The sequence below is a fragment of the Nonomuraea fuscirosea genome, assembly GCF_035917475.1.
Lineage (GTDB): Bacteria > Actinomycetota > Actinomycetes > Streptosporangiales > Streptosporangiaceae > Nonomuraea > Nonomuraea fuscirosea.
This window is the reverse complement of record NZ_CP109074.1, coordinates 5,336,682-5,394,352: the sequence shown is the minus strand read 5'-3', so window position 1 is coordinate 5,394,352 and position 57,671 is coordinate 5,336,682. Positions and strand designations below refer to the sequence as shown.

General features: G+C 72.9%; 42 protein-coding genes (2 of these 42 cut by a window edge). 25 read left to right on the top strand and 17 right to left on the bottom strand.

Translation table 11 applies throughout. The features are described 5' to 3' along the window. Positions 1-258: the 5' portion of a hypothetical protein gene (locus OIE67_RS24680; protein WP_326644207.1), read on the bottom strand. It extends 948 nt beyond the left edge of the window; 258 of the gene's 1,206 nt are visible here — the first part of the coding sequence; it begins with the start codon at positions 256-258; its stop codon lies off the left edge, out of view. A 45-nt stretch (positions 259-303) separates the two neighbouring features. Here OIE67_RS24680 and OIE67_RS24675 point away from each other — a divergent pair, with 45 nt between their 5' ends. The 5 genes from OIE67_RS24675 (at position 304) to OIE67_RS24655 (ending at position 5,640) form a co-directional block, all read left to right on the top strand. Further along, entirely contained in the window at positions 304-1,515 is a 1,212-nt protein-coding gene (locus OIE67_RS24675) for a DegT/DnrJ/EryC1/StrS family aminotransferase (protein ID WP_326644205.1), read from the top strand. A gap of 205 nt (positions 1,516-1,720) precedes the next feature. Further along, entirely contained in the window at positions 1,721-2,848 is a 1,128-nt protein-coding gene (locus OIE67_RS24670; RefSeq protein WP_326644202.1) for an ABC transporter substrate-binding protein, read from the top strand. A 62-nt stretch (positions 2,849-2,910) separates the two neighbouring features. Further along, positions 2,911-3,777 carry a carbohydrate ABC transporter permease gene (locus OIE67_RS24665; protein ID WP_106238174.1) on the top strand — a complete coding sequence of 289 codons (867 nt, stop codon included), beginning with the start codon at positions 2,911-2,913 and terminating at the stop codon, positions 3,775-3,777. Further along, positions 3,774-4,640 carry a carbohydrate ABC transporter permease gene (locus tag OIE67_RS24660; protein ID WP_245955732.1) on the top strand — a complete coding sequence of 289 codons (867 nt, stop codon included), beginning with the start codon at positions 3,774-3,776 and terminating at the stop codon, positions 4,638-4,640. The genes OIE67_RS24665 and OIE67_RS24660 overlap by 4 nt, the downstream gene beginning before the upstream one ends. Positions 4,641-4,749: 109 nt before the next feature. Continuing rightward, complete coding sequence (locus OIE67_RS24655) at positions 4,750-5,640, top strand: dihydrodipicolinate synthase family protein (protein WP_326644199.1); 891 nt, start codon at positions 4,750-4,752, stop codon at positions 5,638-5,640. Between the two features lie 118 nt (positions 5,641-5,758). Here OIE67_RS24655 and OIE67_RS24650 read toward each other — a convergent pair whose 3' ends face one another. Genes OIE67_RS24650 through OIE67_RS24640 form a run of 3 tightly spaced genes read right to left on the bottom strand, consistent with a single transcriptional unit; the run spans position 5,759 to position 9,251 of the window. Further along, positions 5,759-7,696: a ligand-binding sensor domain-containing protein gene (locus tag OIE67_RS24650; RefSeq protein WP_326644196.1), complete on the bottom strand. Its 1,938-nt coding sequence runs from the start codon at positions 7,694-7,696 to the stop codon at positions 5,759-5,761. Positions 7,697-7,740: 44 nt separating this feature from the next. After that, positions 7,741-8,469: an amidohydrolase family protein gene (locus tag OIE67_RS24645; protein ID WP_326644194.1), complete on the bottom strand. Its 729-nt coding sequence runs from the start codon at positions 8,467-8,469 to the stop codon at positions 7,741-7,743. Continuing rightward, the gene (locus tag OIE67_RS24640) at positions 8,466-9,251 is read right to left on the bottom strand and encodes an amidohydrolase family protein (RefSeq protein WP_326644192.1); all 786 of its coding nucleotides are present in this window, start codon (positions 9,249-9,251) and stop codon (positions 8,466-8,468) included. The genes OIE67_RS24645 and OIE67_RS24640 overlap by 4 nt, the downstream gene beginning before the upstream one ends. 255 nt (positions 9,252-9,506) lie before the next feature. Here OIE67_RS24640 and OIE67_RS24635 point away from each other — a divergent pair, with 255 nt between their 5' ends. From OIE67_RS24635 to OIE67_RS24620, 4 genes are all read left to right on the top strand, one after another. After that, on the top strand, positions 9,507-11,414 hold the full coding sequence (locus OIE67_RS24635) for an outer membrane protein assembly factor BamB family protein (protein WP_326644190.1): 1,908 nt from the start codon (positions 9,507-9,509) through the stop codon (positions 11,412-11,414). A 9-nt stretch (positions 11,415-11,423) separates the two neighbouring features. Continuing rightward, positions 11,424-12,110: an amidohydrolase family protein gene (locus tag OIE67_RS24630; protein WP_146178121.1), complete on the top strand. Its 687-nt coding sequence runs from the start codon at positions 11,424-11,426 to the stop codon at positions 12,108-12,110. Between the two features lie 55 nt (positions 12,111-12,165). After that, positions 12,166-12,912: an amidohydrolase family protein gene (locus OIE67_RS24625; protein ID WP_326644187.1), complete on the top strand. Its 747-nt coding sequence runs from the start codon at positions 12,166-12,168 to the stop codon at positions 12,910-12,912. 83 nt (positions 12,913-12,995) lie between these two features. Next, a complete protein-coding gene (locus OIE67_RS24620) occupies positions 12,996-14,216 on the top strand; it encodes a DegT/DnrJ/EryC1/StrS family aminotransferase (RefSeq protein ID WP_326644185.1) in 1,221 nt (406 codons plus the stop codon). A 12-nt stretch (positions 14,217-14,228) separates the two neighbouring features. Here OIE67_RS24620 and OIE67_RS24615 read toward each other — a convergent pair whose 3' ends face one another. Then, positions 14,229-14,870: a hypothetical protein gene (locus OIE67_RS24615; protein WP_326644183.1), complete on the bottom strand. Its 642-nt coding sequence runs from the start codon at positions 14,868-14,870 to the stop codon at positions 14,229-14,231. A 127-nt stretch (positions 14,871-14,997) separates the two neighbouring features. After that, complete coding sequence (gene pulA, locus OIE67_RS24610; RefSeq protein ID WP_326644180.1) at positions 14,998-17,745, bottom strand: pullulanase-type alpha-1,6-glucosidase; 2,748 nt, start codon at positions 17,743-17,745, stop codon at positions 14,998-15,000. A 225-nt stretch (positions 17,746-17,970) separates the two neighbouring features. Between pulA and OIE67_RS24605 the strand changes: the two genes are divergently transcribed. The 9 genes from OIE67_RS24605 to OIE67_RS24565 all read left to right on the top strand — a co-directional run bounded on the left by OIE67_RS24605 (position 17,971) and on the right by OIE67_RS24565 (position 35,066). Then, positions 17,971-19,260, top strand: a complete 1,290-nt coding sequence (locus OIE67_RS24605) for an extracellular solute-binding protein (protein ID WP_326644178.1) — start codon at positions 17,971-17,973, stop codon at positions 19,258-19,260. A gap of 3 nt (positions 19,261-19,263) precedes the next feature. Beyond that, entirely contained in the window at positions 19,264-20,253 is a 990-nt protein-coding gene (locus OIE67_RS24600; protein ID WP_326644176.1) for a carbohydrate ABC transporter permease, read from the top strand. Further along, a complete protein-coding gene (locus OIE67_RS24595) occupies positions 20,247-21,125 on the top strand; it encodes a sugar ABC transporter permease (protein WP_326644174.1) in 879 nt (292 codons plus the stop codon). Before OIE67_RS24600 ends, OIE67_RS24595 begins: the two co-directional genes overlap by 7 nt. A gap of 69 nt (positions 21,126-21,194) precedes the next feature. Beyond that, positions 21,195-23,597 carry a hypothetical protein gene (locus OIE67_RS24590; RefSeq protein ID WP_326644172.1) on the top strand — a complete coding sequence of 801 codons (2,403 nt, stop codon included), beginning with the start codon at positions 21,195-21,197 and terminating at the stop codon, positions 23,595-23,597. Positions 23,598-23,756: 159 nt separating this feature from the next. After that, positions 23,757-25,820 carry a hypothetical protein gene (locus OIE67_RS24585; RefSeq protein WP_326644170.1) on the top strand — a complete coding sequence of 688 codons (2,064 nt, stop codon included), beginning with the start codon at positions 23,757-23,759 and terminating at the stop codon, positions 25,818-25,820. A 111-nt stretch (positions 25,821-25,931) separates the two neighbouring features. After that, positions 25,932-29,348: a phosphodiester glycosidase family protein gene (locus tag OIE67_RS24580; protein WP_326644168.1), complete on the top strand. Its 3,417-nt coding sequence runs from the start codon at positions 25,932-25,934 to the stop codon at positions 29,346-29,348. A gap of 141 nt (positions 29,349-29,489) precedes the next feature. Then, a complete protein-coding gene (locus OIE67_RS24575; RefSeq protein WP_326644166.1) occupies positions 29,490-30,644 on the top strand; it encodes an amidohydrolase family protein in 1,155 nt (384 codons plus the stop codon). A 187-nt stretch (positions 30,645-30,831) separates the two neighbouring features. Then, positions 30,832-32,121 carry a M20 metallopeptidase family protein gene (locus tag OIE67_RS24570; protein ID WP_326644164.1) on the top strand — a complete coding sequence of 430 codons (1,290 nt, stop codon included), beginning with the start codon at positions 30,832-30,834 and terminating at the stop codon, positions 32,119-32,121. A 62-nt stretch (positions 32,122-32,183) separates the two neighbouring features. Continuing rightward, on the top strand, positions 32,184-35,066 hold the full coding sequence (locus OIE67_RS24565) for a glycoside hydrolase family 2 TIM barrel-domain containing protein (RefSeq protein WP_326644162.1): 2,883 nt from the start codon (positions 32,184-32,186) through the stop codon (positions 35,064-35,066). A 97-nt stretch (positions 35,067-35,163) separates the two neighbouring features. Here the strand turns inward: OIE67_RS24565 and tuf are convergent, their stop codons facing one another. Further along, a complete protein-coding gene (gene tuf, locus OIE67_RS24560; protein WP_106237253.1) occupies positions 35,164-36,372 on the bottom strand; it encodes an elongation factor Tu in 1,209 nt (402 codons plus the stop codon). 227 nt (positions 36,373-36,599) lie between these two features. Next, positions 36,600-37,895, bottom strand: a complete 1,296-nt coding sequence (locus OIE67_RS24555) for a UDP-glucose dehydrogenase family protein (protein ID WP_106237255.1) — start codon at positions 37,893-37,895, stop codon at positions 36,600-36,602. 245 nt (positions 37,896-38,140) lie between these two features. Here OIE67_RS24555 and OIE67_RS24550 point away from each other — a divergent pair, with 245 nt between their 5' ends. From OIE67_RS24550 to OIE67_RS24520, 7 genes are all read left to right on the top strand, one after another. Beyond that, complete coding sequence (locus OIE67_RS24550; RefSeq protein ID WP_326644159.1) at positions 38,141-40,036, top strand: S9 family peptidase; 1,896 nt, start codon at positions 38,141-38,143, stop codon at positions 40,034-40,036. After that, complete coding sequence (locus OIE67_RS24545; protein WP_326644157.1) at positions 40,000-41,310, top strand: serine hydrolase domain-containing protein; 1,311 nt, start codon at positions 40,000-40,002, stop codon at positions 41,308-41,310. The genes OIE67_RS24550 and OIE67_RS24545 overlap by 37 nt, the downstream gene beginning before the upstream one ends. Before the next feature lie 34 nt (positions 41,311-41,344). Beyond that, complete coding sequence (locus tag OIE67_RS24540; RefSeq protein ID WP_106237264.1) at positions 41,345-42,934, top strand: PucR family transcriptional regulator; 1,590 nt, start codon at positions 41,345-41,347, stop codon at positions 42,932-42,934. 91 nt (positions 42,935-43,025) lie between these two features. Continuing rightward, the gene (locus OIE67_RS24535) at positions 43,026-44,609 is read left to right on the top strand and encodes an ABC transporter substrate-binding protein (RefSeq protein ID WP_326644153.1); all 1,584 of its coding nucleotides are present in this window, start codon (positions 43,026-43,028) and stop codon (positions 44,607-44,609) included. A 4-nt stretch (positions 44,610-44,613) separates the two neighbouring features. After that, a complete protein-coding gene (locus OIE67_RS24530; protein WP_106237268.1) occupies positions 44,614-45,555 on the top strand; it encodes an ABC transporter permease in 942 nt (313 codons plus the stop codon). Beyond that, positions 45,555-47,369 carry a dipeptide/oligopeptide/nickel ABC transporter permease/ATP-binding protein gene (locus tag OIE67_RS24525; protein WP_326644151.1) on the top strand — a complete coding sequence of 605 codons (1,815 nt, stop codon included), beginning with the start codon at positions 45,555-45,557 and terminating at the stop codon, positions 47,367-47,369. Before OIE67_RS24530 ends, OIE67_RS24525 begins: the two co-directional genes overlap by 1 nt. Beyond that, positions 47,366-48,031, top strand: a complete 666-nt coding sequence (locus tag OIE67_RS24520; protein ID WP_106237272.1) for an ABC transporter ATP-binding protein — start codon at positions 47,366-47,368, stop codon at positions 48,029-48,031. The genes OIE67_RS24525 and OIE67_RS24520 overlap by 4 nt, the downstream gene beginning before the upstream one ends. On the opposite strand, the gene menC is transcribed toward OIE67_RS24520, so the two are convergent. The 9 genes from menC to OIE67_RS24475 all read right to left on the bottom strand — a co-directional run. After that, positions 48,021-49,121 carry an o-succinylbenzoate synthase gene (gene menC / locus OIE67_RS24515; protein WP_181307250.1) on the bottom strand — a complete coding sequence of 367 codons (1,101 nt, stop codon included), beginning with the start codon at positions 49,119-49,121 and terminating at the stop codon, positions 48,021-48,023. The genes OIE67_RS24520 and menC overlap by 11 nt on opposite strands. A 13-nt stretch (positions 49,122-49,134) precedes the next feature. Beyond that, positions 49,135-49,908, bottom strand: coding sequence for a GNAT family N-acetyltransferase (locus OIE67_RS24510; protein ID WP_326644147.1), 774 nt, complete (start codon positions 49,906-49,908; stop codon positions 49,135-49,137). 170 nt (positions 49,909-50,078) lie between these two features. After that, positions 50,079-51,668: a Na+/H+ antiporter gene (locus OIE67_RS24505; RefSeq protein ID WP_326644145.1), complete on the bottom strand. Its 1,590-nt coding sequence runs from the start codon at positions 51,666-51,668 to the stop codon at positions 50,079-50,081. A 124-nt stretch (positions 51,669-51,792) separates the two neighbouring features. Then, on the bottom strand, positions 51,793-52,875 hold the full coding sequence (locus OIE67_RS24500; protein WP_326644143.1) for a M24 family metallopeptidase: 1,083 nt from the start codon (positions 52,873-52,875) through the stop codon (positions 51,793-51,795). Then, positions 52,872-53,780: an ABC transporter ATP-binding protein gene (locus OIE67_RS24495; protein WP_326644141.1), complete on the bottom strand. Its 909-nt coding sequence runs from the start codon at positions 53,778-53,780 to the stop codon at positions 52,872-52,874. The genes OIE67_RS24500 and OIE67_RS24495 overlap by 4 nt, the downstream gene beginning before the upstream one ends. Beyond that, complete coding sequence (locus tag OIE67_RS24490; protein ID WP_326644139.1) at positions 53,777-54,550, bottom strand: ABC transporter ATP-binding protein; 774 nt, start codon at positions 54,548-54,550, stop codon at positions 53,777-53,779. Before OIE67_RS24490 ends, OIE67_RS24495 begins: the two co-directional genes overlap by 4 nt. Further along, positions 54,547-55,425, bottom strand: a complete 879-nt coding sequence (locus tag OIE67_RS24485; protein ID WP_326644137.1) for an ABC transporter permease — start codon at positions 55,423-55,425, stop codon at positions 54,547-54,549. Before OIE67_RS24485 ends, OIE67_RS24490 begins: the two co-directional genes overlap by 4 nt. Continuing rightward, the gene (locus OIE67_RS24480; RefSeq protein WP_326644134.1) at positions 55,422-56,444 is read right to left on the bottom strand and encodes an ABC transporter permease; all 1,023 of its coding nucleotides are present in this window, start codon (positions 56,442-56,444) and stop codon (positions 55,422-55,424) included. Before OIE67_RS24480 ends, OIE67_RS24485 begins: the two co-directional genes overlap by 4 nt. Positions 56,445-56,456: 12 nt before the next feature. Next, positions 56,457-57,671, bottom strand: partial view of an ABC transporter substrate-binding protein gene (locus OIE67_RS24475; RefSeq protein WP_326644132.1) — the 3' portion only. Its footprint extends 363 nt past the window's final position; only the last 1,215 of its 1,578 coding nucleotides appear in the window; its start codon lies beyond the right edge, outside the window — the gene reads right to left on this strand; it ends in the stop codon at positions 56,457-56,459.

Below are 57,671 nucleotides of genomic sequence, written 5' to 3'. Positions count from 1 at the left end.
GAGCAGCGTCGCGCCCGAGTAGTCGACGAACGCGGCCGGCCGCGACAGCACGTCGGCGGAGCGGGCCAGCATGTACGGGACGACGCCGGTGAACAGCCAGCCCTCGACCGTGCCCGCATGGGCCTCGACGATGGCCGGGGCCTGCGACTCGTGGTCGTAGTCGAGCCGCGTCGTGGTGACGCCCGGCTGCTCCTCGCAGGTGGCCGCGACGTCGTCGACCAGATCGTGCGGGCCGACGACTCCGATGACGATACCCACCCGCGCCTCCTTCTCCTATAACGGTCTAGACCGAAAGGTTATCCGGTGACCCTGCACTTTCCCAACATGGCCGAACCCGCGGGCCGTACCCTCGGCGACGAGGAGGTGGCGGCGCTGGAGCGGGTGATCCGCTCCGGCATGCTCAACTCCGTGTGGGGGACCGAGGCCAGGTCGCTCGAACGCGAGGTCGGCGAGCTGTACGGCTCGCGCCACGCGATCGCGTGCAGCTCCGGCACCGCGGCCCTCCATCTGTCGGTCGTGGCGGCGGCGCCGGACCCCGGGGACGAGATCATCACGACGCCGATCACGGACTTCGGCACCGTGGCCCCCATCTTGGCGCAGAACGCCGTTCCTGTCTTCGCCGACGTGGACCCGTCCGACGGCAACCTCGACCCGGACTCCGTGGCCGCGCTCATCGGGCCGCGCACCCGGGCGATCATGGCCGTGCACCTGTTCGGGGCGCCGGCCAGGATCGGCGCCCTGCGCGCGCTGGCGGACGCGCACGGGCTCACGCTCATCGAGGACTGCGCCCAGGCGTGGCTCACCGAGCTGCCTGGCGGAGCCCTCGCCGGCACGGGCGGGCACGTCGGCACGCTGAGCCTGCAGCAGTGGAAGCACATCACCTGCGGCGACGGCGGGCTGACCGTCACCGATGACGACGAGCTGGCCAGGCGGATGCGGCTGTTCGCGGACAAGGGCTGGGACCGGGCCGCGGGCCGTTCGCACGAGAGCCTGGGCCTGAACTACCGGATGACCGAGCTGCAGGCCGCGGTGGCCCGCGCCCAGCTCGCCAAGCTGCCCGGCGTCGTGGCGGCGCGGCGCCGCACCGCCGTCCAGCTCATCGAGGCGCTGCGCGACCTGGACGGCGTGCTCGACAACGGCGCGCACGAGGTCGCCGGCGCGGGGGAGGGAAGGCGCGTGATCCGGTTGCCCAGGCCGGACGGGCACGCGTGGTGGTTGTTCCCGCTCGTCCTGCCCGGCGGGGACGCCCCTGAGCTGGCCGGGCACCTGAGCGCGGCCGGGATTCCGGCGCGGTCCGGATATCTCCAGGATCCGCTCAACCGGGCGCCGCTGTGGCGGCAGCCGATCTACGGGACCTCCTCCTACCCCCTGGACGGCTACCGCCCCGCCGCCTGCCCGGCCGCTGAGCGCCTGGTCGACAGCACGCTGCTGGTCATCGACTGGAACGAGCACTACACGTCGGAGCACGTGGCGGCCATCGCCGGCGCCGTGCGGTGCTACCAGGCGAGACCCTAGTTACGTTCATGTATCAGCCATTGACCGGTTGTCCCCTCCTCACTAGGTTTCGGTCAGGACCGGTATTCAGGAAAGGAAGCCACCGATGAGGAAGGCAGCGGCAGCCGGAATCGTGACCGCGCTGAGTGTCGTGATGACCGGGTGCGGATCCGGTGGCTCGGGCTCGGAGAAGAGCACGGTCACGCTCTGGATGTACCCCGTCATCATGGACCAGGCAGCGAACAAGTCCTTCTGGGACAAGGTCGAGAAGGACTTCGAGGCCAAGAACCCCGCCGTCGACGTCACCATCGACCAGCAGCCGTGGGACGGCCGCCAGGAGAAGGTCACCACCGCGCTGGCCTCCAGGAAGGGCTTCGACCTGGTCGTGCTCGGCCCCGACCAGATCCCGCAGTACGCCCAGCAGGGCACGCTCGAACCCGTGGACGACGTGGTCGCCCCCGAGAAGGCCGCCTACCTGCCCAACTCGCTCACCGCGCTGAGCGTGGACGGCAAGCTCTACGGCGTGCCGATCTACCAGACGATCACGGCCCCCATCTACAACAAGAAGCTGTTCGCCGACGCGGGCGTCACCAAGGTGCCCGAGACCTGGGCGGAGCTCAAGGAGGCCGCGCCCAAGCTGGCCGCGGCGAAGGTCGCCGTGCTCGACTACCCGGGCAAGCCCGAGGTCTCGCTCAACCAGAGCTTTTACCCGATCCTGTGGGCCAACGGCGGTTCGGTCTTCGCCCCCGACGGCAAGAGCGTGGTCGTCAACAACCAGCAGGGCGTCGACAGCCTGCAGTACCTGCTCGACCTGAAGGCCGCCGGCGGCCTGCCGGAGAACACCGCCAGCAAGGGCAACGACATCGAGGGAGGCCCGCTCGCGGCCGGCAAGACCGCCCTCTACCACGCGGCCACCGCCATCCAGGCCGACCAGCTCGGCGCCGCCATCGGCGCCGAGAACGTGGGCATCGGCCTGCCGCTGGAGGGCACGAAGCGGGTCGCGTTCGGCATCCCCGGCGGCCTCGTGCTGGCCAAGCACTCCGAGAACAAGGACGCGGCCAGGAAGTTCGCCGCCTACGTCGCCTCCGCCGAGGTGGCCGGGCCGCTGGCCAAGGAGTCGGGCTTCTTCTCCGCGCGTACCGACGTGACCATCCCCGGCCAGTCGGAGGCGTCCAAGGAGTTCGCCAAGTCGCTGGAGTTCGCCTTCCCCGGTGACACCCACCCCAAGGCCCGGCAGGTGATGTCGATGATCGCGGCGCACGTACAGGCGGCGCTGATCGGCAAGGAGGACGCCAAGGCGGCGCTGGACGCGGCGGCCAAGGAGGCGAACGAGCTGCTCGCCGCCGGCAGCTGACCCGACCGGAGCCCGCGCGCCGCCCGCGCGGGCCCCGTCCTTTTCGGAAAGGTGTGAACCCGGTGCGTCATCGCCTGCGCGATCCGATCACAGGCTTGCTGTTCGTCCTGCCCATGCTCGTGCTCTTCCTGATCTTCAAGATCTTCCCCACGCTGGGCGCGGCGGGCATGAGCCTGACGAACTGGAACATCGGCGGCGAATGGGACTTCATTGGCGCCGACAACTACACCCGGCTCGTGAACGACCCGAACTTCTGGTCCAGCCTGCGCGCCACGCTCGTCTACACGGCCATCTACGTGCCGCTGGTCGTGCTGGTCTCGCTCGGCACCGCGCTGCTGCTCAACGCGATCGTCTTCATGCGCGGGCTGTTCCGCGGCATCCTCTTCCTGCCGTACGTGACCAGCTTCGTCTTCGCCGGCCTCATCTGGCGCTGGATCTACGAGTTCGACGGCCTGATCAACGGCCTGCTGGCCAAGCTGGACATAGCCCCCGTCGCCTTCATGGAACGCTCGGAGCTGGTGCTGCCCGCGCTGGCCCTCGTCTCCTGCTGGAAGGGTTTCGGCTACTCGATGCTGATCCTGCTGGCCGGGCTGAAGGCCATCCCGGGCTCGTACCTGGAGGCGGCCAGGGTGGACGGCGCGAGCGCCTGGCAGCGCTTCCGCTCCATCACGCTGCCGCTGCTCAAGCCCGCGCTCTTCTTCGTCCTGGTGATCGAGACGATCGCCTCGTTCCAGGTGTTCGACACGATCTACGTGATGACCGGCGGCGGGCCGGCCAAGGCCAGCTACACCCTCATCTACGGCATCTTCGAACGCGGCTTCAGGTTCTGGGAGTTCGGCTACGCGGCCACGTGGGGGATGGTGCTGTTCGCCGTCGTCCTGGTCGTCTCGCTGATCCAGCGCCGCTTCGTCGGCAGGGAGAACACGTGACGCTGACCGCCGCACGGCCCGCCGCCGCCAGGACCGGCCGCCCGGCCCCCGCGCCCCGCCGCCGGGGCCGCAGGTGGGCGCTCTACACCCTGCTCACGGTCATGTCGCTGCTGACGATGGGGCCGTTCGTCGCGATGCTCGTGGTGGCGCTCTCGCCGCGCGGCGAGCCGACCCTGCCCGCGCGCTGGCCCGCCTCGCTCACCTTCGACAACATCGCGCAGGTCCTGAACGCCTCCGGGTTCGCGGAGTGGACGATCAACTCGCTGGTCTACTCGGCCGTCTCCGTGGTGATCATCCTGCTGACGGCGTCGATGGCCGGGTACGCGTTCGCCAAGAAGCGTTTTCCCGGCCGCGACGCCATGTTGTGGACGTTTCTCGCCACCATGATGGTGCCGTTCCAGGCCACGCTCATCCCGCTCTACGTGCTGGTGTCCGACTTCGGCGGGGCCGACACCTTCTGGGGGCTGATCGTCCCGACACTGGCGAACTCGCAGGCCGTTTTCCTGATGCGCCAGTTCATCCTCGGGCTGCCCGACGAGCTGTTCGACGCCGCCAAGGTGGACGGCGCCTCTGAGTTGCGCGTCTACTGGACGATCGTGGTGCCGCTGACCAAGCCGATCCTGGCCACGCTGGGCGTGTTCGTCTTCCTGTGGCACTGGAACGACTTCCTGTGGCCCCTCGTCATCTCGCAGAGCGACGCCACGCGGACGCTGACCGTGGGGCTGACGGTGCTGAAGACGGAGGAGATGCAGTGGGCGACGCTCATGTCCTCGGCCGCGGTGTCGGCGGTGCCCTGTCTGCTGGTGTTCTTCCTGCTGCAGCGCTACCTGGTCAACAGCATCGCCATGACCGGCCTGAAGTGACCTGGCGCTCAGGTGACCCGGGCCTGAAGTGACCTGAGCCGAACGCCTACGCTTGGCCGACGGAGCCGTCCGGCGGGCCGAGGTGGCCGTGCCGGTGAGGGGAGCGACGATGAGCACGCCGATCGACCCGCGGGCCGCCCGGTTGCGCGACCGCCTGCGCGGCGCCCTGGTGGCGGCCGCGGCGACGCCGATGGCCGCGTCCGGTGAGGTGGACCTCGACGTGGCGGAGGCGTACTTCCGCCGGCTGGCCGAAACCGGCGCCGACGCCCTGGCGGTGCTGGCCCACACCGGTCGCGGGCCCTACCTCGCGCCGGACGTGCGCGCCGGGGTGATCGAGCGCGCCTGCCGGACCGGCGTCCCCGTGGTCGCCGGCGTCGGCGGCGGCGCCGCCCCGGCCGCCGAGGAGGCCAAGGCCGCGGCGGCGGCGGGGGCCGGGGGCGTGCTGGTGTTCCCGTCTCCGGGCGACCGGGCGGCCCTGCACGACGAGGTGTGGACGGCGGCCGGGCTGCCGATGATCGCGTTCGACCTCTACACCGCGCCGTGCCCGCCGAACATGCTGCGCGAGGTCGTCCGGCACCCCGGCGTGGCCGGGCTCAAGACGGCGCTGCTGTCGGACGCGATGGGCTGCCAGGAGGCGATCGCGCTGACCCGCGCGGCGGGCCGGCTGGCCATCACCGGCGAGGACCGCATGTTCGGCCCCTCACTGCTGTGGGGGGCCGAGGCGGCGCTGGTGGGCATCGCGGCGGCGTCGGTGCCGACGACGGCCGCCGTGCTGCGCGCGTTCCGCCGCGACGACCTGCGGGAGTTCGAACGGGCGTCCGCGCGGCTGGACCGGCTGGCCGGGGCCACGTTCACGGCCCCCATGGAGGGGTACGTGCAGCGCATGTTGTGGCTGGCCGAGGCGGAGGGCCTCATCCCCGCCACCCACGCCTTCGACCCGTACGGCCCCGGCCTCCCCGACGACGAACGCCCCGGCGTCCTGGCAGCCGCCTCCGCCTGACACGCCGTCCTGCGTCGAGACGGGCTGTGCGGCGACACCTCCCGTCCTCCCTGACAGGCGTGCCGCGTGGCGACTCTGCGGAGAGCGCCCGGCGTGGGCCGGACGCGTTCTCCGTGTGTCAGATGGCGATGCGGATGAGGTTGCGGCCCTTGAGGCCGTACAGGGCCTTGCGGGACGGGTCGATGGTGATGCGGGAGCCGCCGCCGAACCAGTCGCTCGCCAGCCCATCCACGATCTTGCGGGCGGTGAAGGCGACCAGGTCGACCGTGTAGACGGCGTCCTCGTCGCTCGTGTACGCCTTCGTCCCGGACAGCACCAGATCGCCGCCCCGGTCGCAGACCTTGAGGGTGCGGGTGACCTTGCGCCGGCGCGGGTCGAACTCGAACAGCACGCCGTCTCCGGTGATGCCGTACAGGGCGAGCGCCGTGTGCTTGAGGCTCGTGATGGAGGTCGCGCCGGCCACCGGCTCGACCTCCCAGGTCACCTCGCGGCGCCGCAGGTCGAACGCGGCCAGCCGGGCCGTGGACGTCACCGGCGGTGACCCGAGGCCCTCCTGCGTGCTGGTGCCCAGGTAGACGGTGCCCAGCCGGGCGGTCAGCGCGAACACCGTCTGGCGCTCGACGACCGGCCGGTAGGTGTCGAGCCGGCCGCTGCGCGGGTCGTAGACGTCGAGCGCGCCGTTCTGGTGACCGGGCTCCGGCTGGGTGGACATCACGATCAGGCCGGTCGCCCGGTCGTGGCACAGATCCTTGGGCCGGTCCTGATTGTGGCCGGTACGCAGGAGCAGCTCGGCCTCGGCGTCGCCCGCGCGGTGGGAGTAGAGGGCGGCCTGGGTGTAGACCCCGAGGTACGTGATCCCGTTCGCGGTCATGATGGTCTTCGGCTCGCCGGGGATCGGCAGCCGGGTGACCTCGCCGGAGGCCAGGTCGTGCACGTCGCAGCCGCCCTTGCCGCCCACGTAGACGCGCTCGCCGTCGCTGTGCACGGACATGGGCTCCTCGGGGGCGGCCTTGAAGCCCTTGGCTACGTGGCTGACGTACTCGATGCCGCCGGTCGCGGGGTCGTAGACGAAGACGCCCGGCTCCTGGACGCCGTAGATGCGGCCCCCGTGCTCCAGGATCCGTACGGTCTGCGCCTCGGGGAACGGCACCCCGAGCACCTCGTACGTGCCGTCCTCGATCCGGTAGCGGTAGAACGTGCCGGACGGCCGCCCGGCGAAGTACACCCAGCCGTCGTGGATCAGCACCGAGACGACGTACTTCTCGCCCGGCGCGGTGGCCTTGACCACCTGGTACGCGGCCGGGTTCGTCTTCTCCAGCACGATCAGCTCGCCCAGCGAGTTCATCCCGCCGGCGATGTGGGTGGCGCTGATCGACATGCTCGACACCCAGTCGCGGTCGGCCACCTCGGCGGGCAGCAGCTCGCGCTTGTCCCCGGTCCTCCTGTCGATCGCGACGAGGTGGGCGTTGCTGCCGACGCCGGCGTAGACGTGGGTGTCGTCGGCCTGGATGCTGCGCACGTATGACTCGCCGGGGGCGGGCTGGCCCAGGTCGCGGCTTGCTCCCGTGGCGGGGTCGTACTCGACCACGCGGCCGGGCTGCGAGGTGCCCAGGTAGACCTTGCCGTCGGGCGAGGAGGCCATGGTCCAGATGTAGGGGTCGGGGTACTCGGCGACCTTCGTGGTCGTACCGGTCAGGGTGTCGATCCGGTACAGGTCTGACCTGGAGTGGGTGCCCACGTAGACGTCGGTGCCGACCTTGCACATCGCCCAGATGCCCACGCCCGAGGTGATGTCGAAGTGGGCGGTGACCTTGTCCTGGCCCAGGTCCCAGGCGCCGACGACGTTGGGCGCCAGGCCGCGCGAGCCGAGGTAGAGCACGTCGCCGACGAACTCGGCGTTGCCCAGCGGGCTGGTGACGCTGGCCGGGCCGAGGTCGGTGATCGTGCCCTCACGCTCGCGGCCCGCGGCGAGGGCGGGGGTGGCGGTGAGCGCGGGCAGGGAGGTCACGGCCGCGGTGGCGGCCGCGGCCTGGAGGAAACGGCGGCGGGGGATCATGCGCTGGCACTCCTCAGGACGGGTTGGCCGCACGCTATTACGGCCTAGGCCGTAATGTCCAGCTCAAAAAGTCGTACGGCGTTCCGCCACGCGATCAGCTCGGCCGTCTCCGCGTCCAGCCCGGCGGCCGCCACGGCCCCGAACGCCGACGCCGGGTCGATGAGGGTCGAGTCGGTGCCGAACAGCAGGCGGGTGCGGTCCACCGCCGCCGCGACCCGGGAGACGCGGCCCGCCGGGGCGTGGGAGTAGCAGGGCTCCAGGTAGAGCCGGTCGCAGGCGTTCGCGGCCTCGATGGCGTACGGGTAACCGTCGGCGCCCATGTGCCCCGCGATGACCCGCAGGCCGGGCGTGCTTTCACAGACCTCGGCCAGATCCAGCACCGTGGCGCCCCAGGTGTGCACCAGCGCGGGCACCCCGGCCTCGGCGACCATGGCCAGCGCCTCCCGCGTCTGGGGCGAGGTGACGGGCGACCTCGTGTAGTCGGTGTGGATCTTGACTCCGGCGAACCTGCCCGTCGGGAGGTGTTCGCGCAGGTCACGCTCGGCGTCGGCCTGCCTGCGCGGGTTGATCGTGACGTAGCCCAGGTGGCGCTCACTCGTGGCCAGCCACTCCGCCAGGGCCCGGTTGCCCGCCGGCGCGTCGTAGATCACCGCCTCGGTGGCCGACACGATCGACAGGGCGATGCCGTACCGGTCCATGGTCGCCAGGTTGGCGCCGGCCACGTCCATGGTGAAGAACCACGGGCCCCAGTGGGCGTGCACATCGATGATCATCCGAACAGCCTCCTCGCGTTGCCGCCCGCCACCGCGGCGACCTCGTCCGGCGTCAGGCCGCTGGTCGCCAGGCGCAGCAGGGGAACGATCGGCTCGTAGTGGGGGGTGCGCGAGCCGAACACGAGACGGTCGGCCGGGACGGTCTCCAGCGCGTCGGGGGAGTTGAGCAGGCGGGTCGAGGTGTGGAACCCGGGCTCGTCGGCGGCGGCCACCAGGAAGTCGCCGAGGTGGTAGAAGTGCGTGTCCAGGAAGACGACCTTGGCCTCCAGGCCGGAGAACGGCTGCCAGAACCTGCGCACGTCACCGCCGGTCAGCACGACCAGGCCCGACACGGCGGCCCGTCTGGCGACGTGGCGGACCGAGGGGAAGCCCGCCTCGACGCCCTGCTCGTCGGGGAACAGCCTGATCGCCCGCACGCCCAGGGGTTCGAGGCGGTCGATCTCGCGTACGGCGCCGATCGGGTCACGCAGATCGACGGTCCCGACCGGAATCACGTCCACCGCGCCTGCCGCGTCTCTTCCGGTCCCGGCGCCGCCACTCTCGGAGTTTCCGATGGTGCCACGCAGGGACAGGACCTCGTCGTTGCCCGAGCGCACGTCGAACAGCGCGGCCCGCAGCGACGCCACCGCCCCCGCCCTGACGCGGTGCCCGGCCAGGGCCGCGAGCACGGATTCCGGGGTGCCCGGCGGGCCGTCGCGGTCGGGATACGCGCCGACCAGCACGTCCACGTCGAAGGTCACCTCAAGCTCGCCGACCAGTCCACCAGCGTCGAACGCCGTCACACCGCCTCCATTGACTATTCCCGATCCGCACATTACGGTCTGGGCCAAAATTGGGCAACAACTCGCGGAGGTGCGGCCATGCCGCGCGGTTCCCTCACGCTCTCAGCGGTCCTGGCCGCCGTGCTCCTCACCACGGCGGCCCCGGCCTCGGCAGCGGTCTTACCCACGCCCCCCACGTCATCCGGCCCATCAGCCGGCGCACCCTCGCCCGTCATCCAGCCCGCCGAAGGGTCCCGGTCCTGTGCGGGGACGCGGGTGGAGACGTTCGGACCGGCGTCGCTGACCGGCGCGATCGTCGGCGCCGCCGTTCACGACGGCAGGGCGTACGTCGTCACCCGCGGCCAGAAGCCGCCCGTGCTGGCCGAGATCGACCTGGCCACGCGCGCGGTCGTCAGGACCGCCCGCCTGCCGGACGCCCCCGCGGCAGGGGAGCCCGAGGGCGGCTGGGCCACGGCGGTCTCCGGCGGCAAGGTCTACGTCGGCACGTACCCGGTGCCCGACCTCTACCGCTTCGATCCGGCCAGCGGCGAGGTGACGCACCTGGCCTCGTTCGGCAAGAACGGCGGCTACATCTGGTCGCTGGCCGCCGCGCCCGACGGCACCCTCTACGCCGGCACGTACCCCGACGGCCGGGTCAGGGAGTACGACCCGGACACCGGCGCCGTGCGCGACTTCGGCGTGCTCGCCGCCGGCGAGCGCTACGTCAGGGCGGTCGTGGCCGACGACCGCACCGTCTACGCGGGCCTGCTCGACAAGGGCAAGCTGGTGGCGATCGACCGGGCCACGGGCGCGGTCAGGGAGCTGGCGCAGGGCACGACGGGCATCGGCGTGGTGGCCGAGCACGGCGACCGGGTCCTCGCGGTCAGCGGGCCGGCCCTGATCGACGTGCGCAAGGACGGCACCGACGTCAGGAACGTCCCCCTGGGCCCGCTCAGCCTCGACGCGCTCACGGTCGCCGCCGACGGCACCGTCTACGCCACCTCCCGCCCCGACGGCGCGATCCACCGCTACCGTACCGGCGACACCGCCCTCACCCCGGTGGCCGATCCGCCGTCGCGGGACGACGAGACCAGGCGGATCGTGCTCACGGACGACGACACCCTCGTCGGGTTCTCCGGCAGCGGCGGCATGTGGTCGCTGGACCTGCGCACCGGCGCGTCCGCGTTCACCGACCTGATCGAGGCGGGCCTGCCCGCCGGGGCCGAGCGCCCGCAGAGCATGCTGCTGGTGCCCGGCCGCGCCGTCTACGTCGGCGGGCACTTCTTCATGGACGTACGCGACCTGCGTACGGGCGAGCAGCGCAGGTTCCGCGTCCCCGGCGAGCCCAAGGACCTGGTCCGCCACGGGAACAAGATCTATGCCGCCCTCTATCCCAGCGGCCAGGTCGTCTCCGTCGACCTGCGCACCGACGAGGTCCGCCCGCTGGCCCGCCTGGGCCACGACCAGCAGCGCCCGTGGGACATCGAGTACGACCCGGGAACCGGCAAGCTGCTGGTCGCCTCCGCCCCGCTGGGCGCCAGGCTGGAGGGCGCCCTGTCGATCATCGATCCCGGCACCGGCGCGATCGACTCCTACCCGGGCGTCATCCCTGACCAGAGCTTGATGAGCCTGTCGCTCGACTCCCGCGCGGGCGTCGTCTACCTGGGCGGCGACGTGCTCGGCGGCGGCGGGACGCCGCCGGTCAGAGCGTCGGCCTCCGTCGCGGCCTTCGACCTGCGCACCCGTACGGTGCGCTGGCAGGTGGACCCGGTCCCGGGCATGCGGACGTTCCAGGACGTCAAGGTGCACGGCGGCCTGCTGTACGGGGTCTACAAGCGCGACTCCGGCACCTGGATCGCCCTCGACCCGGCCACCGGGACGGTCAGGCAGCGGGGCGCCCTGTCCGGGTACGGCGAGCTGACCGTGCATCGCGGCCGGGTGTTCGCCGCCACGTTCTTCGGCGGTGGCAACGCGTACGAGCTGGGCACGGCCGAGCCCGGCGGCGGCGCGCTCGGCCCCGCCAGGCACCTGGCCACCGGTCTCGGCGACGACTGGTACACCAACCCGCAACTGCACTTCGAGCCCGGCTCGTGGCGGGCGTGGACCATGAGCGGCCGTCATCTGGCCAGGGTGGACCTCAACCCGCGCTGCCCGCTCTTGACCGTCACTCCACCGCAAGGCTAATTTCGGTCTGTGCCGAAATCAGTGCTGGACGCCCACCGGCTCATCGGGCCCGTGCCCTTCGATGACCTGCCCCGCGACCCGGGGCGGGAGATGGACCGGCTGGGCATCCACCACGCCTGCGTCACCCACACGCTCAGCCTCTACTCCGACGTTCACGCCGGCAACGAGGCGCTGCTCGGCCTGCGCGACCCCCGGCTCGTCCCGGTGCCCGTCCTGCTCCCCGAAGCGTTCGCGCCCGCCCAGGACTGGGACGTGCCGATGGTCCGCCTCTGCCCGGCCCGGCACCGGTACGAGCTCACCGGCCCCACGGCGCTGCGCCGGCTGGCGGACCTCGGCGCCGTCGCGGCGATCGAACTCGACGAGACCTCGCCGGCCGAACTCGTCACCCTCACCCGCCGGCTGCCGGAACTGCGCGTCCTGCTGCTCAGTCCCGGATACCGGCGGCTGCGCGCGATCGGCGAGCTCATGGCCGAGATCCCCAACCTGTGGCTGGAGATCGGCACCGTCAACACGCAGCGCGGCGTCGAATGGCTGGCCGCGCACTACGGCGCCGAGCGGCTCGTGTTCGGCACCGGGGCTCCCGTCATGGACGACTGCGGGCCCCGCTTCCTGCTCGACCACCTCGAACTTCCGGAGGCCGACATCGACCTGATCGCCTCGGGCGGCAGCCTGCTCGGGCAGGGAGTCCTGCGATGATCCTCATCGACCGGCTCGCTTCGGGCGGCGACCTGCTCGGGCGAGGAGTCCTGCGGTGATCCTCGACGCGCACGGCCACCTCGGATCGTGGCCCGACTTCCTCATCCCCGACCCCACCGCCGCCGGCATGGTGTCCCTGATGGACCGGCTCGGCATCGACGCGATCGGCATCAGCCACCTGCTCGCCGTCGGCCCGGACGCCGAGGAGGGCAACCGGCTGGCGTTCGCCGCGGCCGGGCGGTATCCCGGCCGGATCGGCGTCTGGCAGGTCTACAACCCGCACCAGCGCAACCGGCTCGCGGGCAGCGGCGTCTGGGGCGTGAAGATCCATCCGGACGTGCACGAATGCCGGCTCGACGACCGCCGCTACGACCCCGTGTGGGAGCTGGGCCTGCCGGTGCTCGCCCATGGCCAGACCGGCTCCCCATGGAGCGACCCGGCGCAGTTCGTCACCGTGGCCGGGCGGCATCCGCACGTGCCGCTGCTGCTCGGCCACGCCGGGCTCTGGCCGAACGGCTTCGCCAGGGCGGCCGAGCTGGCGGGCCCGTACCCGAACCTCTTCCTGGAGATCTGCGGTTCCAAGATGACCGGCCGCTGGATCGCCCGCCTGGCGGAGCTGATCGGCGCCGACCGGGTGATCTACGGCTCCGACGCCTGCTTCCTCGACCTGCGCGCCGGCTTCGGCCGCGTCGCCCTGGCCCCCCTCACCGACGCCGACCGCACCCTCATCCAGGGCGCCAACCTCGCCCGCCTGCTGCCCCCGGACCAACCGGCCGGGCCCGCCCGATCGCCCGCGCCGTGATCGCCCGAGCCTTGGTCATCCCGTCCCCGATCGCCTGACCCCGTTCGTCGTAACTTCGTTCGTGCAGACAAGGATCGACTCCTATGACGCTCGCCCTTCACGGTGGAGCCCCCGTCCGTACCTCTCCCTGGCCCGTCTGGCCGCCGCCGCTCGACGGCGCCCAGCGTGAACGAGTCACCGCCGTGCTGGACAGCGGACTGTGGGGCGCCACGCAGGGTGGGTCCGTGTGCGCGGAGCTGGCCGGCGCGTTCGCTCGCCGGTCGGGGGTCGAGCACGCCGTGACCGTCGGCAACGCCACGCTCGGTCTGTTCGCCGCGTTGCGCGGGCTCGGGGTCGGGCCCGGCGACGAGGTGATCGTCCCGGCGTACACGTTCGTCGCCTCGGCCACCGCCGTCCTGCTCGCCGGCGCCACGCCGGTGATCGCCGACGTGGACGCGGACGACCTGCACCTGTCGGCGGACACGGTACGGGCGGCGCTCACCCCGCGCACCGCCGCGATCATGCCGGTGCACCTCGCGGGCAGCCCGGCCGACATGGACCCGCTGACCGAGCTCGCCACGCGGCACGGGCTGGCCGTGATCGAGGACGCCGCCCAGGCGCACGGCGCCACCTACCGGGACCGTCCGGTCGGCGGGCTCGGCGACGCGGGCGTCTACAGCTTCCAGGCGAGCAAGGCGATGACGGCGGGGGAGGGCGGCCTGATCGTCTGCCGGGACCAGGCGGTGCACGACGCCGTCTGGTCGGTCTGCAACCTCGGCCGCGACCCCGGCGGCGCCTGGTACGGCCATCCGTCGGTCGGCTGGAACCTGCGGCTGACCGAAATCCAGGCCGCGCTGCTGCTGCCCTGGCTGGACCGGCTCGACGCGGAGATCGACCGCAGGAACGCGTTCTGCGCCGCCCTTGAACGCGAACTGTCCGCGATACCCGTGCCCCCGGGCCACGAAGGTGCGGGGGAGCCGGGAGAGAGAGCCGAGCCGGGGGGATTCCGGCCCGTGACGGTGGTCCCGCGGCCGGCGGGGACCACGCGGGACTCCCGGCACCTGCTGATGCTCAGGCTGCACGTGCCCGTCGACCGGTCGTTCCTGCTGGAGGCCATGGCGGCGGAGGGGGTGCCGCTCGACGGCGGCTACCCGCCGCTCGGCACCATGACGGCGCTGGCCGGGGCCGGCGCCAGGCCGGAGCCCTGCCCGGCCGCCGAGGCCGCCGCCCGCGAGGTGGTCTGGGTCCGCCAGTCCATGCTCATGGACGACCCCGCCGGTGCCGCCTGCGTCGCCGAAGCCCTGGCCAAGGTCCTCACGGGCTGACCCGCGACCGGGTCAGACGGACGCCGGGGTGGCCGGGGCCGTGGTGGGCTGCTCGGTGCGGATCAAGGCGTCGCACTCGGCGATCGTCTCCTCCAGCAGCGTCCGCAGCAGCGCGTCCGGGTCGGGGATGCACGCCTGCACGATCCCCACCACGGCCAGCTGCACCGCGTTCGGGGCCGCGTACCGGCGGAAGCCCTTCTCCGTGATCCGCGCGGCCCTGCTGAAGCGCCGGGCCTGCTCGGCCGCGTGCGGGACCTCTTCCATGGCCCGCCTGCTGCGCTCGCTCAGCCGCCCGGGCGGCGCGCCGTCGAGGCGGGCGAGCATCTCCTCGGCCGCCAGCACCGACACGGCCAGCGCGAGCTGGCGCTCGGCCGCCGCGACCGGCAGGGCCGTGGTGGCGCAGCGCAGCGCGATGTGCGCGTCCACCCGCAGGTCGTCGCCGGCCAGGCCGATGATGGACGGGACGAGGTGGACGAGCTTGGCCCGGCTCTCGTCGCCGGTGTTGTCGTTGACCAGGCGGGCGAGCGCGGCCAGCAACGGATGGGTGCAGGCCGGATGGTCGCTCCACCGCTCGCCGGCCAGGTAGGAGGCCAGCTCCATGAAGCAGGCGCCGCGCTTCGGGTTGCGATGCCTGCCGCGGGAAAGAACCGGCATGTGATCAAGGTGATTGTCCACGGGTGCTCCACTGCTCCACGCGATCGCCGTTTATACAGTCTGCGCCGTCGTGCCGCGCAATGCCAGTGATGTCCTTGAACGTTCCCACTACCCCGCCGGGTCACACTCAGGCACTCACGAACACCGCGACCGTCCGCGCGGGCACCGTCACCGTGCCGGTGGCGGGATCGAACGACGACTCCCGCACCACGGGGTCCTCGGAGGCCGCCTGTACGGGATGCAGAGCCACCTCCCGCCCCGCCACCTCCGGCAGCGCCTGCGCCTGGGCCGACGGGGTGGCGTTGAAGACGACCGTCACCGACGCCCAGCGCGGGTCGAGCCCTTCCGTGTCCACGTGCGTCGTGATCACCCCCTCCGCCGAGCCGGGGAACGTCAGCCGCCGCCCCACCTCCTCAGCCGACCCCAGCGCGAACGCCGGCGACGACGTCCTGATCCGCAGCAGCTCGCCGAACCCGGCCCGGGCAGCGCCGATGTCGGCGCAGCCGGGCCGCAGCGCGGGATCGGCGAGCAGCGGCCTGGCGTAGGGCCACGCGGCCTCGTTGGCGGCCCGGGGCGGCAGGCCCGCGCCGAAGCCGTTGCCCCGCTCGCAGTCCCACAGCAGCCGGTTGAACCAGTCGCCCGAGTCGTAGGAGTCGCGGTCGAACGACTTCGAGCGCAGCCGCTCCGAGCCCGCGTGCACGAACGCCGTCCCCTGCGCCAGCAGCACCGTGGCCAGTGCCAGCACCTGCATGCGCACCCGGTCGGCCATCGGCGTCTCCTGCGGCAGCTTGTACGCCAGCGCGTCGAACAACGTCTCGTTGTCGTGCGCGTCCACGTACGTCACCGCCTCCCCCGGCGCGGCGGTGTACCCGGCGGGCGAGCCGTGGTAGCCGACCTCCGAGCCCTTCCGGCCCGACGGCAGCACGTAGCCGGCCAGGTTCCCGGTCAGCCCCACCCTGATCAGGTCCGCGCAGTACGCCAGCCGCGCTCGCCGCTCGCTTGGCGTGCCGTTGGCCGGGGCGCCGTTGGGGTCGCCGGCCAGCCCGGAGCCGAAGCCCTGCACGCGCGGGTCGGAGTCGAAGGGGCCGCCGCCGCGCACCGCGTCCCGCAGCCGGTCGGTGAACGTGCCGATCCCGGTCCCGGCCAGGTTGCCCTGCGTGGCCTGCTCGAACCTGGCGCCGCCGGCCACCTCGCCGAAGTCCCAGCCCTCGCCGTACAGGAGGATCGACCGGCCGTCCACGCCGTCCCGCTCGGGTGTCAGCGCGTCGAGCGCGCGGCGGACGGCGAGCAGGTTCGCCTTCGGATGGTGACCCATGAGGTCGAAGCGGAAGCCGTCGATCTTGTACTGCGTGGCCCACGTGACGATCGAGTCGACCACGAGGCGGCCCATCATGGCGTGCTCGGGCGCGGTGTTCGCGCAGCAGGTGGAGGTGGCCAGAGAGCCGTCGTCCAGCAGGCGGTGGTAGTAGCCGGGCACGATCGGGTCGAGCACGCCGGTGGTGTGGGTGTGGTTGTAGACCACGTCCATGACCACGCGCAGGCCGGCCCGGTTCAGCCCGGCGACCATGGCGCGCAGCTCCCTGGTCCGCTCGTCCGGGCCGGTCGCGTACGAGCCCTCGGGCACCGTGTAGTGCAGCGGGTCGTACCCCCAGTTGAAGGAGTCCCGCGCGGCCGTGCGCGCGACGCATTCCTGCTGCGCCTCGGAGTCGGGCGGCAGCGCGGCCAGGTCGCAGTCGGGCTCCGTCCTGTCCTGCCTGCGCTCGGGGACGGTGGCGAAGTCGAACACGGGCAGCAGCTGCACGTGCGTCAGCCCGTCCCTGGCCAGCGCCCGCAACTCCCGCATCCCGGCCGTGTCGCCCGCCGTGTCGTCGGCGGGGTCGCCGCCGGGGTCGCCGCCGGGGGTGTCAGCGAAGGCCGCGTACGTGCCGCGCAGGGCCGGTGGCACGGTGGTGTCGGAGGCGGAGAAGTCGCGTACGTGCAGCTCGTAGATCGAGGCCCGGTGCGGCGGGACAGGGGGCGGTTTGACCAGCCGGTCCCAGCCGGGCGGCTTGAGCGCGGCGGCGTCCAGGCTCACCAGCCGGCTGCGCCCGCCGTCCGGGGTGACCGCCAGTCCGTACGGGTCGGTGACCTCGTTCGTCACGACCCCGCCCGCGCCGGGGGAGTACACGGTGACCAGGTAGGTGTACTCGCGGCCGAGCCACGACGGCGGCCCCTGCACCGACCACACGCCGCTCTCGTCGTCGCGCCGCATCGGCTGCACGCTGCTCCGCCCGGGGCCGTACAGCGCCAGCTCGACCTTCCGCGCGGTCGGCGCCCACACAGCCAGCCTCAGCGCGGTGTCGCTGGACGGGCCGAGTGACTCGGTGAGGGCGCGGGTGGCGTACAGGTCGTCGAGCACGCCCGGGATCTGCACGCCGGTCGCCGCCACGAGCGCGCCCGAGTCGTCCCGCGCCGCGGCCACGACCTGGCCGCGCAGTGCCTCGCGGACCATCCCGGCGTCCTCAGGGTGGACCGTGAACGCGGGATGGGCGGCCAGGTGCGGCCAGGCGGGCCGCTGCTCCTCGCTCAGCGTGCCGGGCAGCAGCCGGATCAGCTCCTGGACGCCGCGCAGGTCCCCGTCCCGCCAGGTGATCCCGCCGTCGGCGCTGAGGGCCAGGAAGTGGCGCGCCGCCGGCCCGGCCCGCCAGAGCACGGTGCCGCGGTCGATCCAGTGGGCCCTGGCCTCGCCGCCGGGCGGCTCGCCGCTGCTGTGCGTCAGGATCTTCGCCCCGCTTTCGTGATTCCCGTCCGCCTTCGTGATGCCCCACCCGGGCAGCGGTGATGCAGCACGACCCCGCCCCGGGCCAGACCCGCCCCGGCGGCGGCGACGCGGCACGACGGCGGTTCGTGCCAGAACCGCTGCCCGAGATGCCCTCGGGGTGTTGCCGGGACGTTACGGTCCGTCTACGATCTTTGCAACGCTTTCTGGAAATTTCAGAAAGCAATTGGCTCACTCTGGTAACTACTTGCAGAAACCTTGCGCCGCCATCTACCGGCGCGCGTTCCGTCGGCGTAGCCTCCGGCTTACTCCGACCTCCGACAGAGTTGTGAGGAGAAGGACATGCGACGACTTTTACCGTCAGCGGCGGCCGTCGCCGCGGTGACCCTGACGCTGGCCGCCTGTGGCGGCGGCGGAGGCGAGAGCGCCGCTCCCGCCGCGTCGGTCTCCGACCCGTCGAAGGTCAGCGGCGAGGTGACGTGGTGGGACACGACGCGCCCGGACAGTGAGGGACCGACCTTCCAGGCGCTGATCAAGGAGTTCCAGGCCAAGTACCCGCAGGTCAAGGTCAACTATGTGAACGTGCCGTCGGACCAGGCGCAGAACCAGTTCCAGACGGCCGCGCAGGCCGGCACCGGCGCCCCCGACGTGATCCGCTCCGAGGTGGCCTGGACCTCGCAGTTCGCCTCGCTGGGCTATCTGCAGCCGCTGGACGGCAGCCGGGCCGTGGACAAGCCCGAGGACTTCCTGCCCGGCCCGCTCAGCAGCACCAAGTTCGGTGGCAAGACGTACGCGGTGCCGCAGGTGACCGACACGCTGGCGCTCATCTACAACAAGCGGCTGCTCAAGGAGGCCGGCCACGAGGAGGCCCCCAAGACGATCGCCGAGCTCAAGCAGACCGCGCTCGACGTCAAGGCCAAGACCGGCGCGCAGGGCCTCGCGCTGAACGTCGACTCCTACTTCCTGCTGCCCTTCATGTACGGCGAGGGCGGCGACCTGCTCGACGTCGCCAACAAGAAGATCGTGGTCAACTCCCCGGCGAACGTGAAGGCCATGGAGACCGTCTCCGACCTGATCAGCTCGGGCGCGGCCGCCAAGCCCGCCACCACCGAGAGCTACGCCAACGCGATGACGGCCCTGAAAGAGGGCAAGGCGGCGATGATCTACAACGGGCCGTGGGCCCTGTCGGAGATCTACCAGGGCAAGGAGTTCAAGGACAAGGCGAACCTGGGCATCGCGCCGGTCCCGGCCGGTTCGATGAAGGCCGCGGCCCCCACGGGCGGCTGGAACCTGGCCATCTACGCCGGCTCGAAGAACATCCCGGCGGCGTACGAGTTCGTCCGCTTCATGACCACGGCGGAGGCCCAGGCGAAGATCGCCAAGGAGATCAGCCTGCTGCCGACCAGGACCTCCGCCTACGACAACCCCGACGTCCAGGCCAACGCGGACGTGTCGGTGTTCAAGCCGATCATGGACACCGCCGTGCCGCGCCCGTGGATCCCCGAGGGCGGCCAGCTCTTCCAGCCGCTGCTGGAGGGCTATCAGGCGCTCGTCGGCGGCAAGTCCGCGCCCGCGGACATGCTCAAGCAGGTCGACGAGCAGTACCGCGGGATCATGAAGGACTGGAGCTGACCCGTGGCGGTGTCGACCGGACAGGTGAAGGCCGCGGGCGGCGCCGCCCGCGGCAGTCGCCGTGACAGCCCAGGACGGCTGCGGCGCTCGATCGCCACCCACTGGTACGCGTGGGCGATGATCGCTCCGGTGCTGATCGTGATGGCGGTGCTGATCGGCTGGCCGCTGGTGCGGGGCCTCTACCTGTCGCTCACCGACGCGACCGAGGCGAACATCGGCCGCACCATCGGCGTCAACGTCATCCCGGCCACGTACGAGTTCGTCGGCCTGGACAACTACCTGCAGATCCTGACCAGCAGCGTCTTCTGGGACAAACTGCTGTGGACCGTCGTCTGGACGGCGGCCTGCGTCGTCCTGCACTACGGCATCGGCCTGGGCCTGGCCGTCATGCTCAACCGCAAGCTGCGCTTCCGCTCCCTCTACCGGGTGCTGCTGATCCTGCCGTGGGCGGTGCCCGCGTTCGTGGCCGCCTTCATCTGGCGCTACCTCTACAACAGCGACTACGGCGTCATCAACGGCTTCCTCAAGATGGCCGGGCTGACCGGCGTCGGCTGGCTGGACGACCCGGCCACGGCGAAGATCGCGGTGATCGCGGTCAACGTGTGGATCGGCGTGCCGTTCATGATGGTCGCGCTGCTCGGCGGCCTCCAGTCGATCCCCGCCGAGCTGTACGAGGCCGCCGAGGTGGACGGCGCGGGCCCCTGGCAGCGGTTCCGCGCGATCACGCTGCCCGGCCTGCGTCAGGTGTCCACCACGGTGGTGCTGCTGGGCACCATCTGGACGTTCAACATGTTCCCCATCATCTTCCTCGTCACCCGGGGCGGGCCCGGCAGCGAGACCGAGATCCTGGTCACCTACGCCTTCCGTGAGGCGTTCACCGGCATCCGCAACTACTCCGGTTCGGCGGCCTGGGGTGTGATCATCCTGGCCATGCTGGTCGTCATGGCCGTCGGCTACCGCCGTACCCTGCGCAGTCAAGGAGACCCATGGTGAGCACCACGACCCGGCCCCGCGTGAGCACCACGACCAGGCCGCGCGGTGAGCGCGGCCCGCTGGCCTCCGCCGCGCTGCACGCCGGCCTGCTGCTCGCGGTGGCGATCTCCCTGTTCCCGGTCGTCTGGCTCGTGCTGACCTCGCTCAAGCCGCGCGACAGCTGGCTGTCGGCCGAGCTGCAGCTGTTCAACAACTCCTCGCTGGACAACTACGTCCGCGTGCTGACCGGCACCGAGTTCCCTCAATGGCTGCTCAACAGCGTGCTGACGGCCGGGCTGACCATGGTGCTCGGCGTGTTCCTGGCGGCGACCACCGGGTACGCGGTCAGCCGGTTCCGCTTCCCCGGCCACCGCTCGGTGATGTGGCTGCTGCTGATCACCCAGATGTTCCCCGTGGCCATCCTCATCGTCCCGCTGTACAACCTGATGGCCGGGCTGGGCCTGCTCAACCAGATCCCCGGCCTGGTGATCGCCTACATGACGATCGCGGTGCCGTTCTGCGCCTGGATGATGAAGAGCTACTTCGACACCGTCCCGGTGGAGATCGACCAGGCCGGCATGGTCGACGGGCTGACCCCGTTCGGCGTCTTCTGGCGGGTGGTGCTGCCGCTGGCCAGGCCCGGCATCGCGGTCACCGCGTTCTACTGCTTCATGACCGCCTGGGGCGAGGTCGGCTACGCCACCGTGTTCATGTCGCAGGAGGACAAGCGCACGCTCGGCGTCGGGTTGCAGCAGTTCATCGGCCAGCACTGGTCCGACTGGGGGCTGATGACGGCCTCCGCCGTGCTCATCGCGATCCCGGCCGGGGTGGTCTTCCTGCTGGTCCAGCGCCATCTGATCACCGGGCTCACCGCGGGGGCGACGAAGGCGTAGCCGGCTGTCGCCTGCGGGCAATCAAGCAATCACTGTACGTGACCGTGGTCGGGGCGGGACCATGGTCACGTGGACGGATTCATCGACAGGACCTGTGCGGGCGTGACCGAACTCCGCGTGCACGGCGTCTCCGGCACGCCGCCGGCCGGCGTACTGAACCATCCTCACCCCCGCCTCGTCGCGGGCGACGGCACCACCGGGTTCTACCGGCGCTGGTGGACGGGCGGGCGGCCGACCGGCGAGCACCCCGACGTGCCGGGCGTCCGCCGCAGGGAGGCCTACGCCTGGGGCAACCTCACCTCGGGCGGCAGGACGATCGCGCTCTGGCTGCTCCTGCTGCCGTTCTCGCTGGCGAACCTGTCCTACTTCATGCTCCCGAGGCCGGCCGGCGGGACCCGGCTGCGGCACGCCACCGAGGCGGCGCAGCGGCTGTTCGCCCTGCTGCTCACCGGCACGCTCGTCGGGGCCGTCACCCGGGCCGCCGTGGACCTCGTCGGCTGGCAGTGCACCGCCGCCGGGCGCGCCTGCACCCTCGCCACGGCGCCCGGCTGGGTGCGCTGGCTCGGCACACTGTGGGGCGCGGAGCCGTCGAAGCGGCTCGCGGTCACCGCGCTCGTGCCGCTCCTGCTCGTCGTCCTGCTGTGGTGGCTCGCCCGCCGCACCTGGCGCCGCGACGAGAACACCCCCGCACCGCCGGACGTCGCGCCCGACCGGCCCGAGTACCGGCCCGCTGCCGATCCGGCGTCCCGGTCCGGTGGCGAGCCCGGGTCCCGGTCCCCGGCCGAGGCCGATCCTGGATCCCGGCCCGCGGAGGCGGCCGAGGTGCTGCTGGCCAGGCCGCGGTTGTGGCGGGGTGGCGCGCCGGTGTGGCGGCTGCGGGTGGTGCACGTGTCCTTCTCGCTCGCCTCCATCGGGGTGGCGGTGTCGGCGCCCTTCGCGCAGACGTTCCCCGGGCTCGCGCTGACGGTGGCCAACGCGGGCGTGCAGCTGGCCGCCGCCGTGCTGGCGGCGCTGCCGTGGACCGCCCGGCGGGTGGACCCGCGCTCGGGACGGCGGGCGCCGCGCCGGCTCATCCGCTCCGTGCACGGGCTGCGGGTGGCGGCGCCGCTCGTCTTCCTGGCCACGGTGGGGGCCGCGCTGGCGGGGCTGCCTGAGAGTTCCGCCGGTACGACGCTGTGGCGGCTGCCCGGTGTCGGCATTGGAACGTTCCAATATGCCCTGACGCTCGCGCTCGGCCTGTTCATCCTGGTCTCCACCTGCCTGCTCGCCCGCCTGGACCGCCGGACCCGCCGCACCGCCCCCGAGTCGGCCGAGCCGGAGGAGCGGGAGGGGCGGGAAGGGCGGGAGGTCGTGGCGGGAGAGCGGCCGGCGATGGGCGGGATGGCCGCCTGGGTCGTGCTGATGATCGCCGCCGGCGGCGCGAACGTGCTCGCGCTCGGCGTGCTGTTCTGCACGGCCGCCTTCTTCGGCGTCCCCGCGATGACGGGAGGCCCCCGCCCGCCCGGCCGGCGGCTCTTCCTCGACGACCCCGTCTGGTGGACGGCCGCCCTGGTGCCGCTGCTGGTCCTGGGACTGGCCGCGCTGGCCGTGGCTCTGTGGCTGATCAGGCGGGCCGAGGCCAGGCGGCTGGCTCCGGAGCTCAAGCCGTACTATCTCGAACGCGACGACGCCGAGGCCGTCGCGCGCACCTGGGCGCTGGCCTCGCTCACCGACCGCGCCGGGCTCGTGCTGGGCGTGCTCACCGGCATCGGGGTCGCAGGGTCCGCCGCCGTCGGCACGATCCACCAGCTACGGCTGTTCACCCCGGACGGCGGGCTCGCCGGGCGGGCCGCGTCGATCGGCGGCTGGGCCCTGGCGGCGGTCATCTCCGGGCTCGCGCTGCTCGGCCGCCGCACCTACCGCGACCCCCGCCTGCGCCGGACGATCGGCGTCCTGTGGGACGTCGCCACGTTCTGGCCGCGCGCCATCCACCCGCTCGCGCCGCCCTGCTACACCGAACGGGTGGTCCCCGAGCTGACGGCCAGGATCGGCACCCTCGCCGCCACGGAGCGGGACCAGGTCGTGCTGTCGGGGCACAGCCAGGGCAGCGTGATCGCCGCCGCCGTGGTCCTGCAACTCGATCCCGCCCTGCGCGGGCGCGTGCGGATGCTCACGCACGGCTCGCCGCTGCGCCGCCTGTACGCGCCCTTCTTCCCCGCCTACTTCGGCGAGCCGGGACCGCGGGCCGTACGCGAGGCCGTGACCTGGTGCAACCTGTACCGGCTGAGCGACCCGATCGGCGGAGCCGTCTTCCGCCGGGTCGATCCGCTCGCCGGCGGACGGAGGGACGCGGTGGACCGGTTCTGCTGGGATCCGCCGCGTCCAGGACCCGGTGAGCCGCTGCCCGAGACGCGGTGGCATACGGACTACTGGCTCGAACCCTCCTATGGCGAAGCCTTGAATCATCTGGTCACCGTCAAACCCGCCGCGTGAGCGCACCGGACCGGTAGGGTTGCCCGCGTTCCGAGTCGATCAGCCAGGTCCGGATGGGGGCTAACGGTGAGGTGGGTGCTGTTATTGGTGCTGTTTTCCCCGTTGTGGTGGTCGGCTCCGGCCGTCGCTTCCACGGAGGGGAACACGCCCGCGCGGGAGGTGTCCGCGAGCCGCTCCGAGGCCGGGGGACGGGTGGCCTTCATCGGGGTGCCTGGACTGCTGTGGGACGACATCGACGCGCGTGACACGCCGCGCCTGTGGGAGCTGGCCGGGCAGAGCGGGCTCGGCTCACTGTCGGTCAAGGCCGTCGGCACCGTGACGTGCCCGTACGACGGATGGCTGAGCGTGTCGGCGGGAGTGCGTTCGGCCGTCGGGCACCGCTGCGGGCTGCCGCCCGAGCCGGTCGTCCAGGGCGCGGGCGCGCTCGTGCGCGAGGTGCCCGAGCTGCACGCCCTGCGTGACGGCGCGTTCGCCGGCACGCTCGGCTCCGCCGTGCACGCGGCGGGCAAGTGCACCGCCGCCGTGGGCCGGGGCGCCGCGCTGATGCTCGCCGACCGTGAGGGCAAGGTCGACCTGTACGCCGCCGACCCGGCCGGCCTGGCCGACTGGTCGCGCTGCCAGGTGCTGGCCGTGGACGTGCCCGCGCTCATCGAGCCGTACCTGCGCGACGACAGACTGTCGCAGGAGCCCGAGGCCATCGCGCCCGAGCAGCGGCGCGAGCTGGCCCGCCGGGCCGACGCCCAGGTGGGCGCGGCGCTGGACCGGCTGCCCGCCGGCACCGAGATCGTGCTGGCCGGGGTCGGCGACCACGGCTCCGTGCCGCACCTGCGGGTCACCATGTGGAAGCGCGCGGGCACGGAGGCGGTCGCCGGCGTGGCGGGCCCCGCCGTCGGGGCCAACTCCACCCGGCGCGGCGACATCGTCGTGCTGCCCGACATCACGCCCACGATCCTGAACGCGGCCGGCGTCGCGGTGCCGGACACCGTGCTCGGGGTGCCGTGGCGGCTCGGCCCGGCCACCACCCCTGACGACCTGGCCAGGGACGACATGGCCGGGGTGAGCGTGCGCGGCACGACGGGCATTTTCTTCACCGCCTTCGCCACCGTCACGGTCGCCTTCTACGCGCTGGCCTACTTCCTGCTCACCCGGCGCAGGCGGCACGGCCTGGTCGGCGCCGCCGCGATCGTGCTGGCCGCGCTGCCGGTCTCCACGTACGCGGTCAACCTGCTGCCGTGGGACCGCAGCCCGTACGTGGTGGCGACGCTGATCGGCGGCGTGCTGGCTTCCACGGCGCTGATCGCCGCCGTGGCCCTGCTCGGCCCGTGGCGGCGCGACCCGCTCGGGCCGCCCGCGACGGTGGCCGCGGTCACCGCCGCGGTGCTCGTGTTCGACCTGCTGACCGGGACGACGCTGCAGTTCAACAGCCTCATGGGCTACACCGCCGTGGTCGGCGGGCGCTACTACGGGCTGGCGAACATCCCGTTCGCGCTGCTGTCCACCGCCGTGCTCATGGGCACCGCCATCGCCGCCCAGTACCTCGTGCGCGCCGGGCACAAGCGGGCCGCCGTCGGCGGGGTGGTCACGCTGGGCGTGGTCGCGATGCTGCTGGCGGGCTGGCCGGGTGTGGGCAGCGACTTCGGCGGCGTGATCGCGTTCGTGCCGGGCATCGCCGTCACCGCGCTGCTCATCGCGGGCAAGAAGGTGTCGGTGCTGAAGCTGGCCGGGTTCTGCGTGCTGGGCGGGGTGGCGGTGTCGATCATCGCCGTGCTCGACCACCTGCGGCCGCCGGCCGCGCAGACGCACCTGGGCCGGTTCGTGGGGCAGGTGATCGACGGGACGTTCCTGCCGATGATCGCGCGCAAGCTGGGCGCGATGCTCAACACCCTGCTCTCGCCCAACCTCATGCCGATCGTGCTCGCCGGGCTGGCGTTCCTGATCTTCGCGATCATGCGGCCGGGGAAGATCAGCGCGGGCGTGGTGCCCAGGGCGTTCGCGCAGTGGCCGATGTTGCGCGCCGGGCTGGTCGGCGCGCTGGTCAGCGGCGTCGTGGGCATGCTGGTCAACGACTCGGGCACCGCCGTGCTGTCGATGGTGGTGGCCCTGGCCGTGCCGCTGGTGCTGCACGCCGGCGTGCGGGTCCCCGGCGAGGAGGAGGAACCGGAGGTCGTCGTCCCGCTGGAGGAGCCGGGGCGCCGCGACGACGTCCTCGCCGGCGAGGTCTGAGCGCTCGTACGGGCCGGGGAGAGGCGTTCCCGGCCCGTACAAGATCTGAAATTTTCTTTTAGTTCATGCTGAAGCCTTGAAAGTTATAACCACGAGCGATTGAGTTCGGTCGTGCAGACCCTCCGATTGCTGGCCGCCGCCGCGCTCGTGTTAGGCCCCATGGCCCTCGTCGCGCCCGCGCAGGCCGAACCCGCTCCCCCCGCAGAGGACGCGCTCGACGCGTCGTCCTACCCGGCGCCCTCCACGCTCCTCACCCGGGCCGCTCCCAGCCAGAAACAGGGCCAGGCGCGGCTGGTGACGGACAAGCGGACCCGGCCGGTCGCGCCGGGCATCTCGCTCACCTCGTTCGACACCTACGACGCGCTCGGCTGGCTGCGCGCGGACGCCGTCACCGCCGAGCTCGGCGGCAAGCCGGGCGTCAAGGCCGACTACGTCTTCTCCGGCGAGGTGAGCAAGACCGAGCCGCTGTCCGCGCCGGTCAAGCGCTCGCGCGCCGTGGCCGCCGTCAACGGCGACTTCTTCGACATCAACAACTCCGGCGCCGCGCAGGGCATCGGCGTGCAGAATGGCGCGCTGATCCAGTCGCCGGTGGCCGGGCACGAGAACGCGGTGGCCGTCGGCGGCGACGGCGTCGGCCGCGTGCTGAAGATGTACTTCGAAGGCAGCGCCACCCCCGCAGGCGGCGCGCCGATCGCGCTCACCCAGTTCAACCAGATCGTGCAGAGCGGCGGCGTCGGGCTGTTCACGCCCTTGTGGGGCTCCTACAACCGGGCCCGTGCCGTCGAGGGCGCCACGTCCGTCGCCGAGGTCGTGCTGGTGGACGGCGTCGTCACCGAGGTACGCAGCTCCGCCGGCACCGGTCCCGTCCCCGCCGGAACCACGATCCTGCTCGGCCGCGACGCCGGGGCCGCCGCGCTGTCCGCGCTGAGGACAGGCGACCGGGTCGACGTGCGCTACCGGCCCAAGCCGTCAGCCGGGGGCGAGGTCAAGGCCGCCGTGGGCGGCAACTGGGTGCTGGTCAAGGACGGGGTCGTGCAGAACTCCGCCGACCAGGCCGCGCACCCGCGTACCGCCGTCGGATTCTCCGCCGACGGCAGGAAGATGTACCTGCTGACCGTGGACGGCCGCCAGGCCGACAGCCGCGGCGTCACGCTGAACGAGCTGGCCGCGATGATGGCCGACCTCGGCGCCGCGAACGCGCTCAACCTCGACGGCGGCGGCTCCTCCACCATGCTGGCCCGCGAGCCCGGATCGGCCGACGTCCAGGTGGAGAACAGCCCCTCCGACGGCGGCGAGCGGCACGTCCCCAACGGCCTCGCGCTCTACGCGCCCGAAGGCAGCGGCAAGCTGAAGGGCTACTGGCTGGAGACCGCGAGCGACCCGGCCAGGGCACCCGGCGTCGGGCCGGTCGCGGGCGGACGTCCCGACCGCGTCTTCCCCGGCCTCACCAGGCGGCTGCGTGCCGCCGGCTACGACGAGACGTACGGCCCCGCCGCCGGCACCCCGTCCTGGCGCTCGAACCCGGCCGTGCACGGCGTCGTGCGCGACGGCAGGTTCCACGCCCTCGTGCCCGGCCAGACCATGGTCACCGCCGCGCGCGGGAGCGCGAAGGGCAGCATCGAGCTGACCGTGCTGCAGCCGCTGGAGCGGCTCGGCGCCACCGCCGACCGGCTCGGCATCGCCGGTCAGGACGAGACGGCCACGTTCGGCGTGGTCGGCTACGACCGCAACGGCAACTCCGCGCCCGTCGAGCCCGCCGACCTCAAGCTCGACTACGACAAGAGCCTGTTCGAGGTGACGGCCGCCGAGCAGGGTTACTTCACCGTCAAGGCCAAGGGCGCCACCGGCTCCGGGCTGATCACCGCCAAGGTCGGCAAGCTCACCACGGCGGTGCCGGTGACGGTCGGGTTCGAGGACAAGCCGGTCGCCGACTTCGAGGACGCCGCGTCGTGGACGTTCGCCGCCGCCCGCGCCACCGGCAACCTGTCGGCCGCGCCCGGGCAGAGCGGCGGCGGGCTGAAGCTCTCCTACGACTTCTCCACCTCCACCGCCACCCGCGCCGCCTACGCCAGCCCGCCGCAGCAGATCGTGGTGGACGGGCAGCCGCAGGCGTTCGGGATGTGGATCAACTCCACCGGCAAGGGGGAGTGGCCGAGCCTGGAGTTCTACGACGCGCTCGGGCAGTCGCAGATCCTGCGCGGGCCGTACATGACGTGGACCGGCTGGAAGTTCGTCGAGTTCACCGTGCCGCCCGGCGTCACCTACCCGCTCAAGCTGCGCCGCTTCTACGTGGCCGAGACCAAGGCCGACGTCGCCTACACCAACGAGATCCTCATCGACGGCCTGGTCGCCAAGGTGCCGCCGTCGGTCGAGACCCCGGCCGCGCCCAAGGTGAGCGATCCGGTGGTCGAGGCCGAGGTGGCGAAGATGCCGTGGCGCTTCGCGGTCATGTCGGACGCCCAGTTCGTGGCCAGGGAGCCGGACAGCGACATCGTGAAGAACGCCCGCCGCACGCTGCGCGAGATCAAGGCGGCCAAGCCGGACTTCCTGCTGATCAACGGTGACCTGGTGGACGAGGCGTCGCCCGAGGACTTCGCGCTGGCGAAGCGGATCCTCGACGAAGAGCTCGGCGGAACGGTGAAATATCACTACATCCCGGGCAACCATGAGGTCATGGGCGGCAAGATCGACAACTTCCAGGCCGTCTTCGGCGACACGTACGGGACCTTCGACCACAAGGGCACCCGCTTCATCACCCTGGACACCTCCCGCCTCAACCTCAGGGGCGGCGGCTACGACCAGGTGGCCCTGCTCCGCGCCGAACTCGACCAGGCGGCGAAGGACGCCTCGATCGGGTCGGTCACCGTCCTGTTCCACGTGCCGCCGCGCGACCCGACGCCCGGCAAGGGCAGCCAGCTCGGCGACCGCAAGGAGGCCGCGCTGGTCGAGGGCTGGCTGGCCGACTTCCAGCGCACCACCGGCAAGGGGGCGGCGTTCATCGGGGCGCACGTGGGCACCTTCCACGCCTCCCGCGTGGACGCGGTGCCGTACTTCATCAACGGCAACTCCGGCAAGAACCCCGCCACCGCCCCGGACGACGGCGGGTTCACCGGCTGGTCGCTGTGGGGTGTGGACCCGGTGACGCGGGCCGAGGCCGAGCACGTCAGGCGCAACTGGTTCGCCGACGCGCCCGACTGGATCGGCACCCAGGTCCGCCCGCACGTGGACGAGCTCACGCTGACGGCCCCCGCCACGGTCGCCGTCGGCAGGCCCGCCACGGTGACGGCCTCGCTCGTCCAGGGCACGAGGACGGTGCCGGCCGCGTACCCGGTGTCGGCCGGCTGGTCCGGCTCGCCGAACCTGCACGTCGGCCCGCGCGAGACGGCCAAGCCCTGGCACGTGGCGGTGCTCGACCCGGACACCGGCACGCTGACGGCACTGCGGGCCGGCCGGGTGACGGTGGCCGTCACGGTCAGCGGCGTCACCCGGCAGGCGACCGTGACGGCGACCGCCAAGGCCGCCGCCTGACGCCCGCGCTTCCGGGCCCCACGGGACGGTCGCCGTCCCGTGGGGCCTTTGTGGGCGATGGGCCTGTGTGTGCGGCAGGCGGGTCGCGGGCAGGGAGCGAGGGTACGGGATCGTGCGACCGCCAGACGGGAGGAACCCCAGATGTCCGCTGAGCTCGATCTCGTGCCCGCCGCGCTCACCCAGGCCATCGACGAGCTGCCCCTGGTGGACCACCACGTGCACGGGGCGACCTCGCACGACCTGTCCCGCACGGCGTTCGAGGAACTGATCACCGAGTCCGACCGCCCCGTGCCGGAGTGGACCACCCAGTTCGACTCCCAGCTCGGGTTCGCCGTCCTGCGCCACTGCGCGCCCGTGCTCGGCCTCGAACCCTTCTGCACGCCGGAGGAGTACCTGGCCCGGCGCGCCAGGCTCGGCGCGGGCGAGGTCAACCGGCGGCTGCTCGGCGCCAGCGGGATCAGGCACTTCCTGGTCGAGACCGGCTACCGCGGCGACGAACTGCTCGGCCCTTCGGGGATGGCGGAGGCGAGCGGGGCGCCCACCGACGAGGTGGTGCGGCTGGAACAGGTGGCCGAGCGGGTGGCCGCCCTCGGGTGCGCGGCGGACGCGTTCGCCGACCGGTTCGGGCGGGCGCTGGACGAGCGCGCCCGTGCGGCGCGCGGGCTCAAGAGCGTCGCCGCCTACCGGTGCGGCCTCGACTTCGACCCCGCGCCGCCGTCGCCCGCCGAGGTGACCCTGGCCGCGGGGCGATGGCTGGACTCAGGTGGCGGGCGGCTGAGCGATCCGGTGCTGGTGCGGCACCTCATCTGGGCCGGACTGGAACGGGGGCTGCCGCTGCAGTTCCACATCGGCTACGGCGATCCCGACGTGGACCTGCGGCGGGCCGATCCGCTGCTGCTGCGCGGGCTGATCGAACTGGCCGAGCCCACCGGGGTGCCGCTGGTGCTGCTGCACTGTTATCCGTACCAGCGGCACGCGGGGTTCCTGGCGCAGGCGTACCCGAACGTGTTCTTCGACGTCGGCCTCGGGGTGAGCTACACGGGGGCGCGCAGCGTGGCGCTGGTGGCGGAGAGCCTGGAGGTGGCGCCGTTCGCCAAGATCCTGTTCTCCTCCGACGCCTTCGGGCCCGCCGAGCTGCACCACCTGGGGGCGTTGTTGTGGCGGCGGGCGATGGCGCGGGTCCTGGGCGGGTTCGTCGCCGACGGCGAGTGGTCGCTGGCGCAGGCGCTGCGGGTGGCCGGCATGGTGGGGGCGGGGAACGCGCGCCGTGTCTACGGGCTGGGATCCGGGGGATGAGAGAGGCGTTCGTGGTTCGGTGATTTTCGAGCGGGGGCAGTGAGTGAGTGCGAACGGCCGGAGGGCGGCCGCAGGTACGGGCAACCCGGAGACGGGCGCAGGCACGGGCGCAGGCACGGGCGCAGGCACGGGCGGTGGCGCGGGCGCAGGCACGGGCGGTGGCGCGGGTCCGGGGGCGGAGCTGCGGGTGGCGTTGCTGGCGGCGCTGGGCCGGGAACTGCCCGCCGCGGCGGCGTTGCGGCGTGAGTTGCACGCCCTGCCCAGGGTGTCCGGCCAGGAGGAGCCGACGCTGAAGCGGGTGCTCGACGCGCTGCCGGAAGGAGCCGTCGAGCAGGTGGCGGGCACCGGCGCGGTGCTGCGGATCGGCGGGGCGGGGCCGGCGGTGGGGATGCGCGGCGAGCTGGACGCGCTGCCCATCGCCGAGCAGACCGGCGTGCCGTGGGCCTCCGTCAACGGCGCCATGCACGCCTGCGGCCACGACGTCCACCTGGCCGCCGTCGTCGCCCTCGCCCGCGCCATCGCCGCCACCGGCGCCCGCGACGCGCACGCTTCCGACGGGTATGCCCGTGAGGCGCACGCGGCCGATGTGCGTGCTCGCGACGTGGGTGCGCCGGCGCCGTTGCTGGTCGTGTTGCAGCCGCGGGAGGAGACCTTTCCGTCCGGGGCGCTCGATGTCGTCGCGTCCGGGGTGCTCGGGCGGCATCGTGTGCAGGCCATGATCGGCGCGCACGTGCAGCCCGTGCTGGCCGGAGGGACGATCGCCTGCGCTCCCGGGCCGGTGAACGCCTCGTCGGACGAGTTCAGGGTGACCGTCAGGGGAGCCGAGGGGCACGCCGCCTACCCGCATCTGACCCGGGACCCGGTGCTGGCCATGGCGCAGGTGATCGTGGCGGCGCAGCAGCTCGTCAGCCGGGTCGCCGACCCCATGGTGCCGACCGTGGTCACGTTCGGGACGGTGAACGCGGGCAGCACGCCCAACGCCGTCCCCGGCGAGGCCGTGGCCAGAGGCACGCTGCGGACCATGTCCCGCAAGTGGCGCGAGCGGCTGCACGAGCGGTTCGCCCAGGTGGTGGAGGACACGGCGCGGGCGTACGGGTGCGTGGCCGAGGTCGAGATCCTGCCCGGCGAGCCGATCCTGGTCAACGACCGGGCGCTGGCCGTACGGGCGGGGGAGCGGCTGCGGGAGCAGGGGTGGACGGTCGACGACGAACTGCGCTCGTGCGGGGCCGACGACTTCGCGCGTTACGGCGAGGTGGCGCCGTCGCTGATGATGTTCGTGGGCGTGGACACCGCGGCCGGGCTGCACAGCCCCGGTTTCCTGCCGGACGACGACGCCGTGGGCGCGGTCGCCGAGGCGTTGCTGGCCGGCTACCTCGCCGCCTCCCCACCGGGCACCGGCGGGCCCTCATCGGATCTCGGGGAGGTGGTGTCCTCCCACCGCCGTAGCGGGCGGGTCGCGGGGCCGTTCGAGGGGTGATCGGTTACGGACGAAGACCTCAACGCTGACGAAACTCGGTCGAACCTCTAGGCTCGGCCGAGATGGACCTCGAAACTTTCTCCCCTGGTTCGGGCCGCCTCGAACCCCGGGCAGCCCTCCGTACAGACGCCCCTTCCGTTGATCTCAACGGGACGTGGCGCTTCCGCCTGTCGCCGACCGCGAACGTCCCCGAGGACTTCGCCGGGCCCGACTACGACGACTCGGGCTGGGACGACCTGCCCGTGCCGTCCCACTGGGTGCTGCACGGGCACGGTGCGCCCGCCTACACCAACGTCGTCTACCCGATCCCCGTCGACCCGCCGCGGGTGCCCGACGAGAACCCCACGGGCGACTACCGCCGCGTCTTCGACCTGCCCGAGGGCTGGACCGGCGGGCGGCTGCGGTTCGAGGGCGCGGAGTCCTTCGCCCGCGTCTGGCTGAACGGCCACGAGCTGGGCTTCTCGACCGGCAGCCGGCTGCCCGTCGAGTACGACGCCGGCCCCTACCTGCGTCCCGGCCGCAACGTGCTGGCCGTGCGCGTGCACCAGTGGTCGGCCGCCACGTACCTGGAGGACCAGGACATGTGGTGGCTGCCCGGCATCTTCCGCGACGTCACGCTCACCCGTTCGGCCGCCGACGTCTTCGTGCGCGCCTCCTACGCGGCGGACGGACGCGGCACGCTGAGCTTCGACGGCCCCGGCACGCTCAGCGTCCCCGAACTCGGCGTCGAGAACCTCGAACCGGGCACCGAGATCACGGTCGGCGTCCGGCCGTGGACGGCCGAGACCCCGCACCTGTACGACGCCGTGGTGACCTGCCCCGGCGAGACCGTACGGCTGCGCGTCGGCTTCCGCAGCATCTCCATCGAGGACGGCGTGCTCCTGGCCAACGGCCGGCCGCTGCTGCTCAAGGGCGTCAACCGGCACGAGTTCCACCCGGAGCACGGGCGCGCGGTGCCGTACGAGACGATGCGCGAGGACGTGCTGCTGATGAAGCGGCACAACGTCAACGCGGTCAGGACCAGCCACTACCCGCCGCACCCCGACTTCCTGGACCTGTGCGACGAGCTGGGCCTGTGGGTGATCGACGAGTGCGACCTGGAGACGCACGGCTTCGGCGGGTTCGGCTGGCGCGGCAACCCCACCGACGACCCGCGCTACGAGGACGCGCTGCTCGACCGCATGCGCCGGATGGTCGAACGCGACAAGAACCACCCCAGCGTCATCATGTGGTCGCTCGGCAACGAGGCCGGCGTCGGCCGCAACCTGGCCGTCATGGCGGCCTGGACGCGTGAGCGCGACCCGTCCAGGCCGCTGCACTACGAGGGCGACTGGTCGTGCGCGCACACCGACGTCTACTCCCGCATGTACGCCTCGCACGCCGAGGTCGAGGCCATCGGCCGGCGCGAGGAGGACCCGCTCGACGATCCGGAGCTGGACGCGCGGCGGCGGCAGCTGCCGTTCCTGCAGTGCGAGTACGCCCACGCCATGGGCAACGGGCCCGGCGGGCTGGCCGAGTACCAGGAGCTGTTCGAACGCTATCCGCGGCTGGCCGGCGGGTTCATCTGGGAGTGGATCGATCACGGGCTGGCGCATCCCGAGCACGGGTACGCCTACGGCGGCGACTACGGCGAGCCCGTGCACGACGGGAACTTCGTCATCGACGGTCTCGTGTTCCCCGACCGGACGCCGTCCCCCGGGCTGATCGACCTGAAGAAGGTGTTCGAACCGGTCAAATTCGAGTTCGGCGACGGGGTCGTCCGGGTCGTCAACGGCCATGGATTCACCGACCTTTCCCACCTGCGGTTCGTGGCCGTCGCGCAGGTCGAGGGGGAGACCGTCGCCGAGCACCGCCTCGACGTGCCCGCGGCGGGCGGCGAGTGCAAGCTGCCGGGCTTCCCGGACCGGCCGGGCGGCGAGCGGTGGCTGACCGTGCGCGCCGAGCTGGCCGCGGACGAGCCGTGGGCGCCGGCCGGACACGAGGTGGCCTGGGGGCAGGCGCTGCTGACGCTGCACGAGCCCGCGCCGAACGAGCTCCTCACCTCCTTCACCCGCGCCGCCGGCGAGCCGGCTGACGGCGCCGGGGTGAGCGACGGCGAGGCCGGTCAGGACGGGGGGGCGGGTGACGGCGTCGGCCTGCGGTACGGCGGAGGCGCGGGCGCCCGGGATGAGCTGATCGCGGGGGACAGCGCGTTCGACGCGGCCACCGGGCGGCTCGTGCGGCTGTTCGGTACGGAGGTGGAGGGGCCCCGGCTCGACCTGTGGCGGGCCCCCACCGACAACGACCGGGCCGATGGCCTGGCGGACAAGTGGCACCGGCTCGGCCTGCACCGCCTCACCCACCGGGTGGAGGAGATCACCGTAGGAGAGGAGCTGGTCGTGCGCACCCGGGTCGCGCCGGCGGCGACGAACCTGGGGATGCTGGCCACGTACCGGTGGACGTTCGACGGCGGCCTGCGGCTCGTCCTCGACATCGAGCCGGAGGGCAACTGGCGCGACCCGGTCGCCCGGATCGGGGTGACGATGACGCTGCCCGGCTCCGCGGTGGACCGGGTGACGTGGTTCGGGCCTGGGCCGGGGGAGGCGTACCCGGACACGGGCATGTCGGCCCGGGTCGGCCGGTGGTCGGCCACGGTCGAGGAGCTGCAGACGCCGTACGTGCGCCCGCAGGAGAACGGGCACCGCGCCGACGTGCGGTGGGCCGAGCTCGGCGGGATCCGGGTGTCCGGCGAGCCCGTGTTCGGGCTGACCACGCGCCGCTGGAGCGCCGCCGAGCTGGCCGCCGCCCGGCACCTGCCCGACCTGGTGGCGGGGGACCGGCTCCACCTCCACCTCGACCTCGCCCACCAGGGCATCGGCACGGCCACCTGCGGCCCGCGCCCGCTGCCCGCCTACGACCTGCTGGCCCGCCGCACCACCCTCCGCCTCCGCTTCGACCGCGCTTGACATGAAGCGGCCGGGCCCCGTGTGACGGGACCCGGCCGTTGGCCGATGCCCCGGTCGCGTGAGGCGACCGGGGCACCGCACCCGTCGGCACCAGGCGTCAGGCGACCTCCGCCGGGGCGGAGGGCCGGACGATCTCGGCCGGGGCGGCGAGGACGGTGCCGGCGCCGACCGTGAGGCCGCCCTCGCGGATCGCGAAGCCGAGCCCCGCCTCCAGCGCCACCGCCTTGCCCAGCTCGACCGCCACCTCCACCGTCTCGCCCGGCCGGGCGACGACGCCGGCGGGCAGGACGAGCTCACCCGGCACGTCCGTCGTGCGCAGGTAGAACTGCGGCCGGTACCCGGTCGCGATCGGCCGCCGCCGTCCGCCCTCCTCCGGCGTGAGGAGGTAGACGCGGGCGGTGAACGAGCCGAGGGCCCGCTGGCTGCCGGGCGCGGCCAGCACCATGCCCCTGCGCACCTGGTCCCTGCGGACCCCGCGCAGCAGCACGGCGGCGTTGTCGCCGGCCTCGCCCCGCTCCATCGTCTTGCCGAACGTCTCGACGCCCGTCACGACGGCGGAGAACCCGTCGCCGAACCCGATCGCCTCGACCGTGTCGCCGACCCGCACCGTGCCGCGCTCGATGGCGCCGGTGACGACCGTGCCGCGGCCGGTGACCGTCAGCACGTTCTCGACCGGCATCAGGAACGGCGCGTCCACGTACCGCACGGGCACGGGGATGTGCTCGTCCACCGCCCGCAGCAGCTCGTCGATCGACGCCGTCCAGGCGGGGTCGCCCTCGAGCGCCCGCAGCCCGGACACCCGGACCATCGGGACGTCGCGGTAGCCGTGCTCGGCGAGCAGCTCCTGCAGCTCCAGCTCGACCAGGTCGATCAGCTCCGGGTCGGCGCCGTCGGCCTTGTTGACCGCCACGACCAGGTGCTCGACGCCGACCCGCTTGGCGAGCAGCACGTGCTCCCTGGTCTGCGGCATGATGCCGTCGTGCGCGGACACGACGAGGATCGCGCCGTCGAGCTGCGCCGCCCCCGTGATCATGTTCTTCACGTAGTCGGCGTGGCCCGGCATGTCCACGTGGGCGTAGTGCCTGGTGGCGGTCTCGTACTCGACGTGCGAGATGTTGATCGTGATCCCCCTGGAGGCCTCCTCCGGGGTACGGTCGATCCGCTCGAACGGCGTGTACGTGGCCTGCCCGCGCCCGGCCAGCACCTTCGTGATGGCGGCGGTCAGCGTGGTCTTGCCGTGGTCGACGTGGCCCATCGTGCCGATGTTGAGATGCGGCTTGTTGCGTACGTAGGCCTGCTTGGCCATGGTTCCTTCCCTCGAAACCTGGAGTTTTCGCCGTGACCCGTCATGGGCCGGTCAACCTCTCCCCGCCGGGTCACGTGGACGTACGGGAAGAGGTCAGCGCTCCAGGCCGTCGCAGGCACGCCCGAGCGCGCCCGGCAGTGCGGGCGTCGCGAGGTGAGCGTGCTGGAACATGAGGAACATAGTGCGGGCTTCAGCACCGCGCCGCAACGGTTTATTCCGGGTGCCGGTCAGGGCCTTCCGACGCTCATGTACGTGTAGCCGAGCGCCCGCATCGCCGCCGGATCGAACAGGTTGCGGCCGTCGTAGAGCACGGGACGGCGCATGACCGACGCCGCGCCCGCCCAGTCGACCTCCTTCAGCTGCGGCCACTCGGTGACCACGATCGCCGCGTCGGCCCCCGCGAGGGCCAGCTCCGGCGTCGGGTGCCGGGTCGTCGAGCTCCACGGCTCCACGCCGGCCGGGCGCGCCATCGGGTCCCAGGTCCGCACCTCGGCGCCCTCGGCCAGCAGCCGGGCCGCCAGCACGGTGCTGGGCGCCTCGCGCATGTCGTCGGTGCCGGGCTTGAACGTCAGGCCGAGCAGCGCCACCCGCATGCCCGCCAGCGTGCCCAGCTCGTCGTGGAGTTTCTGCACGGCCCGGCGCTTCTGCAGGTTGTTGACGTCGATGACGGCCGACAGGAGCTGCAGGTGGTAGCCGGTGTTGCTGGCGAGCTGGCGCAGCGCCTCGGAGTCCTTGGGGAAGCAGGAGCCGCCCCAGCCGATGCCGGGACGCAGGAAGTGGGGGCCGAGGCGGTGGTCGAGGCCGACGGCGCGGGCGACCTCCTCGACGTCGGCGCCGGTCTTCTCGCACAGGGTGGCGATCTCGTTGATGAAGCTGATCTTCGTGGCGAGCAGCGCGTTGGAGGCCAGCTTGACCATCTCGGCCGAGCGCACGTCCATCACCACGACCGGGCCGTCGACGCCGTCGTGCAGGTCGGTGATCAGGGCGGCGGTGGCCTCGTCGGCCGAGCCGATGACGATGCGGTCGGGCTTGAGGAAGTCGGTGACCGCCCGGCCCTCGGCGGTGAACTCGGGGTTGGCGGCGTAGCCGACGTGCGCCAGGCCCGCCGCGTCGAGCGCGGCCCGCACGCGCGCGCCCGTGCCCACCGGGACGGTCGACTTCACCACGACGGCCTTGAGGTGCGCCGCGCCCTCCAGCGACTTCACCACCGCCCACAGCCGGGACAGGTCGGCGTCGCCGGAGGCCGAGGGCGGGGTGTCCACGCACACGTAGGCGATCTCGGCGCCGTCGAGCGTCTCGGCCAGGTCGAGGGTGAAGGTCAGCCGCTCCTTGTTCCTGGCGATCATGTCGCCCAGGCCGGGCTCGTAGATCGGCACGTCGCCGGCCCGCAGCAGGGCGACCTTGTCCGGATCGATGTCGCGGACCACCACCCGGTGGCCGAGCTCGGCGAGGCAGGCGCCGGTCACCAGACCGATGTATCCGGCGCCGAACACGGCGACGTGGCGTTCCGGCTTGCCGACCATGGCTGACCATCCATTCTCGCGGGCGTCAGGGCGCGCCCGCCGTTCGGGGGAGAGAGGTGCCGAAACCGGCGCGGGATCTTCACTTTAACGTTGGCCTTCACATTCTCCCCGACCAGCCGTCACGTCCTGTACGCGAGCCCCGCCACCGGTGTCCGCCCACCCGGTTGGCGGTGAGCACAACGGGGGCGGCCCTGTTCGTCGCGCACGCCGAAGCAGGAGGCTGAACGGTGGCCTACGGTTCGGATATGCCACGACTCGCCCTGGAGGACTTGCACCGTTTCGCCGTACCCTCCGATCCCGCGCTGCGCCCCGACGGCGGCGCGGTCGCGTACACGCTGACCACCGTCGACCGGGACGGCGACGAGAACCGCTCGGAGATCTGGCTCGTCTCCTGCGACGACCCCGGCGCGCAGCCGCGCCGCCTGGCCGCGGGCAGCTCACCCCGCTGGTCGCCGGACGGCCGCACGCTCGCGTTCCTGCGCCCGGCGGGCGGCGGCGCGGCCCAGCTCCACCTGCTGCCGATGGACGGCGGCGAGCCCTCCGTCCTGACCTCGGCCGCGCTCGGCGCGGGGGCGGCGTGCTGGTCGCCCGACGGGACCCGGATCGCCTACTCGGGCCCGTCGGGGCCGGGCGGGCAGGCGCCCGACCCGAACGCCCCCGTCGTCGCCGACCGGCTCGACCACAAGGCCGACGGGGCCGGGCTGCTGCGCGGCGTCACCACGCAGCTGTTCGTGGTGGACGTAGCCTCGGGCGAGTCCGCGCAGGTCACCGAGGGCGACTTCCACGCGGGAGAGCCGTCGTGGGCGCCGGACGGCAGCCGCCTGGCGTTCGTGGCCGACATGGAGCCCGACCGCGACCTGGAGTACGGCGGCGCGGTGTACCTCGTGCCGCCCGAGGGCGGCGTGCCCGAGCGGCTGACCGACCCCGGGATCATCTGCGCCGGCGTGTGGTGGCTCGGCGACCGCCTGCTGATCGCCGGGATGAAGGGCGAGCTCGTCGGGCACGTCCGGCTCTACACGCTCGACCCCGGCGGCGACGGGGGCGTGGCCGAGGTGGAGACGGGGCTCGACCGCAACGTCATGCTCGGCCACCCCGGCTATCCCGGCGCCACCCCGGCGCTGCTCGGCGGCGAACTGGTCTTCTGCGTCCGCGACCGCGGCTGCTCCCACCTCTACCAGGCGCCAGGCCGCCGGCTCGTGCCCGTGAAGGAGCCCGAGGAGGTGAGCGTGTCCGGCGCGAGCGTGGCCGCGGGGCGGATCGCGTACGTGGCCGCCGATCCGCGCACCGCGGGCGAGGTCTTCCTGCTGGAGCCCGGCGGGGGCGAGCCGCGCCGGCTCACCGGTCACGCCCTGCCGGACGCGGAGCCGTACACGCCGGTCCGGCGCACCTTCACCGCGCCCGACGGCACCGAGATCGAGGGCTTCGTCCTGCGCGACGAGAACGCCACCACCCCGGGCCCGCTGCTGCTGGACGTCCACGGCGGCCCGCACAACGCCTGGGCTCCCGTGCTCGACGGCTTCCACCTCTACCACCACGTCCTGGCGGCGCGCGGCTGGACCGTGCTGGCGCTCAACCCGCGCGGCAGCGACGGCTACGGTGAGGCGTTCTACACCGCCGCCGTCGGCGCGTGGGGCCTGGCCGACACCCAGGACTTCCTGGCCGCGATCGATGACCTGGTGGCCGACGGCGTCGCCGACCCCGAGCGGCTGGCCGTCACCGGCTACAGCTACGGCGGCTACATGACGTGCTGGCTGACCGGCGCCACCGACCGGTTCAAGGCGGCGATCGCCGGCGGCGCCGTCACCGACCTGGCCGTCGTGGGCGGCACCTCCGACGTCGGCCACCTGCTCGCCACCCAGGAGTGCCCGGGCGACCTGGCCGCCCAGTCACCGTTGACCAGGGTGGGGGAGGTCACCGCGCCCACCCTGCTGCTGCACGGCGAGAACGACGACCGGTGCCCCATCGGCCAGTCGGAGCAGTGGTTCGCCGCGCTGCGCGAGCGGCGGGTGCCCGTCCGGCTCGTGCGCTACCCGGGGGCCTCCCACCTGTTCATCCTGAACGGCCGGCCCTCACACCGCTATGACTACAACGAAAGGATCCTCGCGTGGCTGGAGCAATGGGTCAGCGGCTCCCCGAGCTGATCGCCGAGTACGAGGTGCCCGGCGCGGCGCTGGCGTACCTGCACGAGGGAGAACTGCACGAGTTCGCCGCCGGCACCCTGAACAAGGCCACCGGCGTCGACGTCACCACCGACTCGCTCTTCCAGATCGGCTCGGTCACCAAGGTCTACACGTCGACCCTGATCATGCAGCAGATCGAGCAGGGCCGGCTCACCCTCGACACGCCGGTGCTGGAGGTGCTGCCCGAGTTCAAGGTGGCCGACGCCGAGGTCACCAAGAAGGTGACGATCAGGCATCTGCTCACCCACACCAGCGGCATCGACGGCGACCTGTTCCTCGACACCGGGCGCGGCGACGACTGCGTGGAGAAGTACGTCGCGGCCTGCGCCGACCTGGCCCAGAACCACCCGCTCGGCGTCACCCAGTCCTACTGCAACTCGGGCTTCAGCATCGCCGGCCGCGTGCTGGAGAAGCTGACCGGCAAGCGCTGGGACGACGTGCTGCGCGAGGGCATCGGCGAGCCGCTCGGCCTCACCCACACCTGGACCCTGCCCGAGGACGTGCTGCGCTTCCGCGCCGCCATGGGCCACGTGGACGGCGAGCCCGCCCCGGTGTGGGGGCTCATGCGCTCGGCGGGCCCGGCCGGCCTGATCTGCGCCCGCCCCGCCGACGTGGTGGCCTTCGCCAGGGCCCACCTGGAAGGCGGCCTGCTGGAGAACCCGCAGGTCATGTGGGAGCCGCAGGTGGACATCCCCAACCCGTACGCGCTCGGCCGCCACTGGGGCGTGGGCTGGATCGTGGACGAGTGGAGCGGCCAGCGCGTCATCTCCCACGGCGGCAACACCATCGGCCAGCACGCGATGCTCTGGGCCGTGCCCGGCACCGGCACCATCGCCTGCGTCACCGTCAACGGCGGCCACTCCGGCGCGTTCACCCACCGCGTGGCGACCGAGCTGTTCGCCGAGCTCGACGGCCTGTCCGTACCGGCCACGCTGGGCCCGCCCGAGACGCCGGTCGAGGTGGACGCCTCCCGCTACGTCGGCCGTTACGAGCGCGCGGGTGCCATCCTCGACGTGTCGCTGCGCGACGGCAAGCCGTGGCTGCGGATGGAGGCCACCGGCGCGCTGGCCGAGCTGGAGAAGCCGCAGGAGTTCGAGCTCGTCCCGGTCGACGAGACGACGTTCGTGCTCAAGTCGCCCGAGGACCCGTCCTGGCTGTCCGCGGTGTTCTACGAGCTGCCCGACGGCTCCCCGTACGTGCACCTGGGCGCCCGCGCGACGCCGAAGACCGGCTGAGGCGGCCGCCCGCGCCGTGGACTATCGTGACCGGATGAAGAACCGCCCACGCGCCAGTCTCGGGCGGATCCTGCACGACCTCGGCACGACGGTGCTCGACGTGGCCGCCTCGCCCGGCTCGCTCGACGCCGAGGTGACGGGGGTGCACATCTACGACCCGCTCGACGAGCTGATCGTCCCCTCGGGGGCGATCCTGCTCGCGGTCGGCGTGCAGGGCGCGGACGACATCTGCGCCCTGCTCGCCCGGGCCCCGCACGCCACCGGCATGGTGGTCAAGCTGCCGGTGGACGTGGACGAGCGGGTGCGCGCGGCCGTGCTGGAGACCGGCGTGGCCGTGCTCGGCCTCACCCGTGCCGCCTCCTGGGCGCAGGTGGCGGCGCTGCTGCGCTCCCTGCTGGCCGAGGGCGACCTGGCCGAGCCGGGGGAGGGCGCGTACGGCGACCTGTTCTCCCTGGCCAACGCCGTCTGCGCGCTGCTGGACGCGCCCGTGACGATCGAGGACAGGTCCTCGCGGGTGCTGGCCTTCTCCGGACGCCAGGACGAGACCGACCCCGGCCGGGTGGAGACCGTGCTGGGCCTGCAGGTGCCCGAGCGCTACCTGCGCCAGCTCGACGCCCAGGGCGTCTTCAAGCGCCTCTACCAGAGCCACGAGCCGATCCACATCGAGCTCGACGACGACGACATCGTCAACCGGGCCGCGATGGCGGTGCGGGTCGGCGACGAGATCCTCGGCTCCATCTGGGCGGTCGTGCACGAGCCGCTCAGCCCGCAGCGGCAGCGCGCGCTCGCCGACGCGGCCAAGATCGTGGCGCTGCAACTCCTGCGCGAACGGGCCGGGGCCGACACCCAGCGGCGGCTGCGCGCCGACCTGCTGTCCACGGTCCTGGCCGGCGGTGCCGACGCCGCCGAGGCGGCCGGCCGGCTGGGCATCGCCACCACCCGCCTGTGCGTGCTGGCCGCCCAGCTCGCGGGCGTGCCCGCCGACCCGGCGCAGGGCGAGAGCGACAGGCAGCGCTTCTGCGATGCGCTCGCGCTGCACGTCGCCGCCATCCATCCGAAGGCCGCGGCGGCGCTGGTCGGCTCCGTCGCGTACGCGGTGCTGCCGCTGGCCGCCGGCGGCGACGAGGAGGCGCGGGCCGTCCGCGTGGCCGAGAGCTTCCTGGCCAGGGTGGGCCCCCGCCACGCGGCCAACATCGGCGTCGGCCGCCTCGCGCTCAGCCTCGCCCAGGTCGCCAGGTCCAGGGCCGACGCCGACCGCGCCCTGCGCGTGCTGCGCGCCGGCGGCACCGCCGGCCAGGCCGCCGGATACACCGGGGTGCACTTCGAGTCGCTGCTGCTCCAGGTGGCCGACGTGGCCGCCGCCGAGGACCAGGCGCCCACCGGGCCCTACCAGCGGCTGCTCGACCACGACGCCGAACACGGCACCGAACTGGCCGCCACACTGGGGGCCTATCTCGACGCGTTCGGCGACGTCAACCAGGCCGCCGCCCGCGTCCACGTGCACGCCAACACCTTCCGCTACCGGCTCAAACGCCTGGTCGAGATCAGCGGGCTCGACCTGGCCGACCCCGACGCCAGGCTCACCGTGATGCTGCAGATGAGGATCTTCGGACGCCAGCACTAGCGGCCCCGGCTTTTTCGTGACCGGCCACGAAGAAGGGGCCGGGGGTGAGCGGGGAAGGTGGTGCTCTCCCCCTCGCTCGTCTGGAGTGCCCATGAGAACACCGATAGCGGCGGCCCTCACCGCGCTCGCCCTGCTCGCGGCCGCCTGCGGAGGCACCGACGGGGGTGGCGAAGGAGGTGGCGGGCCGGCCGGGGGCGGCACGTTCACCTACGCCCTCTCGGCCGACCCCGGCGTGCTCGACCCTTCCGGGGCCGTGCTCAACGTCACCATCACCACGCTGTCCCTCGCCTACGACACCCTGGTCGGCGTCTCCAAGGACGGCAAGACCATGCCCCTCCTGGCGGAGAAGTGGGAGGTCGAGCCGGACAAGGTCACCTTCACCCTGCGCAAGGACGCCACCTGCTCGGACGGCTCGCCGGTCACACCCACCGACGTGGCCAAGAGCGTCAACCACATCGCCGACCCCGCCACCAAGTCGCCCATCTACGGCGTGATCGTGCCCGCCGGCATGAAGGCCGAGGCCGACGAGGCGGCCGGCACCGTGACCCTGTCGATGCCGGAGCCGTTCAGCTTCATCCTGGAGACCGCCCGGTCGCTCTACGTCGTCTGCGGCAAGGGCCACGAGGACCGCTCCCTGCTGGCCCGCGGCACCTCCGGCAGCGGCCCCTACAAGCTCACCGAGGCCGTGCCCGGCGACCACTACACGTTCAAGGCCCGCAGGGAGTACGCCTGGGGCCAGGAGGGCGGCACCGGCAAGGACATCCCGGAGACCGTGGTGGTGAAGATCATGCCGAACGAGCAGACCGCCGCCAACCTGCTCATCTCCGGCGGCCTGAACGGCGCCCTCGTCCTCGGCCCCGACCGCGCCCGCCTGGAGGCCGCCCCCGGCATCGGCAAGGTGGTCGAACCGCTCCAGAACGGCCAGTTCTTCTACCACCAGGGTGACGACAGGCCCGCCCACGACCCAGCCGTGCGCAAGGCGCTCACCCAGGCCGTCAACCTCAAGGAGCTGGCCGGGATCGCCACCAGCGGCACCGGCAAGCCCGCCACCGGCCTCGTCCTGCACCCGCGCCCCTGCCAGGGCGACTCCGTCACCGGGCACGTGCCGGCCTACGACGAGGCCGCCGCCAAGGCGGCGCTCGACGCGGCGGGCTGGAAGCCCGGCCCCGACGGCATCCGGGTCAAGGACGGCAAGCGGCTCACCCTGCGCTACCTCTACGCCACCACCAAGGGCGCCGGGACGCAGGCCGCGGCCGAATACCTGGCCGCCGCCTGGCGCAAGGTCGGCGCCGAGGTGAAGCTGAACGGCCAGATCGACACCAAGCTGGCCGAGTCCCTCAACGCCACCCAGGACTGGGACGTCATCTGGCTGCCCATCGGCGTCACGCTGCCGAGCCAGCTCATCGGCTTCCTGTCCGGACCCGCCGCCCCCAAGGGCGCCAACTTCGCGCACCTGGCGAACAAGAAGTACGAGAAGCTCGTCGCCGAGGCCGGCCGGGTTCCCGCCACCGAGGGCTGCCCGAAGTGGCTGGAGGCGGAGTCGGCCCTGTTCGACTCGGCCGACCTGGTGCCCGTGGTCGAGCAGACCGTCCTCCAGGCCACCAAGGGCGCCACGTACCAGCAGTACGCCGGGGTGTTCGTGCCCGCCACGATCCGGCTGACCCAGGGAGGCTGACTGAATGACCCGCCGTCTCGGCGTGCGGCGACTGGTGCGGTTCGCGGTGTCGCTGGGGGTGCTCATGGTGGTGTCGTTCGCGATGATCCACCTGATCCCCGGCGACCCCGTCCGCGCCGCCCTGGGCCCGGCCGCTCCTCTGGAGCTGGTCGAGGCCCGCCGGGCGGCGCTCGGCCTCGACCGGCCGCTGCCGGAGCAGCTGCTCACGTACGTCACCGGCGTCGTGACGGGCGACTTCGGCACCTCGTTCCTCACCGGCGAGCCGGTCGGGGAGGTGATCGCCAGCCGACTGCCCAACACCCTGTCGCTGGCGCTGCTCGCCACCGCCGTGGCGCTGCTGATCGCCGTGCCGCTCGGGATGTGGGCCGCCGTCCGCACCGAGAACGGCCGCAACCGGGGCACCGAGCTCGGCTTCAGCGCCACCACCGGCACCGCCGTGGCCGTGCCCGAATTCCTGTACGCCATCGCGCTCGTGACCGTCTTCGCCATCGCGCTCGGCTGGTTCCCACCGGCCGGCAAGGCGGGGCCGCTCACGTACGTGCTGCCCGTCCTGGCCCTGTCGCTGGGCCCGGCCGCCATGATCGCCCGCATCTCGCGCGTGGAGACGCTGCGCGAGCTGGCCAAGGACTACGTGCGCCTGGCCCGCGCCAAACGGCTGCCCGCCGCCCGACTGCACCTGCGGCACGTGCTGCCCAACACGCTGACCGCCACCCTGACCGTCGGCGGCCTGCTGCTGACCTCGCTCATCGCCGGCGGCGTGCTGGTCGAGTACGTCTTCGCCTGGCCCGGGCTCGGCCTGAAGATCGTCGAGTCCATCACACAGAAGGACTATCCGGTGGCCCAGGGCGTGATCCTCGTCTACGGCGCCCTCGTCCTGGTCGTCAACCTCGCGGTCGACCTGGTGCTTGGCGCGCTCGACCCGACGTCCGCCATCAAGGAGGCCTGATGACCGGCTGGTCGCGCAGGAACGCGCCGGGAGTCGCGGGGGCCGTCATCGTGGCGGCGATGGCCGTGCTGGCCGTCGTGGGGCCGCCCATCTGGGGCGACGAGGCCGTGCGCATCGACGCCGCCGCGATCCTTCAGGGAGCCTCGCCCGGCCATCCGCTCGGCACCGACAACCTCGGCCGCGACCTGCTGGCCAGGGTCCTGGTGGCCGGGCGGTACTCGCTGCTGCTGGCGCTGGCGGCCACCGCCATCGGCGCGGTGGCCGGCATCGTGCTCGGCACCCTGCCCTCGGTGCTGCCCAGGCGCGCCGCCCGGCTGGCCACCGGCACGGTCAACGCCCTGGTGGCCTTCCCCGGGCTGCTGCTGGCCATGTTCACGGCGGTCGTCACCGGGCTGGGCGCGCGCGGCGCGGTGCTCGGCATCGGGGCGGCCATCGCCCCCGGCTTCGCCCGGCTCACCCAGACGCTGGCCGCCACCGTCGCGAACGCCGACTACGTCTCGGCCGCCCGCATGCTCGGCGTGCCCCGCCGCCGCATCCTGACCAGGCACGTGCTGCCCAACATCGCCGAGCCGCTCATCCTCAACCTCACCCAGGCGCTCGGCGGCGCGCTGCTCGGCCTGGCCGGGATGTCGTTCCTCGGGCTCGGCGTGCAGCCGCCCGACTTCGACTGGGGCCGGCTGCTGTTCGACGGCTTCCCGCGCATCTACGTCACGCCGGAGGTGGCGCTCGGCCCGGCCGCCGCCGTCGCGCTCGCCGGGATCGGCTTCAACCTGCTCGGCGACGCCCTGGCCAGGGCCGCCGCGCGGACGTCCGTCGTCCGCGAGCGGACGCCGGCCCCGCCCGTCGCGGACGGCGCGGGCGAGCCGGACCCCGGCGCGGTGCTGGAGGTACGCGACCTGACCGTCACCTTCCCCGGCGGCGTCACCCCCGTGCGGCAGCTCTCCCTGACCGTGGCGCCCGGCGAGATCGTCGGCCTCGTGGGCGAGTCCGGCAGCGGCAAGAGCCTGACCGCCGCCGCCATCGGCGGGCTCGTCCCCTACCCGGGGACCGTCACGCACACGGCGCTGCGCCTGGGCGGCAGAGACGTCGCCACGCTGTCGGACAAGGAGCTCGGCACCGCGCTCGCCATGGTCTTCCAGGACCCGCTCGCCGCGCTCAACCCGGCGCTCAAGGTGGGCGGGCAGCTGGCCGAGGTGGCCATCGTGCACGAGGGCGCCGACCGCGCCGAGGCCCGCCGCCGCGCCGTGGACCGGCTCGGCCACGTCCACCTGCCGGAACCGGAACGCCGCGCCAGGCAGCATCCGCACGAGCTGTCCGGCGGCATGCGGCAGCGCGCCGTGATCGCGATGGGCCTCATGGGCACGCCGCGCCTGATCGTCGCCGACGAGCCCACGACCGCGCTCGACGTGACCGTGCAGCGGCAGATCCTGCGGCTGCTGCGCGAGGTCGTCGAGGAGACGGGCGCGGCCACCCTGTTCATCTCCCACGACATCGCCGTCGTGGGCGAGCTGTGCGACCGGGTTGTGGTCATGTACGCGGGCCGCGTCGTCGAGGAGCTGCCCGCCGGCCGGCTGGCGGACGGGGCCGCGCACCCGTACACGAAGGCGCTCATCGCCTCCCTGCCCGACCTGGACACCGACCGCTCCACGCCGCTGGCGGGCATCGCCGGCACCCAGCCCGCCCCCGGCCAGATCGGCCTCGGGTGCGCGTTCGCCCCCCGATGCCCGCTGGCCACCGCCCGGTGCGAGTCCGAGCGGCCAGAACTCGTCGCGCACGGCCCCGGGCAGCGGGTCGCCTGCTGGGAGGTCAAATGATCATCAAGAACCTGAGCGTGCGCTTCGGCGCCTTCACCGCCGTGGACGACGTCACGCTGGAGATCCCCGACGGCGGCGTCGTCGGGCTCGTCGGCGAGTCGGGATCGGGCAAGTCGTCGCTGGCCAGGGCCGTGTGCGGGCTCGTGCCGCACACCGGCAGCGTGGAGGGCGCCCGCCGCGTGCAGATGGTGTTCCAGGACCCGTACGCCTCGCTGAACCCCCGCATGACCGTCGGCAGGACCATCGCCGAGGGCGCCGGGCCGAAAGAGGTGGAGCGGCTGCTCGGCCTCGTCCGCCTGCCCGCCGAGCTGGCCGGGCGCTACCCGCGCGAGCTGTCGGGCGGGCAGCGCCAGCGCGTCGCCATCGCCCGGGCCCTCGGCGGGAACCCCGGCCTGCTGGTCGCCGACGAGATCACCAGCTCGCTCGACGTGTCCGTGCAGGGCGCGGTGCTCAACCTCGTCCGCGGGCTGCGCGACGAGCTGGGCCTGACGATGTTGTTCATCTCGCACAACCTGGCCGTGGTCAGGTACGTCGCCGACGTGGTCGCCGTCATGCACCACGGCCGCCTGGTCGAGGTCGGGCCCACCGAACAGGTCGTCGGTGAGCCCGCGCACGAATACACCCGCGCCCTGCTGGCCGCGGTGCCCAGGCTCAGAGGGTGATCCACTCCGTGGCCGTGGTCACCTCGTCGAGCACGGCCGGGATCGGCTCCACGCCCAGCCCCGGCCCGGCGGGCACCTCCAGATGCCCGTCCGCCAGCTCGAACGGCTCGGTGACGTCGGTCGCGTAGTAGCGCCGCGAGCCGGAGGTGTCGCCCGGCAGTGTGAAGCCCGGCAGGGCGGCCAGCGCCACGTTGGCCGCCCGGCCCAGGCCGGTCTCCAGCATGCCGCCGCACCACACCGCGACGCCGTTGGCCCGGCACAGGTCGTGGATCCGGCGCGCCTCCAGGTAGCCGCCGATCCGGCCCGGCTTGATGTTGATGATCGAGCACGACCCGAGCGCGATGGCTGCGGCGGCGTGCTCGGCCGACTCGATCGACTCGTCCAGGCAGACCGGCGTCCGCAGCTGCGTGGCCAGCTTGGCGTGCTGGACCAGGTCGTCGTTGGCCAGCGGCTGCTCGATCAGCAGCAGGTCGAACGGGTCGAGCCGGGCCAGGTGGCGGGCGTCGGTGAGGGAGTAGGCGGCGTTCGCGTCCACCTGGAGCAGCAGGTCGTCGCCGAAGCGTTCGCGCACCGCCCGCACCGGCTCGACGTCCCAGCCGGGCTCGATCTTCAGCTTGATGCGCACGTACCCCTCGTCGATGAAGCCCGCCACGGCGTCGAGGAGCTGCGGGACAGAGTCCATGATGCCGACCGACACCCCGCACGGCACGCGCGTCCTGGCCGCGCCGAGGAAGCGGCCGAACGACTGGCCCGCCGCCCGCAGCTGCGCGTCCAGCACCGCCGTCTCCACCGCCGCCTTGGCCATGCGGTGCCCCTTGATCGGTTCGAGGGCGCGGCCGACGTCCTGCGCGTCGAGGGTCCGCGGCAGCCTCGGCAGCAGGAAGCGGCGGATCACCTCGGCGGCGCCGTCGACGTACTCGGAGGAGTAGAGCGGCCCGGACATCGCCACGCACTCGCCCCAGCCCTCCGCGTCGGGCGTCACCACCCGCACCAGCAGGATGTCACGGGAGGTCTCGGTCCCGAACGAGGTGCGGAACGGCGCCACCAGCGGCATCGCGATCCGGCGCAGCTCTACTCCGGTGATCTTCACTTGCTCTCCCACTTCACTGTCTCTCCAACCTCTCCAACACGTAGTACGACTTCCCGCAGAACCCCGTGACCTCGCGGCCCTGCGCCATCAGGCCCCCCAGCACCTCACGCACGGCGTGCCGCCAGGCCTTGCCGGCTCCCGGGTCGGCCCGGCGCAACCCCTCGATGTCGGACGGCACCGCGACCAGCACGGTCGCGGCGTCGTCCGGCCCGGGGACCGGGCGCCCGCCCTCGTCGGCCAGCGCCACCACCGCGTCAGCGGGAACCGGCGCGACGTACGGCTCCCGCCGCGCCAGCGCCTCCACGTGCGGCGCGGTCAGCGGCCAGGACGCCAGCAGCCGGTCCGACTCGTCGCCCTGGTTGATCGCGTCCTCCATCACGCCGTAGAAGGCCGGCAGGTACTCCACCGGCCTGGCGCCCAGCTTGGCCAGGTTGAAGTGCGCGTTGCGGCGCACCAGCGGGTCGTAGGTCCAGGTGATGCGCTCCAGGCCGCGCTCCAGAGCCCAGCGCCGCTGGTGCTGCTTGAGCAGGAACCCGATGCCGTGCCCGGCCGTCGCGCCCGTGACGTGGGAGTGCAGCGCGCCCCCTGCCGCCAGGAATCCCACGGAGGCGCCCACCATGCGCTCCCCCTCGAACGCCCCGGCCACGTAGCCGCCGGCGTGCGCCAGCGCCCGCATCAGCTCCAGTGTGATCGGCGGGTCGCCGGAGCCGAAGTGCCAGATGCCGTCGAACAGCGCGTTCACGCCTTCGAGCTCCGGCACCTCATGGAGCTCCCTGACCTCGATCAACGGCCCACCCTTTCTCACGGACATCTCATGGCGACGGTATGCCATCGTCGTTCGCCGATGTTCGTGCGGATTCACCAAGACGACCCCGCTCTTTCGTGGCCCCGCCCTATCAAGGAGCCGCCGGCCGTGGTGCGGGGCGCTGAGCGGCTCGCGTGGTCAGGCGGGCGGGGTCAGCGCCAGCTTCTGGTGTCGAGGCGGCGCAGGACGCGCGAGACCACCGCCGGGTCCGCGCCCGGATCCCGGCGCGCCTCCAGCACCACCTGCCGGGCGGCCGACAACATCTCGCCCTGCACCCGCCGCACCAGCTTGATCCGCCGGGCCCGCTGCTCGTACGCCTCGCGCCGCTCCTCGTCGCCGATCTCGGGGCTGATCCGCAGGCCCAGGTCCATCATGCGCCGCGTCAGCGCCTCGACCACCTCCTCGGGCAGCCCCTCGGCCTCGTCGATCTGGCGCAGCCGCCGCTTGGCCGCCCTGGCCGCCTCGATCGCCAGCCGCTTCTCCAGCTCCCGCTCGGCCGCCGTGTCCGCCTTCACCCCGAGCTTGGTCACCAACCACGGCAGCGTCAGCCCCTGCACGATCAGCGTCACCAGGATGACCGCGAACGAGACGAACACGATGACCGCCCGCTCGGGGAACGCCCCGCCGCCCTCCGTCTCCAGCGGGATGGCCAGCGCCAGCGCCACCGACGCCACCCCGCGCATGCCCGCCCACCACATGACCACGGTCTCGCGCCAGCTCAGCGGCACCTCGGAGGTCCCGTCCGCCCCCTGCGGGCCCATCTTCCTGGCCACCCACGCGGCCGGCAGCAGCCACACCAGCCGGACCAGCACCACGACCCCCACCACGGCGGCGCTCCAGCCGAGCACCAGCCCGAGCCGCCCGTGCACGGTGCCGAACACGGCGTGCAGCTCCAGCCCGATCAGCCCGAACGCCACCCCCGTCACCAGCGTGTCCACGACCTGCCAGAACGTCGTCGCGGCCAGCCTGCCGACCACGTCGTCGGCGTCGGCCATGCGCTCGGCCAGGTAGAACGCGGCGGTCAGCACGGCCAGCACCCCCGACCCGTGCAGCCGGTCCGCCAGCGCGTACGCGGCGAACGGCAGCACCAGCGACAGCCCGACCTGCAGCGTGGCGTCGCCCAGCAGCGTCATCAGCCGCCCGCCGAGCCACCCCAGTGCCAGCCCCACCAGCACGGCCACCACGGCCGACAGCACGAACTCGCCCAGCGCCCCCGGCCACGAGAAGGTGCCGGTCACGGCCGCCGCGATGGCCACGTGGTAGAGCACGATCGCGGTGACGTCGTTGAACAGGCCCTCGCCTTCGAGCAGCGACACCATGCGCCTGGGCAGCCCGAGCCGGCCCGCCACCGCCGTGGCCGCGACCGGGTCGGGCGGCGCCACCAGCGCGCCCATCGCCACCGCCGCCGCCAGCGGCAGCCCGGGCACGAGCGCGTGCGCGACCGCCGCCACGGCCGCCGTGGTCACGAAGACGAGCGCCACGGCCAGCAGGAAGATCGGCTGCCAGCTGGCCGCGAACTGCCGCCACGAGGTGCGCTGGACGGCCGCGTACAGCAGGGGAGGCAGCAGCAGCGGCAGCACGATGCCGGGCGGGACGTTCACGTTCGGGACGAAGGGCAGGACGGCCAGCACGATGCCCAGCAGTGTCATCAGGACAGGCGGGGGCAGCCCGAGCCGCTCACCCACCGGTACCGTGACCAGCGCGCCGAGCAGCACGAGCATCAGCAGCACCAACTGGTCCACGACGCCCCCTGACGATCGTCCGGACCAGCGTAGTCGAGCGTTCCCGGACGGCGGCGCAGGGGCTGACGATCAAAGACGTGCGGCACGCGCGGGCTGCCAGCTGAGGACGTGCGGCGTGCGAGCGCTAACGCTCGAGGACGTGCAGCGTCCGCGGGCTGGAGCCCAGCGGCACGGCGCCCGGCTCGGCGCAGGCCACCACGTCCGCCACCCGGGCCCCGAACAGGTCGGGCACGTAGATGGCCGGTTCGACGCAGAACGTCATCCCGGCCGCCAGCACGGTGTCCTCGCCGTCCCTCGGCCCCTCGTCGGGCCCGAGGCCGACGCCCCGGCAGGTGCGGGCGGCGGCGAAGCGCCCGTACCCGCTACCGTCGATCACCTCGCCGACCGCCCGCGCCACCTCCGCCACCGGGGCCCCCGGCCGCACCGCGCCCAGCCCGGCCCGGTACGCCGCCTCCACCACGGAGTACATCGCCTCGAAGTCCTCGGGCGGCTCGGCCACCACGAACACCCTGGCCACCTCGGCGCAGTAGCCGCCCCACCGCCCGCACACCGACACCGTCACCGCGTCGCCCGGATTGATCACCCGTTCGCCCGGCACGTGCGCCGGCCTGGCCGTGTGCTCACCCGCCGCCACCCGCAGCGCGACCAGCTCCTCGCAGCCCGACTCCGCCAGCAGCACCCGCAGCCGGTGGGCCATCGCCCGCTCGGTCGCCCCGAACCAGGCCAGCTGCCTCGCCCGCGCCAGCACGCCCTCCGCCGCGGCCACGGCCCGGCCGATGGCCGCCACCTCGTACGGCTCCTTACGCAGCCGCAGCGGTGCCAGCACCGAGGACGCGGGCACGAGCTCGGCCTCGATGGCCATCCCGAACAGCTCCCGCACCCGCATCTCCGGATCCACCCCGACCCGCCGCGCCCCCTTGGGCACCAGCCCGGCCGGATCGGCGGTCTCGGCCACCGCGTCGCCCGTCACGACGATGAACGCCCCCGCCCGCCCGTCGGAACGCCCGCCCAGGAACCGGTAGTCCGGCGAGGGCCGCAGCACCAGCGCGTCCACCCCGGCCCCGGCCATCGCCTCCCGCACGGCCGCCACCCGGCCGCTCACGGCGTCGAGCGGCTCCCCCGCGTCCGCCGTCACGCGCACGGCGTCGTGCGACTCCCCGGCGGCCGCCACCCGGCCGGGCAAGGGGTCGCGCGGTTCCTCGCTCACGTGGGCTCGTGCAGCCAGCAGGCGACCGGCCCGAAGTCCGGCTCCTTCTCGCGGCACACGTCCATCACCATCGGGCAGCGCGGGCTGAACCGGCAGCCGCCCGGCGGGTTCGCCGGATCGGGCACGTCCCCGGGCAGCTCGGCGGGCAGCACGCCCAGCCCGTCCGGCTTCGGGATCGCCCCCAGCAGCGCCTTCGTGTACGGGTGCCGCGGCTCGGCCCACACCTCGGCCGTACCGCCCACCTCGACGATCTTGCCCAGGTACATGACCGCGATCCGGTCCGCGATCAGCCGCACCACCGACAGGTCGTGGCTGATGAACAGCAGTCCCGCCCCCGACTCCACGGCCAGGTCCCGCATCAGCCTGGCCACCTGCGCCTGCGCGGAGGCGTCCAGGGCCGAGATCGGCTCGTCGCCGATCAGCAGCCGCGGCCGGGCCGCCAGCGCCCGCGCGATGGCGATCCGCTGCCGCTGCCCGCCGGAGAACTCGTGCGGGTGCCGCCCGGCGAAGTCGCGCGGAAGCCCGACGCGTTCCAGCAGGTCGGCGGGGGTGTTGGCGGTGTCGCCCGAGGTGCGCAGCCCGTCGGCGATCTGCTCGCCCACCCGCCGCCTGGGGTTCAGCGACGCGTACGGGTCCTGGAACACCATCTGGATCCCGGTGAGCCTCCTGCGGCGCAGCCCGAGCGGGGTGACCGGCTGCCCGTCGAAGGCGACCGAGCCGGCCGTGATCGGGTTCAGCCCGCAGACCGCGCGGGCCAGCGTCGACTTGCCGCAGCCGGACTCGCCGACCAGCCCCACGACCTCACCGGGGTTGACCGCCAGGCTCGCCCCGGCCACCGCCCGCACCACGGGGCGGCCGGGGGAGCGGTGCTCGACCACCAGGTCGTCAATGGTCAGCAGGCTCATGTCAGCTCCGTATCAGGCAGGGAGTCCAGCAGCGAGCGGGTGTAGGCGTGCCCGGGCTCGCGCAGCACGCGGGCGCGCGGCCCCGTCTCCACCACCAGGCCGTCCTTCATCACGCTCACCTCGTCCGCGACCGCCGACATGACGCCCAGGTCGTGCGTCACGAGCAGCACCGCCAGCCCCAGCTCGTCGCAGAGGCCGCGCAGCAGCCGCAGCACGCCCGCCTGGACGGTCACGTCCAGCGCGGTCGTGGGCTCGTCGGCGATCAGCACCTTCGGCGAGCAGGCCAGCGCGATCGCGATGGCGATGCGCTGCCGCATCCCGCCGGAGAACTGGTGCGGGAAACGCCCGTACGCCTCCGCCGGGCCCGGGATGCGCACCTTGCCGAGCAGCTCCACCGCCCGCGCCTTCGCCTCCGCGTTGCCCAGTCCGAGGTGGTGGCGCATGTGCTCGGTGAGCTGCTTGCCGATGGTCAGCATCGGGTGCAGGCTGGTCGCCGGGTCCTGGAAGACCATGGCGACCTCGCCGCCGCGCACCCGGTTGAGCTCCTTGGGCGGCAGGGTCAGCAGGTCGCGCTCGCCGAGCCGGATCGCGCCCGAGACCCGCGCGCCGTGCGGCAGCAGCCCCAGCACGGCCAGCCCGGTCATCGTCTTGCCCGACCCGCTCTCCCCGGCCAGGCCGTGCACCCGGCCCTCCGACAACCGCAGGTCGACGCCGCGCAGGATGTCCTTCCCGCCGATCGACACCTTCAGCCCGGTGATGTCCAGGGTCACAGCGCACGCTCCTTGATCGCGCGGGCCGTACGGGGGTCGAGGGCGTCGCGCAGGGTGTCGCCGAGGAAGTTGAACGCCAGCACCACGGTCAGGATCGCCAGACCCGGGAACGTGGCCACCCACCAGCTGTCGAACACCTCGACGCCGGAGGCGACCATCGCCCCCCACTCGGGTGAGGGCGGCTTGGCGCCCAGGCCCAGGAACGACAGCCCGGACAGCAGCAGCAGCGCGGTGCCGATGTCGAGCGTGGCCAGCACCAGGACGGGACCGGTCACGTTCGGCAGCACGTCGACCCGCAGCGAGCGCCACACCGAGAAGCCCAGCAGCCGCCCGCTCAGCACGAACTCCCGCTCCCGCACGCCCAGCACCAGCCCGCGCGTCACCCGCGCGTAGGCGGGCCAGGCGACGACGAGCACGGCCAGCACCGCGTTCGTCAGGCTCGCGCCGAGCGCCGCGGCCACCACCATGGCCAGGATGACCGTGGGGAAGGCGAACACCAGGTCCGCCACCCGCATGATGGTCTCGTCCACCCAGCGGCCGAAGTATCCGGCGCACGCGCCGAGCAGGCCGCCGATCAGCACCGACAGCGCCACCAGCAGCAACGTCAGCGGGATCGACACGCGCGCCCCGTACATGACGCGGCTGAGGATGTCGCGGCCGAGCTGGTCGGTGCCGAACCAGTGGCCGGGCCCTGGAGCGGCCAGCCGCGGCAGCTCCTGGGCGAGGGGGTCGTGCGGCGCCAGCACGGGCGCGGCCAGCGCGACCGCGAGCCAGGCGACGACCAGCACGCCGCCGACGACGGCCAGCGGCTGACGCCACGCCTGCGGCAGCCTGCGGAGCAGGCCCTTGCGCGCGAGGGGGTCGCGCCGTCTCATTGGAGCCTCACTCGGGGATCGATGACGCCGTACAGGACGTCCACGATCAGGTTGATGACCAGGTACACGATGCCCACCACGAGGCCGACGCCCATGACGGCGGGCAGGTCGAGGGTGGTGGCGCTCTTGTAGGCGTACTGGCCGACGCCGGGCCAGGCGAAGATCGCCTCGACCAGTACGGTGCCGGACAGCAGGCTGCCGAAGGCCAGGCCCGCCACGGTGATGATGGGCACCAGGGCCGAGCGCAGCACGTACCGGAACAGGATCGTCCGCCCGGGCAGGCCCTTGGCCCTGGCGGCGCGCACGTAGTCCTGCCCCAGCACCTCCAGCACCGCCGACCGGGTGAACCTGGTCAGCAGCCCGATCGTGTAGAGCGCCAGCACCAGGGCGGGCGTGACGAGGTGGCCGGCCGCGGAGGCGAAGATGTCCCACCGGCCGGCCAGCAGCGCGTCCACCGTCTGCAGCCCGGTCACGGGCGGCGCCAGGCCGAGCGCGACGTCCACCCGGCCGCTGCCGGGGGTGAGCTGCAGCCGGTAGAAGAAGACGTAGAACGCCAGCAGCGCCAGCCAGAACGTCGGCACGGAGATGCCGATCAGGCTCAGCACCCGCAGCGCGTGGTCCGGGAGACGGTCCCTGCGCAGCGCCGCCACCACGCCGAAGCCCACGCCCAGCACGAGCGAGACCAGGATCGCCGCGCCCGCCAGCTCCAGCGTCGCCGGGACGAACTCGGCCAGGTCCTGGCCGACCGGGCGGTGGCTCTGCTGGCTCATGCCCAGGTCACCCTGGACCAGGCCCTGCAGGTGGATCAGGTACTGCTGCCAGAGCGGCTTGTCCAGGCCGTGCTCGGCCCGCCACTGCGCCACGATGGCGGGATCGCCCAGGGCCCGCTGGCCGAGGTTGGCGGCCACGGGGTCACCGGGGACGAGGTTCGTCAGCACGAACGTCACCAGGGTGATGCCCCAGGCCATCAGCACGGCCAGCAGGATCCGCCGGATCAGGAACCGCGCGAGCGGATGCACCCTGCGCCGCCCTTACTTCGCGCCGAGGTCGGCGACGTCCACCGTCCACACGGGGTGGTACTCGAGGCCGGTCACCGACGCGGCGGTCACGATGTTCTGGCCCGGCTGAATCAGCGGCACGAACGGCCCCGACTCGTTCAGCTTCGTCTGGACGTCCACGTACGCGGCACCGCGGGCCTCGTCGCCGATCGTGGTGGCGGCCTTGTCGCCCGCCGCCTCGATCTCCTTCGCCGCGTCCTTCTTCCAGCCGGCCCGCAGGCCCACCGTCTTACCGGGCAGGAAGGCCAGGTAGTCGCTCGGGTCGGGGTAGTCCGGGCCCCAGTACCACAGGCCCATCTCCTCCTTGCCGTTGCGGTAGTTGTCCAGCGCCGTCGTGACGGGCGCCGGCTGCAGGTCGACCGTGATGCCGACCTCCTTGAGGTTGGCCTGGATCCGCTCGGCCAGCGGCTGGAACGACAGGCCGTTCACGGTCAGCTCGCTCGGGTACTCCAGCTTGACGCTCGGGTTGGACAACCCGCTGGCGGCCAGCGCCGCCTTGGCGCCCTCGACGTCGCGCTTGGCCCCCTGATCGGCGGGCAGCGCGCCGAGGAGCTGCGACGGGATCACGCCGGGGGCCTGCGCCGAGCCCTCGCCGGCCAGCTCCAGCAGGCCGGTGTAGTCCACGCCCTTGCGCACGGCCTCGACGAACTTGGGGTTCGTGGTGGTCTTGCTGATCGCGGAGTCCTGGTTGGCCAGCAGGAAGATCACGTTCGCCGACGGGGTCTTCTTGACCTGGAGGGTCGCGGGCATGCCGGCGACCTGGTCGCCCGACAGGTTGAGCGCCACCTGGCTGTCGCCGCGCTGGACGTTCAGCTTCTGGGTGGCGGCCTCGACGTTGCGGATGACGACCTTGTCGTAGGCGGGCTTGGTGCCGTAGTACTTCGGGTTCGCCTTGAGCGTGACCTGGCTGCTCACGTTGAACGACTCGATCTGGTACGGGCCGGAACCGGCCGAGGAGCCGTTCAGGTACTGCTCGGCCTTGTCCTGCGGATCCGTCGTCGCGCCGTTCTGCTTGGCGAGCTTGCTGTTGATGATGCCGAGGGCCGGGTTCGGCAGGATGAACGGCAGGGCCGGGTTGGCCGCCTTCGACGTCAGCGTGATCGTCGTGTCGTCGGTCTTGGCCACCTCGACGCCGTCCAGCAGGAAGGACGGCGTACCCTTCATGTCACGCACCCGCGTGAGCGAGAA

Bases quoted from the DNA above. Each gene is read 5' to 3' on its own strand.
- OIE67_RS24535 (WP_326644153.1), top strand. From the start codon at position 43,026: ATGAGAACACCGATAGCGGCGGCCCTCACCGCGCTCGCCCTGCTCGCG.
- tuf (WP_106237253.1), bottom strand. From the start codon at position 36,372: ATGGCCAAGCAGGCCTACGTACGCAACAAGCCGCATCTCAACATCGGC.
- OIE67_RS24670 (WP_326644202.1), top strand. From the start codon at position 1,721: ATGGACCAGGCAGCGAACAAGTCCTTCTGGGACAAGGTCGAGAAGGAC.
- OIE67_RS24495 (WP_326644141.1), bottom strand. From the start codon at position 53,780: ATGAGCCTGCTGACCATTGACGACCTGGTGGTCGAGCACCGCTCCCCC.
- OIE67_RS24555 (WP_106237255.1), bottom strand. From the start codon at position 37,895: ATGGTCGGCAAGCCGGAACGCCACGTCGCCGTGTTCGGCGCCGGATAC.
- OIE67_RS24540 (WP_106237264.1), top strand. From the start codon at position 41,345: ATGAAGAACCGCCCACGCGCCAGTCTCGGGCGGATCCTGCACGACCTC.
- OIE67_RS24485 (WP_326644137.1), bottom strand. From the start codon at position 55,425: ATGAGACGGCGCGACCCCCTCGCGCGCAAGGGCCTGCTCCGCAGGCTG.
- OIE67_RS24595 (WP_326644174.1), top strand. From the start codon at position 20,247: ATGGTGAGCACCACGACCCGGCCCCGCGTGAGCACCACGACCAGGCCG.
- OIE67_RS24615 (WP_326644183.1), bottom strand. From the start codon at position 14,870: ATGCCGGTTCTTTCCCGCGGCAGGCATCGCAACCCGAAGCGCGGCGCC.
- OIE67_RS24605 (WP_326644178.1), top strand. From the start codon at position 17,971: ATGCGACGACTTTTACCGTCAGCGGCGGCCGTCGCCGCGGTGACCCTG.
- OIE67_RS24620 (WP_326644185.1), top strand. From the start codon at position 12,996: ATGACGCTCGCCCTTCACGGTGGAGCCCCCGTCCGTACCTCTCCCTGG.
- OIE67_RS24650 (WP_326644196.1), bottom strand. From the start codon at position 7,696: ATGATCCCCCGCCGCCGTTTCCTCCAGGCCGCGGCCGCCACCGCGGCC.
- OIE67_RS24645 (WP_326644194.1), bottom strand. From the start codon at position 8,469: ATGATCATCGATGTGCACGCCCACTGGGGCCCGTGGTTCTTCACCATG.
- OIE67_RS24530 (WP_106237268.1), top strand. From the start codon at position 44,614: ATGACCCGCCGTCTCGGCGTGCGGCGACTGGTGCGGTTCGCGGTGTCG.
- OIE67_RS24525 (WP_326644151.1), top strand. From the start codon at position 45,555: ATGACCGGCTGGTCGCGCAGGAACGCGCCGGGAGTCGCGGGGGCCGTC.
- OIE67_RS24520 (WP_106237272.1), top strand. From the start codon at position 47,366: ATGATCATCAAGAACCTGAGCGTGCGCTTCGGCGCCTTCACCGCCGTG.
- OIE67_RS24575 (WP_326644166.1), top strand. From the start codon at position 29,490: ATGTCCGCTGAGCTCGATCTCGTGCCCGCCGCGCTCACCCAGGCCATC.
- OIE67_RS24655 (WP_326644199.1), top strand. From the start codon at position 4,750: ATGAGCACGCCGATCGACCCGCGGGCCGCCCGGTTGCGCGACCGCCTG.
- OIE67_RS24565 (WP_326644162.1), top strand. From the start codon at position 32,184: ATGGACCTCGAAACTTTCTCCCCTGGTTCGGGCCGCCTCGAACCCCGG.
- OIE67_RS24550 (WP_326644159.1), top strand. From the start codon at position 38,141: ATGCCACGACTCGCCCTGGAGGACTTGCACCGTTTCGCCGTACCCTCC.